59 protein-coding genes, 3 tRNA genes and 1 pseudogene (2 of these 63 only partly in view) are annotated in these 54,761 nt (G+C 62.8%); 31 read left to right on the top strand and 32 right to left on the bottom strand.

The features are described from left to right. From LB528_RS01125 to LB528_RS01115, 3 genes are all read left to right on the top strand, one after another. Window positions 1–561, top strand: the 3' portion of a protein-coding gene (locus LB528_RS01125) for an ABC transporter permease (RefSeq protein ID WP_224713537.1). Its footprint begins 435 nt before the window's first position; the window shows 561 of its 996 coding nt (coding positions 436–996); its start codon lies off the left edge, out of view; the stop codon is at window positions 559–561. Between the two features lie 13 nt (window positions 562–574). Beyond that, window positions 575–1,345, top strand: a complete 771-nt coding sequence (locus tag LB528_RS01120) for an SDR family NAD(P)-dependent oxidoreductase (protein WP_224512180.1) — start codon at window positions 575–577, stop codon at window positions 1,343–1,345. A 124-nt stretch (window positions 1,346–1,469) separates the two neighbouring features. Then, window positions 1,470–2,006, top strand: coding sequence for a hypothetical protein (locus LB528_RS01115; RefSeq protein WP_318012254.1), 537 nt, complete (start codon window positions 1,470–1,472; stop codon window positions 2,004–2,006). Between the two features lie 84 nt (window positions 2,007–2,090). On the opposite strand, the gene LB528_RS01110 is transcribed toward LB528_RS01115, so the two are convergent. Then, window positions 2,091–2,166: transfer RNA gene (locus LB528_RS01110), tRNA-Val, on the bottom strand. A 218-nt stretch (window positions 2,167–2,384) separates the two neighbouring features. On the opposite strand from LB528_RS01110, the gene LB528_RS01105 reads away from it, so the two are divergent. Beyond that, window positions 2,385–2,461 (top strand) — tRNA-Asp (locus LB528_RS01105). 44 nt (window positions 2,462–2,505) lie between these two features. Here the strand turns inward: LB528_RS01105 and LB528_RS01100 are convergent. From LB528_RS01100 to LB528_RS01080, 5 genes are all read right to left on the bottom strand, one after another. Next, window positions 2,506–3,048 (bottom strand): hypothetical protein, encoded by a 543-nt coding sequence (locus tag LB528_RS01100; RefSeq protein WP_224713536.1) that lies wholly within the window; start codon window positions 3,046–3,048, stop codon window positions 2,506–2,508. Window positions 3,049–3,130: 82 nt separating this feature from the next. Beyond that, window positions 3,131–3,229 (bottom strand): putative RiPP precursor, encoded by a 99-nt coding sequence (locus tag LB528_RS01095; RefSeq protein ID WP_208648418.1) that lies wholly within the window; start codon window positions 3,227–3,229, stop codon window positions 3,131–3,133. Window positions 3,230–3,339: 110 nt separating this feature from the next. Further along, window positions 3,340–4,284, bottom strand: a complete 945-nt coding sequence (gene rbsK / locus LB528_RS01090) for a ribokinase (protein ID WP_224713535.1) — start codon at window positions 4,282–4,284, stop codon at window positions 3,340–3,342. 4 nt (window positions 4,285–4,288) lie between these two features. Continuing rightward, the gene (locus LB528_RS01085; protein ID WP_224713534.1) at window positions 4,289–4,741 is read right to left on the bottom strand and encodes an RbsD/FucU family protein; all 453 of its coding nucleotides are present in this window, start codon (window positions 4,739–4,741) and stop codon (window positions 4,289–4,291) included. 26 nt (window positions 4,742–4,767) lie between these two features. Then, the gene (locus tag LB528_RS01080; protein WP_224713533.1) at window positions 4,768–5,826 is read right to left on the bottom strand and encodes an ABC transporter ATP-binding protein; all 1,059 of its coding nucleotides are present in this window, start codon (window positions 5,824–5,826) and stop codon (window positions 4,768–4,770) included. A gap of 281 nt (window positions 5,827–6,107) precedes the next feature. Here LB528_RS01080 and LB528_RS01075 point away from each other — a divergent pair, with 281 nt between their 5' ends. The 3 genes from LB528_RS01075 (at window position 6,108) to LB528_RS01065 (ending at window position 10,021) form a co-directional block, all read left to right on the top strand. Next, on the top strand, window positions 6,108–7,784 hold the full coding sequence (locus LB528_RS01075; protein WP_224713532.1) for a sugar ABC transporter substrate-binding protein: 1,677 nt from the start codon (window positions 6,108–6,110) through the stop codon (window positions 7,782–7,784). A 195-nt stretch (window positions 7,785–7,979) separates the two neighbouring features. Further along, window positions 7,980–9,095, top strand: a complete 1,116-nt coding sequence (locus LB528_RS01070) for a carbohydrate ABC transporter permease (RefSeq protein ID WP_224512186.1) — start codon at window positions 7,980–7,982, stop codon at window positions 9,093–9,095. A gap of 8 nt (window positions 9,096–9,103) precedes the next feature. Further along, entirely contained in the window at window positions 9,104–10,021 is a 918-nt protein-coding gene (locus LB528_RS01065) for a carbohydrate ABC transporter permease (RefSeq protein ID WP_224713531.1), read from the top strand. Between the two features lie 47 nt (window positions 10,022–10,068). On the opposite strand, the gene LB528_RS01060 is transcribed toward LB528_RS01065, so the two are convergent. Together LB528_RS01060 and hxlB are read right to left on the bottom strand one after the other, a co-directional pair. Beyond that, complete coding sequence (locus LB528_RS01060) at window positions 10,069–10,812, bottom strand: creatininase family protein (RefSeq protein ID WP_224713530.1); 744 nt, start codon at window positions 10,810–10,812, stop codon at window positions 10,069–10,071. 3 nt (window positions 10,813–10,815) lie between these two features. After that, window positions 10,816–11,382: a 6-phospho-3-hexuloisomerase gene (hxlB, locus tag LB528_RS01055; RefSeq protein ID WP_224713529.1), complete on the bottom strand. Its 567-nt coding sequence runs from the start codon at window positions 11,380–11,382 to the stop codon at window positions 10,816–10,818. 172 nt (window positions 11,383–11,554) lie between these two features. On the opposite strand from hxlB, the gene LB528_RS01050 reads away from it, so the two are divergent. After that, on the top strand, window positions 11,555–12,577 hold the full coding sequence (locus tag LB528_RS01050; protein WP_224713528.1) for an aldo/keto reductase: 1,023 nt from the start codon (window positions 11,555–11,557) through the stop codon (window positions 12,575–12,577). Window positions 12,578–12,663: 86 nt separating this feature from the next. Here the strand turns inward: LB528_RS01050 and hupB are convergent, their stop codons facing one another. The 4 genes from hupB to clpP all read right to left on the bottom strand — a co-directional run bounded on the left by hupB (window position 12,664) and on the right by clpP (window position 18,019). Beyond that, window positions 12,664–12,936 (bottom strand): DNA-binding protein HupB, encoded by a 273-nt coding sequence (gene hupB, locus LB528_RS01045; RefSeq protein WP_224512194.1) that lies wholly within the window; start codon window positions 12,934–12,936, stop codon window positions 12,664–12,666. 196 nt (window positions 12,937–13,132) lie between these two features. Beyond that, on the bottom strand, window positions 13,133–15,544 hold the full coding sequence (lon, locus tag LB528_RS01040; protein WP_224713527.1) for an endopeptidase La: 2,412 nt from the start codon (window positions 15,542–15,544) through the stop codon (window positions 13,133–13,135). A gap of 274 nt (window positions 15,545–15,818) precedes the next feature. After that, on the bottom strand, window positions 15,819–17,093 hold the full coding sequence (gene clpX, locus LB528_RS01035) for an ATP-dependent Clp protease ATP-binding subunit ClpX (protein WP_224512195.1): 1,275 nt from the start codon (window positions 17,091–17,093) through the stop codon (window positions 15,819–15,821). A 290-nt stretch (window positions 17,094–17,383) separates the two neighbouring features. Next, a complete protein-coding gene (gene clpP, locus LB528_RS01030) occupies window positions 17,384–18,019 on the bottom strand; it encodes an ATP-dependent Clp endopeptidase proteolytic subunit ClpP (RefSeq protein WP_224512196.1) in 636 nt (211 codons plus the stop codon). A 345-nt stretch (window positions 18,020–18,364) separates the two neighbouring features. Between clpP and LB528_RS01025 the strand changes: the two genes are divergently transcribed. Beyond that, window positions 18,365–18,952 (top strand): hypothetical protein, encoded by a 588-nt coding sequence (locus tag LB528_RS01025; RefSeq protein WP_224713526.1) that lies wholly within the window; start codon window positions 18,365–18,367, stop codon window positions 18,950–18,952. 71 nt (window positions 18,953–19,023) lie between these two features. Here the strand turns inward: LB528_RS01025 and LB528_RS01020 are convergent, their stop codons facing one another. Continuing rightward, window positions 19,024–19,227: a DUF3126 family protein gene (locus LB528_RS01020; RefSeq protein ID WP_140750558.1), complete on the bottom strand. Its 204-nt coding sequence runs from the start codon at window positions 19,225–19,227 to the stop codon at window positions 19,024–19,026. A gap of 147 nt (window positions 19,228–19,374) precedes the next feature. After that, window positions 19,375–20,223: a serine O-acetyltransferase gene (gene cysE / locus LB528_RS01015; protein WP_224512198.1), complete on the bottom strand. Its 849-nt coding sequence runs from the start codon at window positions 20,221–20,223 to the stop codon at window positions 19,375–19,377. A gap of 121 nt (window positions 20,224–20,344) precedes the next feature. Between cysE and LB528_RS01010 the strand changes: the two genes are divergently transcribed. After that, window positions 20,345–20,950: a hypothetical protein gene (locus LB528_RS01010; RefSeq protein WP_224512199.1), complete on the top strand. Its 606-nt coding sequence runs from the start codon at window positions 20,345–20,347 to the stop codon at window positions 20,948–20,950. A 94-nt stretch (window positions 20,951–21,044) separates the two neighbouring features. Next, complete coding sequence (speB, locus tag LB528_RS01005) at window positions 21,045–22,010, top strand: agmatinase (RefSeq protein WP_224512200.1); 966 nt, start codon at window positions 21,045–21,047, stop codon at window positions 22,008–22,010. 170 nt (window positions 22,011–22,180) lie between these two features. On the opposite strand, the gene LB528_RS01000 is transcribed toward speB, so the two are convergent. The 3 genes from LB528_RS01000 to LB528_RS00990 form a co-directional block, all read right to left on the bottom strand. Next, complete coding sequence (locus tag LB528_RS01000; RefSeq protein ID WP_224512201.1) at window positions 22,181–22,948, bottom strand: alpha/beta fold hydrolase; 768 nt, start codon at window positions 22,946–22,948, stop codon at window positions 22,181–22,183. Window positions 22,949–22,963: 15 nt separating this feature from the next. Further along, entirely contained in the window at window positions 22,964–23,458 is a 495-nt protein-coding gene (locus tag LB528_RS00995) for a DUF192 domain-containing protein (protein WP_224512204.1), read from the bottom strand. A gap of 113 nt (window positions 23,459–23,571) precedes the next feature. Beyond that, entirely contained in the window at window positions 23,572–24,165 is a 594-nt protein-coding gene (locus tag LB528_RS00990) for a cold-shock protein (protein ID WP_224512206.1), read from the bottom strand. Between the two features lie 262 nt (window positions 24,166–24,427). Between LB528_RS00990 and gloA the strand changes: the two genes are divergently transcribed. Further along, window positions 24,428–24,868 carry a lactoylglutathione lyase gene (gene gloA / locus LB528_RS00985; RefSeq protein WP_095765146.1) on the top strand — a complete coding sequence of 147 codons (441 nt, stop codon included), beginning with the start codon at window positions 24,428–24,430 and terminating at the stop codon, window positions 24,866–24,868. A gap of 121 nt (window positions 24,869–24,989) precedes the next feature. Next, a complete protein-coding gene (locus tag LB528_RS00980; RefSeq protein WP_224713525.1) occupies window positions 24,990–25,277 on the top strand; it encodes a DUF2218 domain-containing protein in 288 nt (95 codons plus the stop codon). Between the two features lie 34 nt (window positions 25,278–25,311). Here the strand turns inward: LB528_RS00980 and LB528_RS00975 are convergent, their stop codons facing one another. Together LB528_RS00975 and ilvA are read right to left on the bottom strand one after the other, a co-directional pair. Beyond that, window positions 25,312–25,872 carry a DUF1697 domain-containing protein gene (locus tag LB528_RS00975; protein WP_224512210.1) on the bottom strand — a complete coding sequence of 187 codons (561 nt, stop codon included), beginning with the start codon at window positions 25,870–25,872 and terminating at the stop codon, window positions 25,312–25,314. Beyond that, the gene (gene ilvA / locus LB528_RS00970) at window positions 25,869–27,122 is read right to left on the bottom strand and encodes a threonine ammonia-lyase IlvA (protein ID WP_224713524.1); all 1,254 of its coding nucleotides are present in this window, start codon (window positions 27,120–27,122) and stop codon (window positions 25,869–25,871) included. The genes LB528_RS00975 and ilvA overlap by 4 nt, the downstream gene beginning before the upstream one ends. Window positions 27,123–27,396: 274 nt before the next feature. On the opposite strand from ilvA, the gene LB528_RS00965 reads away from it, so the two are divergent. Continuing rightward, complete coding sequence (locus tag LB528_RS00965; RefSeq protein WP_224713608.1) at window positions 27,397–28,431, top strand: alpha/beta hydrolase; 1,035 nt, start codon at window positions 27,397–27,399, stop codon at window positions 28,429–28,431. A gap of 106 nt (window positions 28,432–28,537) precedes the next feature. Continuing rightward, the gene (locus tag LB528_RS00960) at window positions 28,538–29,707 is read left to right on the top strand and encodes an alpha/beta hydrolase (protein WP_224713523.1); all 1,170 of its coding nucleotides are present in this window, start codon (window positions 28,538–28,540) and stop codon (window positions 29,705–29,707) included. Here the strand turns inward: LB528_RS00960 and ade are convergent. Continuing rightward, on the bottom strand, window positions 29,704–31,521 hold the full coding sequence (gene ade, locus LB528_RS00955; protein ID WP_224713522.1) for an adenine deaminase: 1,818 nt from the start codon (window positions 31,519–31,521) through the stop codon (window positions 29,704–29,706). The genes LB528_RS00960 and ade overlap by 4 nt on opposite strands. A 158-nt stretch (window positions 31,522–31,679) precedes the next feature. Here ade and LB528_RS00950 point away from each other — a divergent pair, with 158 nt between their 5' ends. After that, window positions 31,680–32,336 carry an outer membrane protein gene (locus LB528_RS00950; protein WP_224713521.1) on the top strand — a complete coding sequence of 219 codons (657 nt, stop codon included), beginning with the start codon at window positions 31,680–31,682 and terminating at the stop codon, window positions 32,334–32,336. Between the two features lie 143 nt (window positions 32,337–32,479). Here LB528_RS00950 and LB528_RS00945 read toward each other — a convergent pair whose 3' ends face one another. Further along, window positions 32,480–32,791 carry a hypothetical protein gene (locus tag LB528_RS00945; RefSeq protein ID WP_224512218.1) on the bottom strand — a complete coding sequence of 104 codons (312 nt, stop codon included), beginning with the start codon at window positions 32,789–32,791 and terminating at the stop codon, window positions 32,480–32,482. A 207-nt stretch (window positions 32,792–32,998) separates the two neighbouring features. On the opposite strand from LB528_RS00945, the gene LB528_RS00940 reads away from it, so the two are divergent. Next, window positions 32,999–33,084: transfer RNA gene (locus LB528_RS00940), tRNA-Leu, on the top strand. A gap of 43 nt (window positions 33,085–33,127) precedes the next feature. Here the strand turns inward: LB528_RS00940 and LB528_RS00935 are convergent. After that, window positions 33,128–33,706, bottom strand: a complete 579-nt coding sequence (locus LB528_RS00935; RefSeq protein WP_224713520.1) for an NUDIX domain-containing protein — start codon at window positions 33,704–33,706, stop codon at window positions 33,128–33,130. A 283-nt stretch (window positions 33,707–33,989) separates the two neighbouring features. Here LB528_RS00935 and LB528_RS00930 point away from each other — a divergent pair, with 283 nt between their 5' ends. The 3 genes from LB528_RS00930 (at window position 33,990) to LB528_RS00920 (ending at window position 35,797) form a co-directional block, all read left to right on the top strand. Beyond that, window positions 33,990–35,093, top strand: coding sequence for an NADH:flavin oxidoreductase/NADH oxidase (locus tag LB528_RS00930; RefSeq protein WP_224713519.1), 1,104 nt, complete (start codon window positions 33,990–33,992; stop codon window positions 35,091–35,093). 160 nt (window positions 35,094–35,253) lie between these two features. Then, window positions 35,254–35,532: a DUF982 domain-containing protein gene (locus LB528_RS00925; protein ID WP_201410293.1), complete on the top strand. Its 279-nt coding sequence runs from the start codon at window positions 35,254–35,256 to the stop codon at window positions 35,530–35,532. A gap of 25 nt (window positions 35,533–35,557) precedes the next feature. Then, complete coding sequence (locus tag LB528_RS00920; RefSeq protein WP_140750592.1) at window positions 35,558–35,797, top strand: DUF2188 domain-containing protein; 240 nt, start codon at window positions 35,558–35,560, stop codon at window positions 35,795–35,797. A 179-nt stretch (window positions 35,798–35,976) separates the two neighbouring features. On the opposite strand, the gene LB528_RS00915 is transcribed toward LB528_RS00920, so the two are convergent. Next, a complete protein-coding gene (locus LB528_RS00915; protein WP_224713518.1) occupies window positions 35,977–36,249 on the bottom strand; it encodes a hypothetical protein in 273 nt (90 codons plus the stop codon). Window positions 36,250–36,517: 268 nt separating this feature from the next. Next, window positions 36,518–37,456 carry an alpha/beta fold hydrolase gene (locus LB528_RS00910; protein WP_224713517.1) on the bottom strand — a complete coding sequence of 313 codons (939 nt, stop codon included), beginning with the start codon at window positions 37,454–37,456 and terminating at the stop codon, window positions 36,518–36,520. 87 nt (window positions 37,457–37,543) lie between these two features. Here LB528_RS00910 and LB528_RS00905 point away from each other — a divergent pair, with 87 nt between their 5' ends. The 4 genes from LB528_RS00905 (at window position 37,544) to LB528_RS00890 (ending at window position 40,573) form a co-directional block, all read left to right on the top strand. Further along, complete coding sequence (locus tag LB528_RS00905; RefSeq protein WP_224713516.1) at window positions 37,544–38,284, top strand: competence/damage-inducible protein A; 741 nt, start codon at window positions 37,544–37,546, stop codon at window positions 38,282–38,284. 82 nt (window positions 38,285–38,366) lie between these two features. Next, window positions 38,367–39,200: a universal stress protein gene (locus tag LB528_RS00900; protein ID WP_224713515.1), complete on the top strand. Its 834-nt coding sequence runs from the start codon at window positions 38,367–38,369 to the stop codon at window positions 39,198–39,200. Window positions 39,201–39,387: 187 nt separating this feature from the next. Then, window positions 39,388–39,888 carry a xanthine phosphoribosyltransferase gene (gene gpt, locus LB528_RS00895; protein WP_095765134.1) on the top strand — a complete coding sequence of 167 codons (501 nt, stop codon included), beginning with the start codon at window positions 39,388–39,390 and terminating at the stop codon, window positions 39,886–39,888. Window positions 39,889–40,084: 196 nt separating this feature from the next. Beyond that, window positions 40,085–40,573, top strand: coding sequence for an NUDIX hydrolase (locus LB528_RS00890; RefSeq protein ID WP_224512230.1), 489 nt, complete (start codon window positions 40,085–40,087; stop codon window positions 40,571–40,573). 151 nt (window positions 40,574–40,724) lie between these two features. Here the strand turns inward: LB528_RS00890 and LB528_RS00885 are convergent, their stop codons facing one another. Together LB528_RS00885 and LB528_RS00880 are read right to left on the bottom strand one after the other, a co-directional pair. Then, a complete protein-coding gene (locus LB528_RS00885) occupies window positions 40,725–41,891 on the bottom strand; it encodes a hypothetical protein (protein WP_224713514.1) in 1,167 nt (388 codons plus the stop codon). 302 nt (window positions 41,892–42,193) lie between these two features. Further along, window positions 42,194–43,999, bottom strand: a pseudogene (locus LB528_RS00880) (ABC transporter ATP-binding protein). Here LB528_RS00880 and LB528_RS00875 point away from each other — a divergent pair. Continuing rightward, on the top strand, window positions 43,931–44,080 hold the full coding sequence (locus LB528_RS00875) for a hypothetical protein (protein ID WP_224713513.1): 150 nt from the start codon (window positions 43,931–43,933) through the stop codon (window positions 44,078–44,080). The pseudogene LB528_RS00880 and the gene LB528_RS00875 sit on opposite strands and share 69 nt — an antisense overlap. Window positions 44,081–44,369: 289 nt before the next feature. Here LB528_RS00875 and LB528_RS00870 read toward each other — a convergent pair whose 3' ends face one another. The 3 genes from LB528_RS00870 to LB528_RS00860 form a co-directional block, all read right to left on the bottom strand. Further along, window positions 44,370–44,684 carry a GNAT family N-acetyltransferase gene (locus LB528_RS00870; RefSeq protein WP_318012252.1) on the bottom strand — a complete coding sequence of 105 codons (315 nt, stop codon included), beginning with the start codon at window positions 44,682–44,684 and terminating at the stop codon, window positions 44,370–44,372. 102 nt (window positions 44,685–44,786) lie between these two features. Next, window positions 44,787–46,466 carry an NAD+ synthase gene (locus LB528_RS00865; protein WP_224713512.1) on the bottom strand — a complete coding sequence of 560 codons (1,680 nt, stop codon included), beginning with the start codon at window positions 46,464–46,466 and terminating at the stop codon, window positions 44,787–44,789. 271 nt (window positions 46,467–46,737) lie between these two features. After that, window positions 46,738–47,451, bottom strand: a complete 714-nt coding sequence (locus LB528_RS00860) for a DNA-3-methyladenine glycosylase I (protein WP_224512241.1) — start codon at window positions 47,449–47,451, stop codon at window positions 46,738–46,740. 91 nt (window positions 47,452–47,542) lie between these two features. Between LB528_RS00860 and LB528_RS00855 the strand changes: the two genes are divergently transcribed. After that, entirely contained in the window at window positions 47,543–48,106 is a 564-nt protein-coding gene (locus LB528_RS00855; protein ID WP_224713511.1) for a DUF1003 domain-containing protein, read from the top strand. Continuing rightward, on the top strand, window positions 48,103–48,702 hold the full coding sequence (locus LB528_RS00850) for a DedA family protein (RefSeq protein ID WP_224713510.1): 600 nt from the start codon (window positions 48,103–48,105) through the stop codon (window positions 48,700–48,702). Before LB528_RS00855 ends, LB528_RS00850 begins: the two co-directional genes overlap by 4 nt. A gap of 13 nt (window positions 48,703–48,715) precedes the next feature. Here LB528_RS00850 and LB528_RS00845 read toward each other — a convergent pair whose 3' ends face one another. Both LB528_RS00845 and LB528_RS00840 read right to left on the bottom strand, forming a co-directional pair. After that, window positions 48,716–49,075: a diacylglycerol kinase gene (locus LB528_RS00845; RefSeq protein ID WP_224512244.1), complete on the bottom strand. Its 360-nt coding sequence runs from the start codon at window positions 49,073–49,075 to the stop codon at window positions 48,716–48,718. A gap of 77 nt (window positions 49,076–49,152) precedes the next feature. Continuing rightward, on the bottom strand, window positions 49,153–49,572 hold the full coding sequence (locus LB528_RS00840; RefSeq protein ID WP_224713509.1) for a GFA family protein: 420 nt from the start codon (window positions 49,570–49,572) through the stop codon (window positions 49,153–49,155). Between the two features lie 318 nt (window positions 49,573–49,890). On the opposite strand from LB528_RS00840, the gene LB528_RS00835 reads away from it, so the two are divergent. From LB528_RS00835 to LB528_RS00825, 3 genes are all read left to right on the top strand, one after another. Beyond that, a complete protein-coding gene (locus LB528_RS00835) occupies window positions 49,891–50,961 on the top strand; it encodes a GGDEF domain-containing protein (protein WP_224713508.1) in 1,071 nt (356 codons plus the stop codon). Window positions 50,962–51,022: 61 nt separating this feature from the next. Continuing rightward, window positions 51,023–51,397, top strand: coding sequence for an MbcA/ParS/Xre antitoxin family protein (locus tag LB528_RS00830; RefSeq protein WP_224713507.1), 375 nt, complete (start codon window positions 51,023–51,025; stop codon window positions 51,395–51,397). Further along, complete coding sequence (locus LB528_RS00825) at window positions 51,357–52,124, top strand: RES family NAD+ phosphorylase (protein WP_224713506.1); 768 nt, start codon at window positions 51,357–51,359, stop codon at window positions 52,122–52,124. Before LB528_RS00830 ends, LB528_RS00825 begins: the two co-directional genes overlap by 41 nt. 150 nt (window positions 52,125–52,274) lie before the next feature. Here LB528_RS00825 and LB528_RS00820 read toward each other — a convergent pair whose 3' ends face one another. After that, window positions 52,275–52,979 carry a hypothetical protein gene (locus tag LB528_RS00820; RefSeq protein ID WP_224512249.1) on the bottom strand — a complete coding sequence of 235 codons (705 nt, stop codon included), beginning with the start codon at window positions 52,977–52,979 and terminating at the stop codon, window positions 52,275–52,277. A gap of 244 nt (window positions 52,980–53,223) precedes the next feature. Here LB528_RS00820 and LB528_RS00815 point away from each other — a divergent pair, with 244 nt between their 5' ends. After that, a protein-coding gene (locus tag LB528_RS00815) for an ArnT family glycosyltransferase (protein ID WP_224512252.1) crosses the window boundary here: on the top strand, window positions 53,224–54,761 show its 5' portion. Its footprint extends 43 nt past the window's final position; the window shows 1,538 of its 1,581 coding nt (coding positions 1–1,538); it begins with the start codon at window positions 53,224–53,226; the stop codon falls past the right edge of the window.

The following is a 54,761-nucleotide window of genomic DNA, read 5'->3' as shown; positions in this document are numbered from 1 at the left end:
GGCCTCGTGCTGGTCATCTCCGGCGGTCGCTCCGCACAGGACCTCGCCCCCGCGATCCGCTGGTTCGGCATCCAGCGCCTTGCCGGTCTGCCCCTCACCGCATGGATCGCGGTCGCCTGTTTCGTCATCTTTTCGTTGATCCTGGCCAAGACGCCTTTCGGCCGGCATCTGGTGATGATCGGCGGCAACGAGACGGCGACCTTCCGCGCCGGTATCCGCGTCAACCGCAACCTGATCGTGGCCTTCGTGCTCGCCGGCGCCATTGCCGGGCTTGCCGGTTGGCTGCTTGCCATCCGCACCTCCGGCGCCACCGCCAATCTCGGCGTCGGGCTCCTCTTCAACGCGTTCGCCGCCGTCGTCATCGGCGGCGTCAGCCTGAAGGGCGGCGTCGGCACACTACCAGGGGTTTACGCCGGCGTGTTGCTGCTGTCGGCCATCAACACGGCCATCAACCTGATGGGCCTGCCGGCTAACTTCACCCAGGTCATCCATGGTCTGCTGGTGCTGGCGGCCGTGCTGCTGGACGCTTTCAAGCAAACCATTCGTCAAAAACTCGCATGACAGGACCGCTCGCATGACCGGACGCATCGAAGGCAAGGTGGCAGCGATCGTCGGCGCCGCGCGCGGCATCGGCAAGGGCATAGCCCAGCGCTTTGCCGAGGAAGGCGCAAGGCTGGTGCTCGCTGACAGCGAGGCCGAGGCCGGCCAGGCGAGCGCCGATGAGCTCGGCGCCGCTTTCATCCACACCGACATCTCGAGGATGGCCGACGCGGAAGCCGTTGTGGCATTGGCGCTGGAGCGCCATGGCCGCCTCGACATCATCGTCCAGAACGCCGGCATCTACCCCTGGCAATTAATCGAGAACACCAGTCCCGACGATTGGGACCGCGTCATGGCGGTTAATTTGCGCGGCACTTTCAACGCCGCCCGCGCCGCCCTGACACCGATGAGGGCACAGCAGAGCGGCCGCATGCTCTTCACATCCTCGATTACCGGTCCACAGGTGAGCAGCCCCGGCCACGGTCACTATTCCGCCAGCAAGGCCGGCATAAACGGCTTCATCCGTTCCGCGGCTCTGGAGTTTTCCGGCTATGGCATCACCGTCAACGGCGTCGAGCCCGGCAACATCCTGACCGAAGGCATGAAGCTGCATCGCGATGCCGCGTTCATCAAGAGCATGGAGGACGCCGTGCCGCTCGGCCGCCTTGGCACACCGCGCGACGTCGCCAACGCCTTCTTGTTCCTGGCCTCGGACGACGCCAGCTATATAACCGGTACGACCATTGTCGTCGATGGCGGCCAGCTCCTGCCGGAAGGCCAGGATTTCCGCCTGACACCGTCGTGATTCGCTGCAACTCCGGCGCCCGTCCACCGTTGGGGTGACAGCCGCTGCAATGACCGGCTCGTTCATCGCCTATTCAACCGGTCTGCTGTAGCATGATGAGCCTGAATCGCACGGAGGACGTATCGTGTCAAAAACCCCAATTTTCTTGATCCGAATGGCGTTGGCAGTCATTTGCTTCGTCGGCTTGGCGGCGACCGCCACCACCCTTTTCCCCGCCACCGCCTCGGCCCAGCAGCTGCGGCGATGCGCCAATGAAGGCGGCATATGCCGCTTGCCCTATCCCACGGAGGTGATTTACGGCGCGCGTGGTCGAACAACCTCGCGGTTTTTCGACCGTCGGTCCGTCCCCTGCTCGAATCGCCTGTTTGGTGACCCTGCCCCCGGCCGCGAAAAAGCCTGTTATTTTGTGGCGCGTGGCGGCTATGGCGATGACGACAATTACGGAGACGACGATTACGGCTCCCGCCCCTACCGTGGCGAATGGGTCGCCTGCGCCAGGGAGGGTGAGTTCTGCGATTTCCGCGGCCGCGCGATGGTCAGATACGGCGCACGTGGCCAGTACACGCAGGATGTTTTCAGGAACGGTGTCAGATGCGGCAACGACGCCTTTGATGATGATCCCGCCCCCGGCGCTCGCAAACGCTGCTACGTCAGGCAGTAACTGCGCCTGAACCCGGCGCGCGCAATAAGGTGGCGGCCCCAGCAAGGGCCGTCGCCGCATTCTGTTTCAGCTTGTCCGGCAGGCTGGTGGGCGATGACGGGCTCGAACCGCCGACATCTTCGGTGTAAACGAAGCGCTCTACCAACTGAGCTAATCGCCCGCTTGAGCGCGGACCTTTAAGCAGTTAGGGCCGCATTCGCAAGGCCAAATGAATAGACGGCGCGCCTGTCGCGGTGCGGATTTCCCCAGCCTCGGCGCCGCTGTCAAAAAACCTTCTCCTGATTGCTGTAATGCGTGAATGCCGCGCTTGACACCCGCGGGCGAACCCCTTATCCACCGCCCCAACGACGAACACGCCTGACACGTGCTCGTCAGTGCGCGGGTGTAGCTCAGTCGGTTAGAGTGCCGGCCTGTCACGCCGGAGGTCGCGGGTTCGAGCCCCGTCACTCGCGCCATCATTTCAAGGGCTTAGGCCCTGCCCTCCAAAAAGTTTCAACTTTCATTTTCCGGAGAGTTTCAACTTTTTGTATTCGTTGCGTTCTTCCGCCAGCGCCTTGCGCCCTGCCCTACGCGACTGGTCGGCGGCGCGGACGGCGGCCAGGTTGACCGGCATATAGGTCTTCTGCAGCGCCTTGCTGTCGTCGATCGAGTTGCCCATCTTGGCGGCGATCGCCTCGACGGAGGCGCCGCCGGCGTTGGCCTCGACCGCGCCCGAACGCCGCATGTCCATCAGCCGGCGCTTCTCCTTCTCCCCGAACACCATGCGCCGGACATCGGCGAAATCATCGACCAGGCTGTCTTTGGTATAGGGCACGCCGGCGCGCGGCCGGCCGCCTTTCGGCCCCGGCGCGAAGCCGCGTGAGCGGAAGATCGGCGCATCGTCGAGCAAGGTGAAGCCGAGCTCGGCGACATAGGCCAGAACCAGGCGCTGCGTGCGCCGCGACAGCGTGCCGAAGGCGCTCTCGCCGCTCTTAGTGCGCGCGATCAGAAAACCCCATTCCTGCGCCGTCTGCATCGCCTGCGCCGGCGTCAGCGTGCGCACGTCGACCGGCGAGAAGCTGGTGTCCCAGGCGACGACGATGTTGGAACTGACCAGCAGGATTCTTTAGCGCGGTCCTTGGAAATCATTCGCCCAGCACAACCCCGGAAGCGACGATCTGGGCCGTCCGTTCGGTGAGCTTCTGGCGCTTTACAAGCGTGGGCTTCTCGTAAGGCTTTTTCATCCTACCGTTCCAAATCGGCGCGCTGACAGGACGTTGAACGCGCTCGCCTCAGTTGCGTTCCGCAATAAAGGGCCGCTAAAAAAGTCGCGAAAAATGGAAGGCGGGAGGCCTCAGGCCTTGGCGAGCAGCGCCTCGACCTCCTCGAGGGTCGGCATGGACGGCGCGGTGCCGGGGCGCGTCACCGAAATGCCGGCGACAGCGCAGGCAAAGCGCACGGCCTCCAGCGGCTCGACGCCCCTTGCCAAAGCGGCTGCGAGACCGCCGTTGAACGCGTCACCCGCCCCCGTGGTCTCGACCACCGGACCGGCACTGACAACACCGACATGTTCGGATCGGTCCTTGCTGTGCAGCAGCGCGCCTTTGTCCCCCAGCGTCACGATGACGGTGCCGACGCCCTTGGCGAGCAGCGCGTCGGCGGCGCGGCGGGCGTCGTCGATTAAGGAGACATTGATGCCGGTCAACCCTTCTGCCTCGGTCTCGTTGGGCGTGACATAGTCGCAGAGCGCGTAGATGCGGTCGGGCAGGCTGGCGGCCGGCGCGGGATTGAGAATGGTTGTCACCCCTGCCCCGCGCGCGATTTCCAGCGCCCTCAAGGCTGCATCGATCGGCTGTTCGAGTTGGGTGACGAAGACGCCGGCGGAACGGATAAGCTCGGCATGCGCCTCAATGTCGGCCGGAGAGATCAGCATTGCCGCGCCCGGGCTGACGATGATGGCGTTGTTGCCGGTGCCTTCCTCGACGAAGATATAGGCCGCGCCGGTATAGCTGTCCGGCGTATCGATGACGGCGCTTTTCACGCCTGCGTCCTTCCAGGTCTGCTTTGCCATGTCGGCGAAGGCATCGACGCCGAGCCTGGTCAGGAAGGTGATGTCGGCGCCGAGTTTCCCTGCCGCCACCGCCTGGTTTGAGCCCTTGCCGCCCGGGCCGAGCTTGAAGGAATTGCCGAGGATCGTCTCGCCCAGACGCGGCTGGCGGTCCGCGCGATAGGCGGTGTCGGCGACGAACACGCCAAGGATCACAACAGGCTTCGTGATGACGGGTTTGCCGGTAGCCATGTCCTTACTCGGCATCCGGCGGCACGACGCCTTTGCGGAAGGCAAAGCAGCCATAGAAGCGGCGCTCGCCGGTCTGGATCACGCAATAGGCTTTCTTCGAGCGCTCGTAGAAGGCGTAGCGTTCGATCGAGATCATCGGCCGGGGCTTGCCCTCGGCCGCGTCGATCTCCTTCTGCACCTCCTTCTGCACCGGCGGGATTTCGTTCGGCTTGCCGACGATCTCCATGCGCGCTGCCGCATCGTCGACGAAAGTATCCAGCGGATAGAGCGACAGCACCGCCTTCACCACCTCCGCCGCCGTCGCATCGATGCGCAACAGCTTGCCGAGCACCGTCTGCCGCGCCACCGAATCGGACGGGAAATTGGTGTCGGCGATGATCAGGTCGTCGCCATGGCCCATCGCCCGCAGCGCCTGGAGCACGTCGGCATTGAGCAGCGGATTGATCCCTTTGAGCATGGGTTCCTCTTGAAGGGTTGATGCGGTCAGAGACGCTTGCCGGTTTCGGCGTCGAAGAGGTGGACCTGGTCGAGGCGCGGCCTGAGCTTGAGCGTGTCGCCCGGCTTGAAGTCGTGACGCTCGCGGAACAGCGCCACCATCTCGCCCTCGCCGAACCGTACGAACACCAGCGTCTCCGATCCTGTCGGTTCGACCACCGAAATCGTGGATGCGACGCCGTCGGGATGGATTTCCAGGTGCTCGGGGCGCACGCCATAGACCACGGCCTGGCCATCCGCCGCGGCGATATCGGTCGGCATCGGAAACGCCGAGCCTGCAATGTCGACCACGGGCTTCCCCCCCTTTTTCACGGTGCCGTTGAGCAGGTTCATCGACGGCGAGCCGATGAAGCCGGCGACGAACAGATTGGCCGGCCGGTCGAACAGTTCCAGCGGCGCGCCGACCTGCTCGATGCGGCCGTCGCGCATCACCACGATCTTGTCGGCCATGGTCATGGCCTCGATCTGGTCGTGGGTGACATAGATGGTGGTCGTCTTCAGCCGCTGATGCAGCTCCTTGATCTCGGTGCGCATCTGCACGCGCAGTTTGGCGTCGAGATTGGAAAGCGGCTCGTCGAACAGGAACACCTGCGGATTGCGCACGATGGCGCGGCCCATGGCGACGCGCTGGCGCTGGCCGCCCGAAAGCTGGCGCGGGTAGCGCTTGAGATAGGGCGCGAGGTCGAGGATATCGGCGGCGCGCTTCACCCGTTCGGCAACCACGGCCGGATCGGTGCCGCGCAGCTTCAGCGCGAAGGCCATGTTCTGCTCCACCGTCTTGTGCGGATAGAGCGCGTAATTCTGGAACACCATGGCGATGTCGCGCTTCGCCGGCGGCAGGTTGTTGACGACCCGGTCGCCGATCGAGATCGTGCCCCCGGAAACCGTCTCCAGCCCGGCCACCATCCTGAGCAGCGTGGATTTGCCGCATCCCGACGGGCCGACCAGCACGACGAATTGTCCGTCGGCAATATCGACGCTGACCTCATGCAGGACCTTGACGGTTCCGAACGCCTTGGCCACACTGCTGATCGCGACTTGAGCCATCGTCTCCCCTTTATCGTTTGCGGTGAAGCTAGCCATTGCGAACGGCAACGGCAAGTCGGTATCTTATAGATAAAAAGCCAATCTTGTTGACAAGGTAATCGATTACGCGAATAGTGGCGAGTGCCAATCCGAGAGCAGGCCTGCTACCCTGAAATCGGAGCTCCGGCGACGCAGGGTGGGGTCCCACGTCCGGTATGATCGAGGAGAACCGTGAGGCGTTTCGACGTCCGAGAGATTGGCCACTTCAATTCAATCGCTGATGTTCTGGGAGGAACCTGTAGATGAGAGTCGACCTGTATGAAAAACTGATGCGCGCCGGTGCGAGCCGTCGCGATGTGCTGAAGGGTGCGGCCAGCATGGCCGCAATCGCCGCCGCCTCCGGCGCCGGGCTCGGAGCACTGACGAGGCCTGCGGCCGCCGACGACAGTGTGCGCGCGAAAATCCTGCAGATCCCGGGCGTCGGCAAAGGCCAGCCGACGGATGCCGACTTCCAGAAGGTCGGCGAGCTCTGCCTCGAAGCGACCAAGGCCAATGTCAAGGAAGGCGAATTCGCCGGTGTCGAGCTCACCTTCATGGGCCTCAACAACCAGAACCTGCACAACGTGCTGTTCCGCGGCTTCCTGAAGCCATGGGAGGCCTATACGGGCGCCAAGATCAGCTGGATCGATCTTGCCCAGGCCGACTACAATGCCCGCCTGCAGCAGTCGATCGCAACCAAGACCGTCGATTTCGACATCATCGAGATGGGCGCGCCCTTCGAAGGCGATGTCTGCGGCAAGGGCCTGACCTCGGAGATGCCCGACTGGGTCAAGAAACAGATCGATTTCGAGGATCTGGTCAACTATCTCAAGCCCCCGGTCGGCACGTGGAACGGCAAGCAATATCGCGTGACGATTGACGGCGACGCGCATAATTTCAACTACCGCACCGACGTGTTCTCCGACTCCGAGCTGGCGGCAGCCTGGAAAGCCGACAGCGGCGACAAGGCAGGGCTGACGGAGTGGGGCGTGCCCAAGACTTGGCAACAGGTGCAGGCCGTGACCAAGTTCCTCAAGGGCAAGAAGTTCAAGGGCCAAGACGTCTACGGCTATCTCGACGCGCCCAAGCCCTGGGGCGGTTTCGGCTTCTATTTCCTCGGCAGCCGCGCCACGGCCTATGCCAAGCATCCCGACGACAAGGCCTGGCTGTTCGATGCCGACACGATGAAGCCGCGCATCAACAACCCGGCCTGGGTGCGCGCCATCCAGGACGTCATCGACGCCCTGCCCTCCGAGCCCGCCGACCAGATCAACGCCGATCCGAACACCACCGCCTTCCAGCAGTTCCTGGCCGGCACCGGCTCGATGATCCCCTGGTGGGGCGATGTCGGCTCGAATGTGAAGACCAATGACTCATCGGTCATCGGCGACGTCACCGGCTTCTCGATCCTGCCGGGCTCCGACGACGTCTACAACTCCAAGACCGGCAAGTGGGAAAAGCTTGCCAGCGGCCCGAACTATGCGCCCAACTGCGCCTATCTCGGCTGGGGCGTCTATGTCATGGCCCGCGTCGATTCCGACGAAAAGAAGAAGAAGGCCGCGTGGTCGGCGGCCGCCCATCTCGGCGGCAAGGACCTGTCGATCTGGACGGCGATGTATCCGTCGGGCTTCCAGCCGTACCGCAACTCCCATTTCAACATTCCCGAATGGGTTGCGGCCGGCTATGACGAGGCCTTCATCACCTCCTATCTCAAGTCGGAAGGCGATTCCTACAACCATCCGAACGCGGCGATCGAGCCACGCATCCCCGGCATCTTCCAGTACTATTCAGCCGCCGAGGACATCCTGGCCAACACCTTCGCCGGCAAGATGAAGGCGCAGGAAGGCGCCGACGCCATCGCCGCGGCCTGGGAAAAGCTGACCGACCAGATCGGCCGCGAAAACCAGATCAAGCTCTACAAAGCCTCGCTCGGCATGTAGGCTGGCTTATGAGACGTCGCGGCCCGGTGGCACATCGTCACCGGGCCGCATCTTTACCGGCTCGGCCGGTTTGAAGCGTTAGAGCAATTCCAGGAAAAGTGTGAGCGGTTTTCCGTCCGGAATTGCGTAAAAACAAAGAGATAGAGCGGTTCGCCGTTTCCGTGAAACGGTGAAGCGCTCTAGAAGGCGAGAGGCGTGGCTGAGCAGATTTCGACCGCGAATGCGTGGCCGGCACATCCGGCCGACCTGATCCCGGCAGGCCGCAAGCGCCTCGGCTGGGGCCTGCTGGCCATTGCAACGCTTGGCCTGCTGGCGATCATCGTCGTGCAGATCCTCTACAAGACCGAGATGTCCACGGTCGGTTTCGACACATGGCGCCCGGTCGTCTACGCCTACATCTTGTGGGGCGCAGCGCTTGGCGCCTGGCAGGTGCTGACGCGCGGCGAGGACGGGCAGCGCGCGCTGTTCCTTTTGCCGGCCCTGCTCTTCACCATCGCCATGGTGATCTTCCCGACGCTGTTCGGCTTCTACATCGCGCTGACCGACTGGAACCTCAGCTCGTTCTCAGGCCGCCGTTTCAACGGCCTCGACAATTTCTGGCAGATGCTGGCCGACCCTTATTACCGCAACGCGCTGTTGAACATGGTGCTCTATGTGCTTGCGGTGCTGGTCGAATATGTCATCGCCTTCGGCCTGGCGCTGCTGCTCAATGCGCAGATTCGGGCCCGCAAATTCTTCCGCGTCGTCTTCCTGCTGCCGCTGATGCTGTCGCCGGTCGCCGTGTCCTGGATGGTCGGCAAGTCGCTGATGGAGTACCGGTTCGGCCCGGCGGCGACACTGGCGCGTCATCTCGGCTGGGACAATCCCGCCTTCTTCTCCGATCCGATCACCGCCCGCATCTCGATCATGATGCTCGATGCCTGGACCTTCATCCCGTTCATGATGATCATGCTGCTTGCCGGCCTGCAGGCGATGTCGCGCGAGGTGCTGGAAGCCGCCCGCGTCGACGGTGCGACGGCATGGCAGACCTTCTGGCAGGTCACCTTCCCGCTGATGCTGCCGGTATCGGTGACGGCGGTGATCCTGCGCATCATCTTCAAGCTGAAGCTCGCGGACATCATCATCACCCTGACCTCCGGCGGACCCGGCGGCGCCACCGATTCCGTGTCGAGCTTCATCTATCGCGAATACCGCGACCGCTCGAATGTCGGCTACGGTACCATGCTGGCCATGGCCTATCTGGTCATCATCATCGTGTTCGTGACCTGGCTCCTGAAATTCGCCAGTCGCTTCGTGCGCAACGTCAACTGAGCGGCATCATGAGCGTCCAGACCACCGACTACACCGTTTCCGAAATCCGCTCGCCGGCGGCCTTCATCGCCAGCCGCGTCTTCATCTATGGCGCGCTTATCTTCTGGGCTTTCGTCTGTCTGTTCCCGATCTATTGGACGATCACCACCTCGTTCAAATCGGCGGTCGACGTCACCCAAGGCCATCTCATTCCCTTCGTCGACTTTACACCTGACTGGAAGGGCTGGCGCTCGCTCGGCCTGTCGCCGGATTCGATCTTCCAGACATCGACCGTGCGCGACGAATTCCTCAAACGTTTCATGAACTCCGTCATCACCTCGGTCGGCGCATCGAGCCTCGCCATCATCATCGGCAGCCTCGCCGCCTATGGCCTTGTCCGCTACCGCTACAAATTCGCCTGGTTCAAGAACGAGGATATCTCCTTCTTCTTCCTGTCGCAGCTCATCCTGCCGCCAGTCGTTCTGGCGCTGCCTTTCCTGGTGCTCTACCGGGAAGTGGCGCTCCTCGACACCCGTATTGGGCTCGTGCTCCTCTACACGCTGATGGTGCTGCCGATCGTCATCTGGATCATGCGCGACCAGTTCAACTCGATACCCGTCGAGTTGGAGGAGGCGGCTTTGGTCGACGGGCTGTCGATCTGGGGCGCCTTCTTCCGCATCGTCATGCCGATCGCCCTGCCCGGCATGGTCGCCGCCTTCATCCTGGCGATGGTGCTGTGCTGGAACGAGTATTTCTTCGCCGCGCTTCTGACATCGACCGATGCCAAGACCATCCCCGTCATGGTGGCGAGCCAGACCGGCTCGCAAGGCATCAACTGGTGGTCGATGGCGGCCTTGGCCACCGCCGCGATCGCGCCGCTGGCGATCATCGGCATCGCGCTCGAGCGCTATCTGATCATGGGCATGACGGCCGGCTCGGTGAAGTAGCTGGACCTCACCTTCTCCCCTTGTTGTGGGAGAAGGAAGAACCGCGCCTATCGCACCAGGATCGACCTTAGATGATCCAGGATCATGGCGACGCCGATCTTACCGAGGCCCGCCGAAGCTTCCGGCGCGCTCTTCGTGTACCAGCTGGTATTGTCCGCGAAATGGCCGGCATCCACCGCCTCGGGACACAGCGCCAGCATCAGCGAGGTCTCACCTTTGCCGGCATGGTCGAACGGATATTTGCCGGTCATCGCGGCCGGCATCAACGGATGCACCTGCACCCAGTTGAAGACATTCTCGCCCTGCGCATGGCCGGCATAGTAATCGGCCATGGTGTTGGAACCCCACCAGCCCTCGCCGCGCTCCTTTTCCAGGAAGCGGAAGATCGCCTGCCGACCGGCGGTCTTGAAGGCGAGATCGGTCGGCATGCCGGCCACGAAATTTTCGGTCTGGTGGTGGATGATGGCGTGGATGTTGCGGAAGCCGATACGCAGCAGCCCGTAGAACAATTCCTCCGCGAAGGGCGAAAGCACCGGACCGCCGACCTGCACCGAGCCGCTGCCTTCCGGCGCCGCGACCGCATAGCTTGCCGCGCCGTAATAGAAGGGCGGCAGGATGACGAGGTCCCTCTCCTTCTCGATCAGCTCCACCGTCTTGACGACGGCCAGCGTGTCCATGCCGACCGCCATGTGCTCGCCGTGGTATTCGAGCACGCCGAGCGGCAGCACGACCGGCCAGTTCTCCTCGATCGCCTTGCGGATCTGGTGCGGCAGCATCAGCTCGTAGCGCATCTCCTACTCCATGTTGGTGTGCCTGGCGCGCATCCCTTCCGGCGTCGCATTGGTCAGCGCCTGGAGCTTCAGCACCATGATTTCAAATAAGAGGAACAGAGCGCCTTCGAACAGCGAGCCCATCGGCAGCACCGAGCTTCTTGCCGCGCCCTGGTCGCTGGCCATCGTCTGCGCCGGGATGACGAGCGTGAAGTCGGCGAGCTTGGCGGCGCTGCTTTCCGGTTCTGCCGTCAAAAGCAGCACCTTCGCGCCGGCATCGCGGGCAACGCGCATCAAGGTCAGCACCGTAGTGGTCTCGCCCGGCCCTGAACTCGCCAGGAAGACGTCGCCCTGCCCGAGCGGCGGCGTGGTCATGTCGCCGACGACCGAGACCGGCAGACCGAGATGGTAGATCCGCATGGCGAAACCCTTCACCTGCAGCGCCTCGCGGCCGCAGCCATAGACGGCGATCTTGCCGGCGTCGGCCAGTATCGCGCAGGCGGCGTCGATGCGAGCTTCATCCGTGCGCGCCAGCACCGCGCCAAGCTCGTCCAGCGCGGTCGCGAACATGCCGGATCCGGCTTTGATCATGACGGCTCACCCTCCTGCGCAAATATCGCGATTTGCGGTGCGCGCCGCGAAAGGCTTGTTTTTGTTCATGCTACCACTGCGAAAATCGCTGTCCAACGAGCCTCAGCACTTTTGCTGGGCCACGGGCATGATAGTGTCATGTCAGACAAATCACTCCGGGACATCATCAGACATGAAGACACGGCACTTCGACCGCATCGGCAATGGCGGCATCACCTTCACCGAGCTCGGCTTCGGCACAGCGCCGCTTGGCAATCTCTACCGCGCCATCTCCGACGAGGACGCCAATGCCACCCTGGAAGCGGCATGGGCGACCGGATGCCGCTACTTTGATACGGCGCCGCTCTACGGCCTCGGCCTGTCGGAAACGCGCCTCAACCCGTTCCTCCGCCGCAGAAAGCGCGACGACTATGTGCTGTCGAGCAAAGTCGGCCGCATCATGCGCGTCGCCCCGCCGGACCAGCGCACCGGCATCGGCAAGTTTTTCGAGACACCGTCGCGCCGGGAAGTCTACGACTACTCCTATGACGGCGTCATGCGCTCCTTCGAGGCCTCGCTGGAGCGTCTTGGCGTCGACCGTATCGACATTCTCTTCGTCCACGACGTCGACATCTTCACCCATGGCAGCAAGGAAGCCTCCGACGCCCGCATTGAGGAGTTCATGTCGTCCGGCTATTACGGGCTGCTTTCGCTGCGTGATCAGGGCGTGATCAAGGCCTTCGGCGGCGGCATCAACGAGTGGCAAGTCGCTCAGACGCTTGCCGAGCGCGGCGACTTCGACCTGTTCCTGCTCGCCGGCCGCTACACGCTGCTCGAACAGGAAGCGCTTCAATCCTTCCTGCCGCTTTGCCAGAAGCGTGGCATCGGCATCGTGCTGGGCGGCCCCTACAATTCCGGCGTGCTGGCGACCGGACCGAAGCCGGGCGCCTTCTACAATTACAGCGAGGCGCCGAAGGAGATCCTCGACCGCGTGGCGCGCATCGAAGCCGTCTGCGAGCGCCACAATGTGCGTCTGATCGAGGCGGCTCTGCAATTCCCGCTGCAGCACCCTTCGGTGATGTCTGTGATCCCCGGCGGCCAGCGGCCTGCCGAGGTCGAGAGCAACCGCGCGCTGCTCGACACCAAGATACCGGTGGCGCTCTGGGCGGATTTGAAACAGGAAGGCCTGATGCGCGCCGACGCGCCGACGGCCTGAGCAATTCCAGCAAAAGTGCAGGGCCGATCGCCAGAAAAAGAAAAGCCGGGCAAGCCCGGCTTTTCTGCTCTTAAAGAATAAAGGTCTTAGTTGACCGCGTCCTTGAGGCCCTTGCCGGCCGAGAACTTCGGCACTGTGCGCGCTGGAATCTGCACTTCCGCGCCGGTCTGCGGATTGCGGCCGGTCGAAGCAGCGCGTTTTGACACGGTGAAATTTCCGAAGCCGACAAGCCGGACATCGCCGCCCTTCTTAAGTTCGCCTGTGATCACGGAGAACACCGCATCGACGGCGGACTGCGCATCAGCCTTCGAAAGGCTTGCGGAGTCGGCGACAGCGGACACCAGTTCGTTCTTGTTCATCAAAATTTCCTTCCATGAGAAAACCGGAACTTACGACTCGTCCGGCAGGAAACGGACTTTAGAAAGAAGCGTACAGGAACCCAAGCCGAAAACCGCAGAATTCCGGGCTTTTTTGCATTTTTTCATGGCTTTTTCACATGAAAAAGCCGGGCTCACGGCCCGGCTCTCTCTTTGTGCATTGCAACGTTAGAATATTCTAATGAGCAAGCGACTTTCCGGCATCGTCGCCGGAGTCGACCGGAGCCGGCGCATTGACCGGCTCGACCCACTCGATCGGCTCCGGCATCCGGGTCAGCGCGTGCGCGAGCACCTCGCCGACACGCGAGACCGGGACGATCTCCATGCCGTTCTTGACGTTGTCCGGAATGTCCGCCAGATCCTTGACGTTCTCTTCCGGGATCAGCACCTTCTTGATGCCGCCGCGCAATGCCGCGAGCAGCTTCTCCTTCAGGCCGCCGATCGGCAGGATGCGGCCACGCAGCGTGATCTCGCCGGTCATCGCCACATCGGCCCGGACCGGGATACCCGTCAGCACCGACACGATAGCCGTGGCCATCGCGGCGCCGGCGGACGGGCCGTCCTTCGGTGTCGCGCCTTCCGGCAAGTGGACGTGGATGTCGCGCTTGTCGAACAGCGGCGGCTCGATGCCGAAATCGATTGCCCTGGAGCGGACATAAGAGGCCGCCGCCGAGATCGATTCCTTCATCACGTCACGCAGGTTGCCGGTCACCGTCATGCGGCCCTTGCCGGGCATCATGACGCCTTCGATCGTCAGCAGCTCGCCGCCGACTTCCGTCCAGGCAAGACCCGTGACCACGCCGACCTGATCGTCGGCCTCGACCTGGCCGAAGCGGAAGCGCGGCACGCCGAGATAATCGGCGAGGTTATCCGCCGTGATCTTCACCGTCTTCTTCTTCGTCCGCAGGATCTCGGTCACCGCCTTGCGCCCGAGCTTCATCAGCTCGCGCTCCAGGCTGCGCACGCCGGCTTCCCGCGTGTAGGTCTGGATGATGCCGCGGATCGCGTCCTCGCCGACCGAGAATTCGTTCGGCTGCAGGGCATGGTCGCGGATCACCTTGGGCATCAGGTGACGCTTGGCGATCTCGATCTTCTCGTCCTCGGTGTAACCGGCGATACGGATGATCTCCATGCGGTCCATCAGGGGCGCAGGGATGTTCAGCGTGTTCGCCGTCGTCACGAACATGACGCTCGACAGGTCGTATTCGACCTCGAGGTAATGGTCCATGAACGTCGAGTTCTGCTCCGGATCGAGCACCTCGAGCAGGGCCGATGACGGATCGCCGCGGAAGTCCTGGCCCATCTTGTCGATCTCGTCGAGCAGGAAGAGCGGGTTGGACTTCTTGGCCTTCTTCATCGACTGAATGACCTTGCCGGGCATCGAGCCGATATAGGTCCGCCTGTGGCCGCGGATCTCGGCCTCGTCACGCACGCCGCCAAGCGCCATGCGGATGAACTCGCGGCCGGTCGCCTTGGCGATCGACTTGCCGAGCGAGGTCTTGCCGACGCCGGGCGGGCCGACGAGGCACAGGATCGGCCCCTTGATCTTCTTCTGGCGGCTCTGCACGGCGAGATACTCGACGATGCGCTCCTTGACCTTGTCGAGGCCGAAATGATCGGCGTCGAGCACGTCCTGCGCATAGTTCAGGTCCTGCTTGACCTTGGAGTTCTTGCCCCACGGGATCGACAGCAGCCAGTCGAGATAGTTGCGCACGACCGTCGATTCAGCCGACATCGGCGACATCGAGCGCAGCTTCTTCAATTCGGCTTCCGCCTTCTCGCGGGCCTCCTTGGAGAGCTTGGTCTTCTTGATGCGCGCCTCGATCTCGGCGGCCTCGTCGCGGCCGTCCTCGCCCTCGCCGAGCTCCTTCTGGATCGCCTTCATCTGCTCGTTAAGGTAGTACTCGCGCTGCGTCTTCTCCATCTGGCGCTTGACGCGCGAGCGGATGCGCTTTTCCACCTGGAGCACGGAGATTTCGGCTTCCATGAAGCCCATCGCCTTCTCCAGCCGTTCCTTGACGGAAAGCGTGGCGAGCATCTCCTGCTTCTCGGGGATCTTGATGGCGAGATGCGACGCAACCGTGTCGGCGAGCTTGGAATAGTCGTCGATCTGGCTGGCGGCGCCCACCACTTCGGGCGAGATCTTCTTGTTCAGCTTGACGTAATTCTCGAAGTCGGTGACGACCGAGCGGGCAAGCGCCTCGATCTCGACCTCTTCCTCTTCCGGCTCGGCCAACGCCGTGGCGCGGGCTTCATGGAAATCGGGGCGATCGGTGAACGAGACGATCTTGGCGCGCGAGGCGCCCTCGACCAGCACCTTCACGGTGCCGTCGGGCAGCTTCAAAAGCTGCAGCACATTGGCGAGCGTGCCGATGTCGAAAATCGCATCGGGCTCAGGATCGTCGTCGGCTGCATTCATCTGGGTGGCGAGCAGGATTTGCTTTTCCTGACCCATCACCTCTTCCAGCGCCTTGATCGACTTTTCACGGCCCACGAAGAGCGGAACGATCATATGCGGGAACACGACGATATCGCGCAGTGGGAGAACTGCGAAAACGCCGTCGCCGGAAGCCTTGGATATCTTGGCCATTGTCCAACCTTTCATGTCGCGGCCGCTTATTTAGCCAACCGCGAATCTCATATTAACGACCGAGCGTCGTTCCGCCTACCACCGTTTGTGACGGGAATTTTACAGCACAGAATTCGGCGCCTCGGCCTTCTGCTGTTAGGTGGATGTAGCCGAGGCAAAGATCAAGGGTTAGCACCGTCGTTCGAGCCCTTCCACTGCCACCCTCCCCGCCTTTGACAGCAAAACGGCGCCACGCGGGCGCCGTTCCATGAAAATTGACGGGTCCAATGCCATTTCAGGCGCTGACATTGCCCTTCTTTTCCTTCTGCTCGGAGTAGATGTAGAGCGGCCGGGCGTTGCCGGACACCACTTCTTCCGAAATCACCACCTCGCGCACGCCTTCCAGCGCCGGCAGCTCGAACATGGTGTCGAGCAGGATCGCTTCCATGATGGAACGCAGGCCGCGCGCGCCGGTCTTGCGCTCGATGGCGCGCTTGGCGATCGCCGACAGCGCGTTTTCGTGGAACGTCAGGTCGACATTCTCCATCTCGAACAGCCGCTGATACTGCTTGACCAGCGCGTTCTTCGGCTCGGTCAGGATCTGGATCAGCGCCGGCTCGTCGAGATCTTCCAGCGTCGCCAGAACCGGCAGACGGCCGACGAATTCAGGGATCAGGCCGAATTTCAACAGATCCTCGGGCTCGACCTGGCGGAAGATGTCGCCGGTGCGCCGATCCTCGGGCGAGGCAACCGTCGCGCCGAAGCCGATCGAGGTTTTGCGGCCACGGTCCGAAATGATCTTGTCGAGACCCGCAAAGGCGCCACCGCAGATGAACAGGATGTTGGCGGTATCGACCTGCAGGAATTCCTGCTGCGGATGCTTGCGGCCACCCTGTGGCGGCACCGAAGCGACCGTGCCTTCCATGATCTTGAGCAGCGCCTGCTGCACGCCTTCGCCCGACACGTCGCGGGTGATCGAGGGATTGTCCGACTTGCGCGAGATCTTGTCGATCTCGTCGATATAGACGATGCCGCGCTGGGCGCGCTCGACATTGTAGTCGGCCGACTGCAACAGCTTCAGGATGATGTTCTCGACGTCCTCGCCGACGTAGCCGGCCTCGGTCAGCGTCGTGGCGTCGGCCATGGTGAACGGCACGTCGATGATGCGGGCGAGCGTCTGGGCGAGCAGCGTCTTGCCGCAGCCGGTCGGGCCTATCAGCAGGATGTTCGACTTCGCCAGTTCGACGTCGTTATTCTTGCCGGCATGCGCCAGGCGCTTGTAGTGGTTATGGACCGCCACCGACAGCACGCGCTTGGCGTAAGGCTGGCCGATAACGTAGTCGTCGAGGACCTTGAGGATCTCCTGCGGGGTCGGCACGCCTTCGCGCGACTTCACCATCGAGGTCTTGTTCTCCTCGCGGATGATGTCCATGCACAATTCGACGCATTCGTCGCAGATGAAGACCGTCGGTCCGGCGATCAGCTTGCGGACTTCGTGCTGGCTCTTGCCGCAAAACGAGCAGTAAAGCGTGTTCTTTGAATCGCCGCCGCCGTTGCTGACCTTGCTCATTTTTCTGTCCTTTCACCGTCGCCCGCCGATCGCCTGGCTTTGAGTGACGTCTCACCAATCTATCGCGGGAATCCGCCACCGCCAGTGCCCCGGCTCACACAGCGCATTCCGTACGAAACACAATTCAGAAAACGCGGCAACGATTCGCAGCAACCCCATGCAAAGCTAAGCCGTCGAAAATCAACATAGCCTTAACGTAGGCAATCCCAACGCCTGAGGGAACAGCCAATTGTGGCCGAAATGCCGCAAGACGCGCCAAAACCGCGTTATGCTGTCATTTGCTGTGGATGTCAGGCCGAGACTGCGACTGTCTCGACGGCCTCGCGGCTCGATATGACCTTGTCGATCAGACCAAAGTCCCTGGCCTCCTCCGCGGTCATGAAATGGTCGCGGTCGAGCGTCCTCTCGATCTCGTCATAGCTCTTGCCGGTGTGCTTGACATAGACCTCGTTCAGGCGGCGCTTCAGCTTGATGATGTCCTGCGCATGACGTTCGATGTCCGAAGCCTGACCCTGGAAGCCGCCGGACGGCTGGTGAACCATGATCCGGGCGTTCGGCGTGGCAAAACGCATGTCCTTGTGGCCGGCGGTCAGAAGCAGCGAACCCATCGAGGCGGCCTGGCCGATGCAGAGCGTCGACACCGCCGGCTTGATGAACTGCATGGTGTCATAGATCGCCATGCCCGAGGTGACGACGCCGCCCGGCGAATTGATATAGAGGTTGATTTCCTTCTTGGGGTTTTCCGCCTCGAGGAACAAAAGCTGTGCACAAACCAGTGTCGCCATCCCGTCCTCGACCGGGCCGGTGATGAAGATGATGCGTTCCTTCAGGAGGCGCGAGAAAATGTCATAGGCACGCTCGCCGCGATTGGTCTGCTCGACGACCATCGGAACGAGGTTCATGTAGGTTTCAACGGGGTTCTTCATGGACTACCCTTGTGGAGATGGATTCCGGCACCTTGGTATTATCAGCAATCGCGCGGAATCGTTCTGGATCGGTTACGCCCTAAATAGGATGCCGGCTCACCCTAGCGCAAGGCCGCCTCTCCTAGCCATCTGGTTAAGCCGAATCAAGCGTCGCGGCGCCGGCAAAAACCCAGGCAAATAGGCCGACGAGGCTCGCTCGGTCCGGCTGGCCGAACCGAAGACATGGTAAGGTAGCAATTCCTTAACCGCTCCGCTTAACGAAAAGCCCTGAAATCGCTGCCGGCCCCCGGACCTTCCGCTACAGTCCTGCGTTGTGAAGGCGTCCTTTTTCAACGGGGGAATGTCATGATCCGGAAAAGCTCCGCATCGCTGGCGGCCGTCGCTATGCTTGCCAGCGTCTGTGAAACCGCCGCCGGCGGCCGCGCGCTCGAATGCTATGAGCCGATCCACAGGCCGGCACTTTACGACACCGTCTACGAGGATGTGATGGTGAGCCCCGGCGGACAGGTCGTCGATTACGACGCGCCGATCTACGGCACCTATCAAAGCGTGGACCGGATCGCTCCAGCGCGCGTCGCCTACGAGACAGTGCCGGCGGTCACACGCACGGTCTACCACACGGTCAAGGTCGACGATGCCGGCTATGCCTGGGAGTGGCGCATCATTCATGGCCGCAAGGTGCTGTGCAAGGTGTGGCGCAAGGCCCGCTATGCGCGTGTCGCCGAGACGGTCGTGGTCCAGCCGGAGCGCGTCCGGCGCGTCGTTCAGCCGGCGGAATTTCAAGCGGTTGCCCACGAAGTGCTGGTGCGTCCGCAGCAGGTACGCATCCGGCAAATCCCGCCCTCATACGGGACAGTGGCGCGCCGGGTAGTGGTGCGGGAAGGTTCGACCAGCTGGCGGCGAGTGCATATCCCGCAGCACTGTCAGGATTAGGCGGCATCTCGCCTGTAGGTTGCACCGGCCGGACGGCGATGTTCCGCGCCCCGGCCAGAGCTGTTGCCGGCTTAGCCCAGATCGATGTCGAGAATGGCCATCGAGAAATTATAGTCGCCGTCGTCCTCGTCCTTGAAGACGATGCCGAGGAATTCGTCGCCGACATAAACCTCGGCCGAGTCTTCCTTGCGCGGGCGCGCCTTCACCTGCAGCTTGGGATTTTGGAAGACGCTTTTGAAGTAAGCGTCGAGCTTTCTGATTTCGTCAGGCTTCAAAAGTCTTCTCCGAAATGTCGGCCTTGTTCGTGGGAACGCGCTTCTGACACGCCAACAATGGCCATGTAAAGGCAAGCTGGCAGGATAACATGGGAGAACGGCCAAGCGAAACGGCGGCTCGTTGGGCGGCCGCCGGCAAAGGGTCGGTCAGATATCGAAGCTCACGACGTGGTCCATGCTTTGCGACGGCAGGAGCTGGTCCATCTGCCGCGAAGGCTGGTCGCAGCCGGTCTCCCCCACGACCCGAGCGGGCACGCCGGCGACCGTCTTGTTGTGCGGCACTGGCGACAGCACGACCGAGCCGGCCGCGATCTTGGAGCAATGGCCGATCTCGATATTGCCGAGGATCTTGGCGCCGGCGCCGATCAGCACGCCGCGGCGGATCTTCGGGTGGCGGTCGCCACTGGCCTTGCCGGTGCCGCCCAGCGTCACCCCGTGCAGGATCGAGACATCATCCTCGATGACGGCGGTCTGGCCGACGACCAGACCCGTGGCATGGTCGAGGAAGATGCCCTTGCCGATGCGGGCGGCTGGATTGATATCGGTCTGGAACACAGAGGACGAGCGGCTCTGCAGATAGAGCGCGAAGTCCCTGCGGCCCTGGTTCCACAGCCAATGCGCCAGCCGGTGCGTCTGGATGGCGTGAAAACCCTTGAAGTAGAGAACCGGCATGATGAAGCGGTCGCAGGCCGGGTCGCGATCGTAATAGGCCTGGATGTCGACGCGAACCGTCGAGCTCCACTCCGGATCGTCGTTCAGCATTGCCTTGAAGGTCTGGCGGATGAGATCGGAACCGATATCCTGATGCGCCAGGCGCTCGGCCAGCCGGTGGATCACCGCTTCTTCGAGGCTCTCCTGGTTCAGGATAGTCGAGTAGAGAAAGGCCGCGAGCAGCGGATCGCGGTTCACTGCCTCCATCGCCTCGTCGCGGATCGACCGCCAGATCGGGTCGACCGGCTGCACCATGCTGGGGCGGGCAATCGTAACGCTGTTCATCGACGCTCTCCGGCCTTGCTCATTCTCCGGCGGCACATATAGGCCAGATCATAGCACGGTTGAACTCAATTTTCCTTAGTGCTTTGTCAAATGGACCTGGTTCATCCAAATTCAAGCGACGATGGAAAACGAACCCTTGATCGACGATGCGCTGAAAAGCGAGCTTGCGACGCTCTACAGGGCCGCGGATCGCCACTATCACGGCATGGCCCATATCGAAGCGATGCTGGCGCTGGCAAGCGAATACCGGCACCTTCTCGATGATCCTCAGGCCGTCGAGGCGGCGATCTGGTTCCACGACGCGATTTATGACAGCCGCGCCAAGGACAATGAGGCAAAAAGCGCAGACCTGGCCGAGAAAAGGCTCGCCGGGCGCGCCGATCCTCATCGCCTCGCCCGCATAGCGGCGATGATCAACGCCACCGCCACCCATCAATTGCCGCCTTTCCGCGACGAGGACGCGGTCAACGATGCGGCCCTTTTGCTCGACATGGATCTGGCGATCCTCGGCGCCGAACCGGCGGTGTTCGATGCTTATGAGAAGGCGGTCCGGCTGGAATATGGCTGGGTGGAGGAGCCGATGTGGCGCGCGGGCCGGGCGGCCGTCCTGAAGAGTTTCCTCGCCCGTCCGCACATTTTCTGTACGACCGAGTTCCGGGATCGGTTCGAGGCGCAGGCCAGGGAAAATCTCGGCCGTTCACTGCAAGCGCTGCAAGACCAGCCCTGATAGGCCCATACTCCCGCAGGGCTTTGCCCCTATGCCCAAATCCAGGGCCCTGCGATCACCATCGAACGTGAACCGCTCTGGGATGGCCGCCACCATGGAAAACAGCTTCCACCAACCCGTCGACGCAGCGCAGGTGCCGCGCTTTGCCGGGCTTTCCACCTTCATGCGGCTGCCGGCCGTGCCGAGCGCGAAGGGGCTCGACATCGCCCTTGTCGGGATTCCCTGGGATGGCGGCACGACCAACCGGGCCGGCGCCCGCCACGGTCCGCGCGAAATCAGGAACCAGTCGAGCCTGATGCGCCGCGTCCACCATGTCTCGGGAACCGAACCGTTCAGCATCGCCAATGTTGCCGATGTCGGCGACGTCTCGGTCAATCCGATCAACCTGCTCGACGGGTTGAAGCGCATCGAGGACGGCATTGCCGCGATCGTAGCGGATGGTGCCCTGCCGCTCGCCGCGGGCGGCGACCACCTGACGACGCTGCCGGTGCTGCGCGCGGTGGCCCGCAAGGCGCCTGTCGGCATGGTTCACTTCGATGCGCATTCCGACACCAACGACCGCTATTTCGGCGACAATCCCTACACCCACGGAACGCCTTTCCGCCGCGCGATCGAGGAAGGGCTGCTCGACCCGAAACGGGTTGTCCAGATCGGGATCAGAGGCTCGATCTATGAACCGGGCGAACACGATTGGGCGACCGCTCAGGGCGTGCGCATCATCTATATGGAAGAATTCGTCCGGCGCGGCGTCGTTTCCGTCATGCAGGAAGCGCGCGATCTTGTGGGCGACAGCCCTACCTATGTGACGTTCGACATCGATTGCATTGATCCGTCCATGGCGCCCGGCACCGGAACGCCGGAGCTCGGCGGCTTCACCACACGCGAGGTGCAGGAGATGGTTCGATTGCTGGGCGGATTGAATTTCGCAGGCGCCGATGTCGTCGAGGTCGCGCCTCCCTTTGACATTGGCGGCATGACGGCGCTGGCCGGCGCGACGATCATGTTCGAGCTGCTGTGCGTCATGGCGGGATCCCTCGCCGACAGGAGGGAGCGCGGCTAGCGCGATTACAGGAAAAGCGCACAGCGCCTGTCCGGCTAATCCTGACGCTCTCGATCCTCCGGGGTAGATCCCGAACGCCGCGACGCAAGCGGTGCGCCCTGCGGCGGCGCCAGCATCTCCATATAGGTGACGAGAAGATCGACCATTGCGAGCCGAGGAGCGCCGCGCGCTCAGAGCGGGTTTTCGGCGTAGAACTCGAGTACGCGCTGCTTGAAGCTTTTGTCGCCGACGGCGAGCATGTGGTCGCGTCCCTCAATGTGAAAGGCCCTGGCGTTGGGCATGAGGGCGGCAAGCTCGTCCGGCGAGCCGCCGATATCGTCCTTGGTGCCGACGGCGATCAGCGTCGGCTGGGCGATGCGGGCCATGTCATCCTCGCTGAGCAACTCGCGCGACTTTGCGATGCAAGCCGCAAGCGCGCGACGGTCGCTGCGCGTCTGATCCGCGAAAGCGCGAAAGGAGCGCCCGCGCGGATGTGTGGTCTGGGAAGGGTCTTCCGCCAGCAGGGCAGCCGCGATCGGATCCCAGTCGCCGACGCCGTCGACCATGCCGATGCCGAGACCGCCGAACACCAGCGTCGCGACCTTCTCCGGATCGGAGAGCGCCAGGAAAGCCGAGACGCGCGCGCCCATCGAATAACCCATGACATGCGCGCGCTCGATGCCGAGATGATCGAGCAGCGCGGCCGCGTCGGACGCCATTTTTTCAGGGGTGTAATCGGCCTCCTCATAGCTCTTCGACGACGAGCCGTGGCCGCGATGGTCGAAGGCGATCGCCCGGTAGCCGGCGTCGTTCAGCGTCTTGAACCAGCCCGGCGAGACCCAGTTGACATAGTGGCTGGAGGCAAAGCCATGGATCATCAGCACCGGGTCGCCCTGTCCCGAGGCCGGCTGGCGATCGAGATAGGCGAGTTCGAAACCGTCATGCGAAAGGAAATCCATCGGCGGAACTGCTTCTCAGTTGGAACTGGAGCCGATAGCCGGATGGCGCAAAAGATCGCCTTCCCTGATGCCGTCCTTGGCGGCCGTACCCGCCTTCAGCTCAAGCACGAAGCGCACCGGCTGTCCGGGCGAGATGATCGCTTCGGATTCGGGCTCGCCGCGCTTGATGGCTTTGATCCTGCCGTCCTGGCCGATGAAGATGAGGTCAAGCGCCATCGGCGTGTTCTTCATCCAGAAATCCACCTCATCGGTTCTTTCGAAGACGAACAACATGCCGTGATCGTCGGCCATGGTCTGGCGAAACATCAGTCCCGCCTCTCGTTCGGCAGAGGTATCGGCGATCTCGATGGAGAAGGAACGATCACCGGAGCCGGTCGACACCACCAGCGGCGTCCGGTCGGTGGGCAGCAGCATCGCATCCGCCGAACTCGGCTTCGCGGCGATGAAACAGGCGGCGAAAACGATCGCGGCGCAGAGCGCGCCCGCAGTCAGCCAATTGCGATGAGCCATGGGGTACCTCGTCCAGACCCTCGTCCTAGACCATGATCCGGAGAAGTGGAACCGGTTTTTGGACAATATGGTCGGCCCGCGGCAAAGGAACTTCTCGACTGCGTCGAGAGACCTTAGTGCGAGACCGACAAGGTGCCCATATCGGGGTGGATTTCGGCGGCCATAAGGCCTTTGTCGCCGCGTCCGAAGCGGACGAGCACGACCTGGCCGGGGCGGAGCTCGGTTATGCCGTAGCGCCGCAAGGTCTCCATGTGGACGAAGATGTCTTCCGTCCCCTCGCCCCGCGTCAGGAAGCCGAAACCCTTGGTGCGGTTGAACCACTTCACCAAGGCCCGCTCGAGGCCGCTCTCAGGGCTCACGGTAACGTGGGTGCGCTGTTCCTGCTCTGCCGGGTGCACCGCCGTCGAGGCATCCATGGACAGGACACGGAAAGCCTGCAAGCCGCGCTCGCCCTGTTTCACCAGGCAGACGACCCGCGCGCCTTCGAGCGCCGTCTGGAAACCGTCCCTTCGAAGACAAGTCACATGGAGGAGAATATCACCCGAGACGCCGTCGTCCGGAAGGATGAAGCCGTAGCCCTTGGCCACGTCGAACCATTTGATCGCGCCGGCGATTTCGACAAGCTCGGCGGCATCGCCGCCATTGTCCCGCTGCAAGGCGTCGTCAAGGCTTCCGTCCCGCCTCGTAAAAGAGGCTTTTTCCCCCATAAGAATGCCCCCTTTTTTCCAACTGAACTGCAACTGATTCTTGCCAAGAGATTAACACTGCGGCTTCCAGGGTGTGCAAGGGCTGACGTGCCTTTTTTCACCGTTCAGTTGCGGAAAGGCTGAAATGTTGTTTGCCGGCGCTTCCTAAGGACGAACGGCGGGGGTCCGAAATCAGCCGCAGCGCCGCAATTGTCGGACGATTGCCCTTTCGCCGGGTGGCCCCTATGTTGCCTGGCAACCCCAACAGCCCGAGGAAGCCGCCATGCGCTATCTGCACACAATGGTCCGCGTCGCCGATATCGACCAGTCGCTCGATTTCTACTGCAACAAGCTCGGCCTGAAGGAGGTGCGCCGTTACGAAAACGAGCAGGGACGCTACACGCTGATCTTTCTCGCCGCGCCGGAAGACGAGCAAAGCGGCATCCATGAGAAGGCGCCGCTGATCGAATTGACCTACAATTGGGACCCGGAGGACTACAAGGGCGGCCGCAATTTCGGCCACCTCGCCTACGAGGTCGACGACATCTACGCCACCTGTCAGAAGCTGATGGACAATGGCGTGACCATCAATCGCCCGCCGCGCGACGGCAACATGGCCTTCGTACGTTCGCCGGACGGCATCTCGATCGAGCTGCTGCAGAAGGGCCCCGCCAAGGCGAAGGCCGAACCGTGGGCCTCGATGCCGAACACGGGCGTCTGGTAAAGCCGGCGATCCACGTCGATTTGACCGGTGGCCGCTGGCGTTTCGCCGGGCGTTGCCTATCTTTCGGGAATTGGCGCCAGCCTGTCCAGGCTGGCGTTTCTTCATCCGCCAGGAGAATTTCATGCCGACCAGCCGCGCCGATGTCGCCACCGAACATGCAAGCCGCTATCTGCAGCAGCTCTGCAAGCACTGGTCGCACAAATTCCCGGTCGAGTTCGACCCGCAGCACGGCCCCATCCAGCTCTCGATCGGACGCACCGTGATAGATGCCGACGACCAGGCGCTGCACATCGCTTTGGCCGCCGACGATGAAGCTTCGCTGGAAAGGCTGGAGAGCGTGGTCGCCGACCATATCAAGCGCTTCGCCTTCCGCGAGGAATTGAGCTTCGACTGGCAAAAGGCCGCCTGAGCCAGAGCAATTCCGGGAAAAGTGCCTCGAACAGTCAGCCGCCGGCCTTGCCGGCTATGTCCAGCAGCGCAAGCACGCTGCGCCAGTTGCGCGCCGTGCCCGGCACCTTCAAGGTACGCGGGATGAGGTTGGCGAACACCGATTTGCCGAGCCCGTCCGGGGCATGAAGATAAAGCACGTCGCCCTTGATCTCGAAGCGCTCGGGGCCGGTGCATTTGTCGGCGAGCCGCTTCGTCTCCTCGGCGGTCGGCTCCCGTTCCAGCGCATAGGCATGCAGCTTGGTCGGCTCGCCGGCGACCTCGGGATAGGGATTGTCCTTCACCAGCCGCTCGAACCAGCCAGCATCGCGCACCATGATGCGCGAGTTGAAGCCCCATTTCTTCTCGAAGGCTGCCTCGAGTTCTTTGGTTAGCGCCGCCGTATCCCCCTTCTTCGCCCGGAACACGACATTGCCGCTCTGCACATAAGTCGTGACATCGCTGAAGCCGAGACTTTCGAAGAACGCTTTGAGCTCCGCCATTTTGACGATGCGGTTGCTGCCGACATTGATGCCGGAAAACAGCGCGACGAAAACCGTACTTTGTTTTGCGCTCATATGATGAACCCAGCCAGCGTCTCGTTGTCGGTGATATCCTGATATTGCACGCCCTCGGCGTCGAAATTGGCCTTCAGCAGGTCGAAATTGCGCCGGTCCTTGGTCTCGATACCGATCAGCACCGAACCGAAATTGCGCGCCGACTTTTTCAGATACTCGAAGCGGGCTATGTCATCGTCGGGACCAAGCATTTCGAGGAAATCGCGCAGCGCGCCCGGCCGCTGCGGGAAGCGGATGATGAAATACTTCTTCAGCCCCTCGAAGCGCAGCGCCCGCTCCTTCACGTCCGGCAGCCGCTCGAAGTCGAAATTGCCGCCGGAGACGACGGCGACGATGGTCTTGCCCCTGATCTCCTTGCGCGAAAAATCCTTGAGCGCGTCGATCGCCAGCGCGCCGGCCGGCTCCAGCACGACGCCCTCGACATTGAGCATCTCGATCATGGTGGCGCAGAGCCGGTTCTCCGGAACCAGCCGCACGGCATCGGCTGTGAAGTCCTTGAGATGGCGCAGCGGCTCGCGGCCGATCTCGGCCACCGCAGCGCCGTCGACGAAATTGTCGACCTTGGCGAGCTTGACCCACTTGCCGCCGGCAAGGCTCTCACGCAGGCTCGGCGCGCCCGCCGGCTCGCAGAACACGAAACGCGGGTCGCGATGCTGGTCGGCGAAATAGTGGGTCACACCGGCGGCAAGGCCGCCGCCCACCGGCAGAATGACAATGTCGGGCACGCGCCCGCCCGGCATCTGGGCCGCGATTTCGTAGGCGACAGTCGCCTGGCCCTCGATGATGTCCTTGTGGTCGAAGGGCGGCACCATGTGCGCGCCGGCGTTTTCGGTGAATTCGAAGGCGGCGCGGTAGCAATCGTCGAAGAAGTCGCCGACCAGCCTGATCTCGACGAAATCACCGCCGAACAGCCGCGTCTTGTCGATCTTCTGCTGGGGCGTTGTCACCGGCATGAACACGACGCCCTTTTTGCCGAAATGCCGGCAGACGAAGGCGAAGCCCTGCGCGTGATTGCCGGCAGAGGCGCAGACGAACAGCTCGGCATTGTTGCCGGCGGCGAGCGCCTTGCGGAAGAAGTTGAAGGCGCCCCTGATCTTGTAGGAGCGCACCGGCGTCAGGTCCTCGCGCTTCAAAAGAATGCGGGCGCCGGTCTTCTTCGACAGGTAGTCGTTCTCCTGCAGCGGCGTTTCCGGAAAGATTTCGCGGATCGCCTCGGCGGCTGCAGCGACGCGAGAAGAGAAGCTGTTCAACAGAAGTCCCTCATTTGGTCTCGGCGGTACGCCATGACAGCCATGTCCCGCGCCGGCAGACCTTCCTGCCGCCCTTTTGGCTTTCGCGCAACACTGCGATGACGGTCGTGCGGCACGGAGCGGATTTCCGCTGGACACGACTTACTTTGGCCGCACTTCGCCTGTCCGGGAGATTTCCGCGGAGGTGGACGGCCAATTGTGGTCGCGGTGGAATTGCAGTGAAAGTGTCGACGTGCGGTTGAAGACAATTCTGATCATTGCCCTTGCCCTGCTGATGGCGGGTTGCGCGGGCCACCAGACGCAGGAAATCCTGGGCAGCGTCGTCGTGCCGACGACGGCGACCGAGATCGCCGGCAACCACTCGATCTTCATCGCCACCACGCGCAAGCGCTCCGACGACCCGAACAAGGTCTTCGATGGCGAACGCTCCGCGACGCTCAATTACGCACGCGTCAACGTCACCGTTCCCCCTATTCATCAGACCGGCCAGATCGAACGCCGTTCGCGCGGCAAGTCGAACGATCCCACGAAATATTTCATGGCCTCGGAAGTCGTCGGCTACGACACGCAGCCGAAATTCGCGAGCGCCCTCAACGCCGACATCGACGCCCGCGGCGGACGTGTGATGGTCTTCGTCCATGGCTACAACACCGGCTTCGACGACGCCGTCTACCGGCTCACCCAGATCGTCCATGATTCCGGCTATCCGGGCACGCCGGTGCTGTTCTCCTGGGCTTCCGGCGCCAAGACCACCGACTATGTCTACGACAAGGAAAGCGCCGCAGCGGCTCGCGACCAGCTGGAGGTGACGCTGCGGATGTTGGCGCAGACCGGCGCCCGGCGCATCGACATCGTCGCCCATTCGATGGGAACCTGGGTGACGATGGAAACGCTGCGTCAGCTCGCCATCACCGGCGACCGCGATCTCGGCGGCAAGCTCGGCGACGTGGTGCTCGCCTCGCCCGACATCGATGTCGACGTCTTCAAGAGCCAGATGCGCCGCTACGGCAAGCCGGACAAGCCCTTCATCCTGCTCCTGTCGGATGACGACCGGGCGCTGCGGCTCTCGGGCCTGATCGCCGGCGCTCGGCCGCGCGTCGGCGACTACAGGGATGCCGCCGACCTTGCTTCCTATGGCGTCACGGTGGTCGACCTCTCGAAGGTCAAGGGCGCCGACAGCTTCAACCACACCAAATTCGCCGACAACCCGATGATGGTGCAGATGATTGGACAGCGGCTCCGCGAGGACGACGGCTTCGCCAGCGATCGCGACGTGACGGACCGCATCCGCCAGCTCGCTGCGCAGTGACCGTATCGGTGCGGGTTCCGCGCCACAGGGACTTTGAACTGGACCCGGCCGCTCTCTGGCTTTATCGGAGTAGCAAGAGAGGTTTGCCGCCCTTGGGGGATCCCGGGTGACTGTGCATGTGAAGATCGTTGTCGGCCTGGCCTTCACGCTCGCCCTCGCCGGCTGCGCCGGTCCCACGCATGACCTTCTCAACCGCAAAACAGTTACAGCGCCTGCCTCCGATATCGCCGCCAAGCACGAAATCTTCGTCGCCACCACCCGCCAGCAGGCGACCAAGGATCCGCGCCAGGTGTTCGACGGGGACCGTTCGCTGACCACCAGCTACGCTCGCGTCGACGTCACCGTGCCGAAGATCCATCAGGTCGGCGCGATCGAACGCGCCAAGGGCTCGGCAGACGCCAATCCGGCCAAGCAGTTCACCGCCAGCGATGTCGTCCACTATGGCGACGCGCGGCAATTCGCCAAGGCGGTCGGCGCCGACATTTCCATGCGCGGCGACCGCGCCCTGGTGTTCGTGCACGGCTTCAACAACGGTTTTGACGACGGCATCTACCGCATCACGCAGATAGCGCATGACACCAAATATCCCGGAACGCCGGTGCTGTTCTCATGGGCATCGAGCGCCAAGGCGACCGGCTATATCTACGACAAGGACAGCTCGACCGCCGCGCGCGATGACCTCGAGGCGACGCTCCGGATGCTCGCCAAGACGCGCGTCAAGAGCATCGACATCATCGCCCATTCAATGGGCACCTGGCTGACGATGGAGGCGCTGCGCCAGCTCGCCATCACCGGCGACCGCGATCTCGGCGGCAAGCTCGGCTATGTCATCCTCGCCTCGCCCGACATCGACGTCGATGTCTTCAAGAAGCAGATGATCCGCTACGGCAAGCCCGACAAGCCCTTCGCCATCCTGCTTTCGGGCGACGATCGTGCGCTGAAGCTGTCGAGCTTCATTTCCGGCGACAAGCCGCGCGTCGGCGACTACGGCAACGCCGCCGATCTTGCCGATTACGGCGTGACGGTCGTCGACCTGACCCGCGCCAAAGGCGGCGACGGCCTGAACCACGCCAAATTCGCCGATAACCCGATCCTGGTGCAATTGCTGGGCAACCGGCTGCGCACACCGGCCGGGCTTGCGTCGGACGAGCCGGACCCCACGCAGCTCAACGATATCGGCCAAGGCCTCGGCAAAGCGGTCGGTTCGGTCGCCGAGGTCGTCATCACCACGCCGTTCAAGGTGTTGACCATCGCGACCGGGGGTGACCTACCCTAAACAAACAGGTCGACCTTCCGGAACGTCGTCACGTCGACCAGGCCGACATCCGAAATCCTGAGCTCCGGAATTACCACCAGCGCCAGCAGCGAGTGCTGCATGTAGGCGTTGTTGAGCGAGCAGCCGACCTTGCGCATCGCCTCCGTCAGTTGCTCGGCCTTCGCCGCGACGATCTCGGCGCGCTCGTCCGACATCAGCCCAGCGATCGGCATCTCGACCAGCGCCAGCTCCTTGCCCCTGGAGTAAAGCACGACGCCGCCGCCCACCTCGCCCAGCCGGTTGACGGCCAAAGCCATGTCTTCCTTGTTCGTGCCGACGACGATGATGTGGTGCGCGTCATGCGCGACGCTGGACGCCATCGCGCAGTCCTCCACATAGCCGAAACCGGACACGAAAGCGTTGGTGACGCCCCCCGTGCCGCGATGGCGCTCGACCAGGGCGATCTGGCAGATGTCGTTGCGCCGGTCCATGGCGACCAGCCCGTCCTCGACCGCTAGATCGGCTTCCAGAGCCCGCGTCGGCGCCTGGTTCTCGATCACGCCGATCACCCGCGCCCGCACCTCGTTGGCGCCCTGCGGCGCAAAAATGTCGAAGTCTTTCGCCGCGAGTTTCTTGCCGAGCCTGACTGTATTCTTCGCCGATTGGGGATAGTCATAGGCCGCGATGTCGATCTCGAGCTTGCCGGCCTTGGCCAGCCTGACGCCGCGGCCATAGACTTCGTCTATGGTCATCTGGGCAAGGTCCGAAACGATCAGAAGATCGGCCAGGCGTCCCGGCGCGATCGAGCCGATCTCGCGCTCCAGCCTGAAATGCTGCGCGGTGTTAAGCGTCGCCATCTGGATCGCCGTCACCGGCTTCAGCCCCTGGCTGATGGCATGCCGCACCACGCGATCCATATGGCCTTCATGCACCAGCGTGCCGGAATGGCTGTCATCGGTGCACAAGATGAAGTTGCGCGGGTCGATGCCGCCTTCGGTCACCGCCTTTATCTGCGCCGCGACGTCGTACCAGGCCGACCCCAGCCTCAGCATTGCCTTGATGCCCTGGCGCACCCGCGCGATCGCGTCCTCCGCGCGCGTGCCTTCATGGTCGTCCTCCGCCCCGCCGGCGACATAGCCGTGGAAGGGCAGGCCGAGATCGGGCGACGCATAATGGCCGCCCACCGTCTTGCCGGCCCTGACCGTCTCGGCGATCTCGCCCGACATCACCGGATCGTTGGCGGCAACCCCTGGGAAATTCATCACCTCGCCAAGCCCGATGATATTTTCCCAGGTCATTGCCTCGGCCACGTCGGCGGCCGTCAGCTCGGCGCCGGCATGCTCCAGCCCCGGCGCCGAGGGCACGCAAGACGGCATCTGCACATGCACGTTGATCGGCATCGCGACCGCTTCGTCATGCATCAGGCGCACGCCCGGCAGTCCAAGCACATTGGCGATCTCGTGCGGATCGATGAACATCGAGGTGGTGCCGTGCGGGATCACCGCGCGGCAGAACTCCGTCACCGTCACCATGCCGCTCTCGACATGCATATGCGCGTCGCAAAGGCCGGGCACCAGATAGCGCCCGCCGGCGTCGACGACCTTGGTCCCCTCCCCGATGGCGTGGCCGGCATTCGGCCCGCAATAGGCGAAGCGGCCGGCGGCGATCGCGATATCGGTGCCGGGGATGATCTCGCCCGAATGGACGTTCACCCAGCAACCATTGCGGATGACCAGTTCCGCGGGCTTTCGGCCCATCGCGACATCGACCAGATATGTCGCCACTTCGGTCCACGGTTTCGGCTGTGTGGCGCTTGTCGGCTTGGCGTTCGTCATTGGCTGAGTCCTCTGCATGGGCCAGTTTGGCAAATGTCGGCGCCCGGAGCCAGAGCGTCAGGTCGCAAACCACTGTTGCAGAGATGCAATTCCGTTTCGCCGTGATTGGGGCTAGTCTGCCCTAAGGAGTCCTCGAAACCGCCATTTCGGAGCGCCCTATGCGTCGACTGACGCTCGCCAGTGCCGGCCTTCTTGCCCTGCTGTCCGGCTCTGCCTGGGCGGCGGATCTAGGCACTAATCTGCCGATGACCGCGCCCGGGTTCGACTGGACCGGCTATTATGCCGGCATGCAGGCCGGCTATGGCTGGGGTCGGTCCGACATCAGCGTCGAGGGCGGTTCGGTGAAGCCCGACATCGACGGCGGTTTCGTCGGCGGCCATGTCGCGGGGCTCTGGCAATTCGACCAGGCCGTGATCGGCGCCGAGGCCGATCTCAACTACGCCTCGATCGACGGCACCGCCGACGCCGGCCCGGCAAACACATTCGGTACCGACATCAAGTGGTTCGGATCGGTCAATGCCAAGGCGGGCTACGCCATGGATCGCTTATTGATCTATGGCATCGGCGGCGTGGCTTTCGCCGGCATCGAGACCTCGCAGGCGGCGGGCACCGGCTTTACCGAAACCCGCACCAGCACCGGCTGGACGATCGGCGCCGGCGTCGACTATGCCTTGACCAACAATGTCGTCGTCGGCGCGCAATATCGCTACTATGATTTCGGCAAGGAGCATTTCGACGCTTCGAACACCTTCACCGAGCGCGATCAGGACGTGAAGCTGCAGACGCTGGGCGTGAATTTCAGCTATAAATTCTGAGGCTTCGCCGCCGCGTCGATGCGAAAGACCTCTCCCGCATCAATCTGTCGAAATAGAGTGGCCGGCGCCCGCAGGGGGCGGGGGATTGGGTTGGGGGCCTGATAGACGCCGGCCTCGGCGGATCGATCCGCCGCGTCGCGAAACTAGCGTTCCCTCGGTAGACCGTAATTCCGTGGTCGCGCCACTTTCCAATCGCCCTGCCCCGCCGTGGCGGATGTGGCGGACATGCTTGGCTGAATGCTTGCGGCCGGCCTATCAGAATCGGTCCGAATCTCTTTTCCTTCAGGCATGGCGTCGAGACACTCCTGCAGCCGCCGCAGCCGGGCCTTTTGCCAGCGCAGCGTGTGCGCGACCTCATGCAGGTTCCATTTGGCCTTCGAGTTGGCGGCCTCGATCAGACCCCGCTCGAGCCGATCGATCTCGCTGCGCAGCTGCCGCGCCTCCGCCTCCCGCACTCCCCTGATCCAGCCTGGCCCACGCATGGTCCACCATCAAAGCCGGCCCCGATGCTCGCACACAAAGGCTAATGGGATCGGTTCGGAGAATTTGGCATTTTAAACATCACCAATGTTAAATCTGCGTGATGGCCGCCCGCGCAAACTGCGGACGATCGGAAACATCGCTTGACGGCTCATATCAGGCATTTGAAAAGGGGCACGCCTGCGGACGTGGCGGAATTGGTAGACGCAAGGGACTTAAAATCCCTCGATCTCTGATCGTACGGGTTCGATTCCCGTCGTCCGCACCACCCTTCGCTCTTCGAGCTTCGGTGGCAGGCCACCGAGACAGAGTCAAACCCTTATCGGATTGAGCTTCAGGTGCTGGATCAGGATGATCGTCTTGGCGTCGACGATGCGGCCGTCGGCGATACCGGCCAGCGCCTCGTCCAACGGCATCTCCAGAACCTCGATGTCCTCGCCTTCTTCCGGTGAGCCGCCGCCGTCGGAAATGCGGTCGGCCGGCGAATAGCGCGCGGTGAAGAACCAGAGCCGCTCCGTCACGCTGCCCGGGCTCATGAACGGCGAAAACAGCCGCTCGACATCCTTCAGGTGGTAACCCAGCTCCTCCTCCGCTTCCTTGCGGATGGCGGTTTCGGGATCGTTTTCGTCGAGCAAGCCGGCGCAGGCCTCGATCAGCGGCTCGCGATGGCCCACGGCGTAAGCCGGGAAACGGAACTGCCGCACCAGGAGCACGGTCGAGCGCTGCGGATCGAAGGGCAGGATCACCGCGCCGTCGCCGCGATCGTAGGTCTGGCGGGTCTGCGTCTCCCATCGCCCGTCGCGGCGGCGATAGTCGAGCACCGTCTTCTTCAGCACCGCCCAGTCGTCCGAAAGGACCTCCTCCGAACGGATGCGAACGCGATCTTCCATGACGACCTCCGTGTTGGCGGCAAAGGGATAGAGCAATTTCAGGAAAAGTGTGAAGCGGTTTTCCGTCCGAAATTGCGTAAGACAAAAAAGATGGTGCGGTCCTCCATCCGAAGAACGGAGAACCGCTCCATCGACGAAAGGTGACGCACGCAATCCTGGAAACCGGCTGGCCTGGAAACCGACTGGCCTCGAAACCGACTGGTCAGCGGGAGTCTCACCGGCTCGGTCTGGCGCGACGCGCCGCGGCTGCCTAGATAGCGGTATCTCGCCAGGAGCCCGTTTCATGACATCATCGCTTTTCCAGCCGATCACCCTCGGCGGCCTCACCTTCCCCAATCGCATCGCGGTTGCCCCCATGTGCCAGTATTCGGCCGAGGACGGCTCCGCCAGCGACTGGCATCTCTATCACTGGATGAACCTGGCAATGTCGGGCGCCGGCATGGTGACCGTCGAGATGACCGATGTCGAGCGGCGCGGACGTATCTCGCATGGCTGCCTCGGCCTCTATTCCGACGACAACGAGGCGGCCGCCAAGCGCACGCTCGACGCCGCCAGGCGCGTCGCCGCGCGCGGCACGAAATTCGGCGTCCAGCTTGCCCACGCCGGCCGCAAGGCTTCTAACCGCAAACCCTGGGAAGGCGGCGGTCCGCTGCAGCCTGGCGAGGATCCCTGGCAAACCGTTTCAGCCTCGGCCATCGCCTATGATACAGGCTGGAACGTGCCGCATGCTTTGGACGAGGACGAGATCCTGGAGCTGATTGCGCGCTTTGCGCAGGCGGCCGTGCGCGCCGAACGCGCCGGCTTCGACTTTGCCGAATTGCACGCCGCGCATGGCTATCTGATCTTCCAGTTCCTCTCGCCGCTCTCCAACCAGCGGACGGACCGCTGGGGCGGGTCGCTGAAAAATCGCATGCGCTTTGCGGTCGAAATCGCCAGGGCGGTGAGGAAGGCCGCTCCGTCCATGATGCTGGGCGCACGCCTTTCGGTTAAGGAATGGGTCGAAGGCGGTTTCGACGTCGAGGACGCAATCGAGGTGGCCAAGGCGCTGAAGGCCGAGGGCATCGCCTATATCTGCTGCTCCAGCGGCGGCAATTCGCCCCTGCAGCAGGTGCCGCCCGGCCCTGGTTACCAGGTGCATCTAGCGGAGGCCGTGCGCAACGGCGCCGGCATTCCGACGCGCGCCGTGGGGCTGATCGACGATCCGCGCCAGGCCGAGGCGATCGTGGCCGACGGTCGTGCCGACATGGTGGCGCTGGCGCGCGCCTTCCTCGCCGACCCGCGCTGGGGCTGGCGCGCGGCGGCTGCTTTCGGCGAGGAAATCCATCCCGCGCCGCAGCTGGCACGTTCGGTGACGACGATGCGGCATTGGATGAAGGCCGCTGGCTAGATTCAGGAAAAGTGTGACACGGTCAGGCTCGGCGGCTTCGCCGTGGCCTTCCGTCTGGAATTGCGTCAAAACAAACCCGAAATCAGCCGTGTGCTGAGACGTTTGGGCGCAGGATCCTCGCCACAACTGCAACCAATTTGGCCGTTTTACGTTGGCGGCCATGATAGACAACAAGCCCTTTGAAAAGCCGGTGGTGGTCGAACTCGGCCATGTCGGCAAATATCGCCAAATCCGAAGCACCCGCGAAGCAGCCGAGTGCCTGATGACCGTTTGGCCGCTCAATCGCGGCGAGCGTCATCGAGATGCTCTGGACACTTGCCTCAAGGCGCTGGAAGGTTATCGTTCGACAGCGGACGCACGTCGCGCCCTCGTCGAGGCGGCCAGGGAATCGGAAGTGCTGGTTCCTGAAGACAGGCTGCCCGACGGAAAGCTGCATTGAGCAGGTTTCTTAACCGGAGGATTCCATGGCGAAGCTGACTTACAAGATCGTCGAGCATGATGGCGGCTGGGCCTACAAGGTCGGCTCGACATTCTCTGAAACTTTCCGCACGCATCAGGAAGCGCTGCGCGCCGCCGAAATCGCCTCGGCCGAGCAACAGGTCGCCGGCACCACGGACGGCATCCAGTATGAGGATGCCGAAGGAAAGTGGCACGATGAACTCGCCGACGGCCGTGACCGCCCACAGACCGAAGTATCTGACTGAAGCATTTCAGGAAAAGTGTGAGCGGTCAGGCTTGGCGCTCTCGCCGCAGCCTTCTGCCCCGAACTGTGTCGGCGTTTCGCCGTTTTGTGAAGCGGAGAAAAACACTCCAACAAACTGGAACCGCCTCCGCGACCGGCAAAGCCCAAGGCTTCATGCCGGCCGCCGGAGACTATGCGGCCCTATTTGCCGCAGTAGTTGTCATTGACGTTCTGCTGCGAATTGGCATCGGGACCTGGCGTTGTGTCGGCACACGGCCCGATAGCGCCGGTATTGCCGTGGGTGGTCAGCCCGGAGCCACCGTTGATGCTGCCTGTGGTATAGGGGTCCGCCTGCTCGCTCACGTCGGGACGATGGTCGCGGTGCCACCACCACCAGTCATCTGATGACTGCGCCATGGCCGCGCCACCCATGGCCAGCACCAGCGCCGAAGCTGCGATAAGTCTTGTAAGCATCGGATTTCTCCATTCTCTCAATCGCAAAAATATATGGGGCCGAGGCCCTACAGCGACACAGGCGAAACCCTGCCGCCGGGGCTAAAGTTCCACCGGAAATTGCGGGTGGGACGGAATGTCCGACACTTTTGTGTGACGCCGCGTGATCAACCGCGAAGCATTGCCGTGACCACCAGCCGAATTCATTTCGCGTCGGCGAAAGCACGCGCGGCGACACGTTCTATAAAGGCCACCACCCGTTCGGATTCCAGGAATTGCGGCATGTGGCCTAGACCTTCGACCCGTTCGAAGTCGAGGCCCCCGATCCTATCCAGCATCGTTCGCCATGCACGGCCTCGACGATGACCCGGTCATCGGTCCCGAACAGAATGCCTGCCGGTATCGCAATGTCGCGGTAACGCCGTTCGATTTCGCCAAGATCCCATTCCACCGCGACGACATCGGTGGAGGTGGCGAAATAGTGGGACGGACGCAACCCGAGCCAGCCCCCGCCGGCGACCATGTAGTCCGCGGGAACCGCTTGCGGCGCGAAAATGAACCTCAGCGTCGGCTGCGCGTAACGAAGGCTAAGTGGCACCGCCACCGTATGGGCCAGGACGCGGCGCAACAGCGGCGATGGAACATAGAGCAGGTCAAACCGCTCACGTATCCTCGCTTCGAGATGCGTCAGCGGCGAGAGCAGCGCAATGCCGGAAATCGCTGTCGGATGCCCGGCTGCAAGAGCAAGGGCGATGGCCCCACCGAGCGAATGGCCGACGATGAGTGGCCGTTCCAGACGCAATTCCTCGATGAAGCGCCGCAGGATATCGGCCTGTTCGGGCAATCGGCCGGTCACACCCCTTGCCCGAACCGAATAGCCGGAGCCTGGCCGGTCGAGCGCGATCAGCCGGTAGCCAGAACCGAAGCGCCCGAACAGCGAATGGCGAAAATGGTGGAGCTGAGCGCCGAGCCCGTGCACGAAGACGATCGGCCTGCCCTCGCCCTCTTCCACATAGTGGATGCGGTTGCCGTCGATCTCGACGAATTTTCCGCAAGCCCGCACCAGTCTTTCGGCCTTTGCCGCGATCCGCCAGGTCGCAAGCATCAGCGCGAGCACGACGAGGACGACGACGGCAAGCAAGCCGGCAAGCAGCCACAAGACAATCGATATCAGCATGTTTTCACCCGGCTCGACCGACCGCACCATATCGGCAACGGCAGCCGCCACAAGCGCGCATCCGACACATCCGGGTTTCGCATTGCCGCCGGCCGCCGGCCGCGTTATCTCAAGCGACCTATTGTGCCGGAGCCCGCCATGCCTGAAATCGTCACCGCCGCCATGCTCGTCATCGGCGACGAGATCCTCTCCGGCCGCACCAAGGACAAGAACATCGGCCACCTCGCCGACATCATGACGGCGATCGGCATCGACCTGAAAGAAGTGCGCATCGTCCCCGATGAGGAGGACGAGATCGTTGCGGCGGTGAACGCCCTACGCGCTCGTCATACCTACGTCTTCACCACCGGCGGCATCGGCCCCACGCATGACGATATCACCGCCGACTCGATCGCCAAGGCCTTCGGCGTGCCCTGCGAATACGACGCCAGGGCCTATGCGCTGCTCGAAGCAAGCTATGCCGGGCGTGGCATCGAATTCACCGAAGCGCGCAAGCGCATGGCGCGCATGCCGCGCGGCGCCGACCATATCGACAATCCCGTCTCCGTTGCGCCGGGCTTCCGCATCGGCAATGTCCATGTCATGGCCGGCGTGCCGTCGATCTTCCAGGCCATGCTCGACAATGTTGTGCCTACGCTCAGGGCCGGCACGAAGATGCTGTCGGCCACGGTGCACTGTCCCTTCGGCGAAGGATTGATCGGCGGGCCGCTGGCCGAGATCCAGAAGGCGCATCCCGACACGATCATCGGCTCCTATCCCAAATATGGCGACGGCAAGTTCTGGACCGAACTCGTCATCCGAGCCCGCAGCAAGGAAGCGCTCGAGGCCGCGCGCAACGACGTCGAGGCGATGGTGGCGGGCTTGGCCAAGGGAGGCTGACCGGGCATTCGGCTGGAACCAGTCAACGCGCTGAGGCGTTCCTCTGCTTTGCATGCGTAGCGCAACAATTGAGGGATCAGTCATGCGCTTCAAGACAATCGTCGCCATTTTGCAGAACGAGCAGGACGCCGAGCGCGTCCTCGATTACGCCCTTCCGCTTGCCGAAAGGTTCGAGAGCCATCTCGTCGGTATCCATGCCGAGGCGCTTCCCGTGCCCTACACATCGGCCACCGGCTTCCCGGATACCGAATTCCTGCAGGTCTCGGCCGAGATGAATAAGGAACGCGCCGACAAGTTGCGGGCCTATTTCATGAAGCGGATCGAGGACTCCGGCCTGTCCTTCGAGTGGCGTAGCCTGGAAAGCTTCTCCGACGACAGCGCGCTGACCGGCATATCGAGCGTGCGCGCCGCCGATCTGATCATTGCCGCGCAGCGCGACACCGGCGGCGATCCTGGCGCCGACGTCGACACGTTGGTCTACGATGCCGGCCGGCCGGTGCTGGTCGTGCCCCATGCCGGGCCACTGGTCACGACCTTCAGACGTGTGCTGCTGGCCTGGAACGGCAGCAAGGAAGCAGCCCGGGCCGCGTTCGATGCCCTGCCCTTTATCGCCGAGGCCGACAAGACGGACATTCTCGTCATCGACCCGGCGGAGACGCTCGATGAATCTCCGGAAGCCGCCGGCGCCGAGATCGCAGCGGCGCTGTCGCGTCATGGTGCCAATGTCAGTGTCTCCGTGCAGAAATCGGACGGCTACTCGGTGGACGATATCATCCAGTCGCGGATAACCGAGTCCGGCGCCGATCTTCTGGTGCTCGGCGCCTACAGCCACTCCTGGCTGCGCCAGCTTCTGTTCGGCGGCGTCACCCGCACGGTGTTGCGCACGACGAATGTGGCGGCCTTCCTGTCGCGGTGAAGGTAGGTCTCGAACCCGTAAGCGGTTTCGAGGCTGTCAAGCAAAAGCGCATCGCTTCAATTCGTCTCAGCGCGACGCGCATTGAGTCCAGCCCCTCCCCTTGCCAAGCCCGGCGCTTTCCGGCTAATTCCGCCTGCATTCCAGTGTTTCTGCGCGCCGACGGCGCGCCTTGCGGAGTGCGCGAACCATGTCCCTTCCCGAAAAAGCCTTTCCCGTCTCCTGGGATCAGTTCCACCGCGACGCCCGCGCGCTTTCCTGGCGGCTGTCCGGCGCCAACAAGGGGCAATGGAAAGCGATCGTCTGCATCACGCGCGGCGGACTGGTGCCCGCCGCCATCATCGCGCGCGAGCTCGGCATCCGCGTCATCGAGACGGTGTGTGTGGCCTCCTATCATGACTACACCAGCCAGGGTCAGTTGCAGGTCCTGAAGGAGATTTCGCCGCCGCTGCTCGCCGATGACGGGGCGGGCGTGCTGATCATCGACGACCTCACCGATACCGGCAAGACGGCGGGCATAGTGCGCGCCATGATGCCGAAGGCGCATTTCGCGACCGTCTATGCCAAGCCGAAGGGCCGCCCGCTGGTCGACACATTCGTCACCGAGGTCAGCCAGGACACCTGGATCTACTTTCCCTGGGATATGGGCTTCACTTACCAGAAGCCGATCGCGGACGATCACGCCGGCTGAGCGGCCTTCACCGTTCGAGAGGATCTGGCTCAAGCCAGGTCCTGTAACCGCGCCAATGAGCGCAACTACTTGGGCAAATGACCTTTTCTGGTGGCATTTCCCGATAGCGTGAAGTTTTTTACTTTTAAAGCCCATAATTCGCCCTAAGATTTGTAAGGTGGCAAACGATTCTGGAGGCTTGGGGCAGCTTCTTACCATGTTGACGAGGTCGACGACGCACAACCAGATGGCCGAGAGAGTCCGGCGGCTCTTCGGCGTCGCGCCTTGTCGCCTGCAGGTGGCCGCCTTGCCTTGGCGTGAGGGCGAGAACGGCGTCGAGATCATGCTGATCACCAGTCGCGACACCGGGCGCTGGGTGCTGCCCAAGGGTTGGCCGGAGGCCAGGGAACCGCTTTGCGAAGCCGCCGCTCGCGAAGCGGGCGAGGAAGCCGGGCTGCGCGGCACCGTCTCGCATCTTGAAGCCGGCCGCTATTTCTATGCCAAGGTCCTTGCCTCGGGCGAGGAAGTGCCTTGCGAGGTGCTGGTCTTTCCGCTGCATGTCGAGCACGTGGCGGATCGCTGGAAAGAGAAACGCGCGCGCACCCGCAAATGGGTCGGCCCGAACGAAGCGGTCCGTATGGTCAACGAACCTGACCTTTGCCAGATCATTGCCGGCTTCTGCGCCGCGCCGCACAAGTTCGCCTGATTCAAAAGCAATCCCAGGAAAAGTGTGAGCGGTTAGGCTCGGCGGCTGGCTGTAGCTGAGCTCGGCGACTTCGCTGTAGCTGGGCTCGGCGACTTCGTCTTAGCTGGGCGGCGGCTTCGCCGTAGCCTTCCGTCCGGAATTGCGTGGATCGTCAGACGCGGCCGAAATCATCTGAGCTGAGCCGGGTCCAACGATCGCCCATCAACCCGCCGATGAAGATGTCGCCGGAGCGGACCGCCTCCGTGACTTCGGCAACGCGCGAGCGGACCATCGTGCCACCGGCATAATGGAAGAAGACGTTCTTGTAGCCGAAGAGTTGAGGCATGAACCTGCTCTGGGTCTGGCCCCTAATGCCTACACAGCCCAAATCCCGCGCCGCCGCAATGAGAGCATCCAGCGTCACGCCCCAGTGGGATCCGGACGCCTGGATTTGCAACAGGTTCGCGATGCCGCCGGCTTGGCCATAGAAGGCGTAGCACCCCAGCATCTTGCCCGTTTCTTCGTCAATCCCGCCGAAATGAAGCGGCCCGTCGGCCTGCTTCTCGGCCGCCAGCGCGAGCAACCGCGGCAGCTCGCCATCCTTCCAGCTCGGACGCAGGGAATAATCGGCCATGAGGACAGGCAGCCGCTCTGCAAATTGGGCCGCATCGATCGGCTCCCGGTGGGTACGTTGGCTTGACGAATGCTGGGCCGGCGGATCGAACCTTCTTCGTGCAAGCGCATCAAATGCTCCCGCGAAAGGATCGAGCGCAAGGCGAGGCAGCCCCGGCCATTTGCGGCGCACTGTGGCGACGGCCATGGCGCCCGGCCGGAAAACACAGGTCCATTCCAGACAATGCACCGGCAGGAGCTGGTACTTCATCGGACGCGCGAAGGCCAAGGATGTCCGGTTGGCGGAATCGGTCAGGTACAGGTCGAATTCGCTTTGATGCAGGGCACGCAGCAATTGCGGCCCGGCCCAACCGTGATCGATGCTGGAGTCGGTCATGAATGGACCGATGATGGCAGCGTTCAATGCCGTTCCGTTAAGCTCATATCGAGCTTTCAGAACACCCATGAAGCCACCCAATCGGCCCTGCGGGTTGATCTGGACAAGAGCCTTGCTCTTATCCCCATCAAGGTAGAGCTTCCTCATATAGTCCGCCGTCTGCGCGATCGCGCGATCGCGCTGGCGGCGACGATGGCGAAACTTCATCAGGAACAACGCGGCGACGTGCTCGAGATCCTCGGCGGCTAAAGGCCGAACCGAACCATGGGATTCCAGCGCCGACGGCCCAGCCACCTTGCCCGGGCTCGCTTTTGCGGAAACCGGATTCATCGTGAATGCCTAGACCAGAACGCTAAAGGCTGCCGTTCTTCCCAAAGAAGTCTCCATGCGATCGGCTTCCTGCAAAAATCTCCTAGAGCCTTCTTCTGCCATACCTGATTTTCTTTTCTGTAAATACATTCAAATCATTGTTTTAATCGCGTGAATAGCTAAAATCTAAAATAAAACTTCCCAAACTTCTAAATGCAAAGTAATTTGAAAAACATATTGAGCCCCTCTAACCGCATCGCGTGAGAGCGGTTGCAACCGCGTTGCGGCGATGGCGCCCGGCAGAGGCCGGGCGCCATCCTTCCTCAGGCGACGAGGCCCTTCGTCAGTTCGAGCGCCTGACGCTCGAACAGCCGCCGGTAGATGCCGCCGTTCAGCCGGATCAGCTCGTCATGCGAACCTTCCTCGGCGATACGTCCGCGATCGAAGACCAGCAGCCGGTCGAGCGCCCGCGCCGTCGAGAGCCGGTGCGCGATCACCAGCGTCGTGCGCCCGACCATCAGCCGCTCCATCGCCTTCTGGATCAGCACTTCCGATTCCGAATCGAGGCTCGATGTCGCCTCGTCCAGGATCAGGATGCGGGCGTCGGCCAGGAAGGCGCGGGCGATCGCGATGCGCTGGCGCTCGCCGCCCGACAGTTTTACGCCGCGCTCGCCGACCAGGGTTCCATAGCCCTTGGGCAGTCTGGTGATGAAATCATGGGCGCTGGCGAGTTTGGCCGCATGCTCGATCTCGGCCTGGCTGGCGCCGGGCCTGGCATAGGCGATGTTCTCGGCGAGCGACCGGTGGAACAGGATCGGCTCCTGCTGGACGATGGCGATCTGGCTGCGCAGCGACGCCTGCTCGACCTGCGAGATGTCCTGCCCGTCGATCAGGATCCGCCCGGCGTTCACGTCATAGAGCCGCTGGATCAGCTTGACGAAGGTCGTCTTGCCCGAACCCGAATGCCCGACCAGTCCGATGCGTTCGCCCGTCGCGATATCGACCGAGAAATCGCGGTAGAGCGGCAGAAGGTGATTGCCGTAGTGGAACGTCACCTTGTCGAAGGCGATGTGCCCATCGGTGATCCGGATCGGCCGGACGCCGGGCCGGTCCTCGATGCCGAGCGGTTCGGACTGGAAGTCGACCAGTTCCTCCATGTCGTTGATCGACCGCTGCAGGTTGCGGATATGCGTGCCGATGTCGCGCAGATAGCCCTGCAGCACGAAGAACGAGGTCAGCACGAAAGCGACATCGCCGGCGCTCGCCTGGCCCCAGGCCCACAGCATGAGGGCAAGGCCGATGACCGCCGCCCGCATCACCAACAGCAGCACCCCTTGTGTGGTGCCGTTCGCAGTGCCGCGCATCCAGGTGCGGCCGGTGCGCAGGCGCCATTTGGCGACGACGCGTGCCAGCCGCGCTTCCTCGCGGGTCTCCGCCCCGAAGCCCTTGACGACCGCGTTGCAGCTCACCGCGTCGGCCAGCGAACCGCCCAGCCGCGTATCCCAGCTGTTGGCGAGCCGCGCGGCGGGCGCGACATAGCCGAGCGACAGCATCGCGGTGACAGCGATGAACAGCACCGAACCGGCGGCCACCACAGCCCCCATCAGCGGCCAGAACCAGCCGAGCAGCAGCGTCGATCCGACAAGCATGACAACCGACGGCAGCAGCGCGATCAGGATCGTGTCGTTGAGCAGATCCAGCGCCCACATGCCGCGCGTTATCTTGCGCACCGTCGATCCGGCAAAGCTCTTGGCGTGCCAGTCCGTCGAGAAGCGTTGCACCCGATGGAAAGCATCGGAGGCAATGTCCGACATCATCTTCAGCGTCAACTCGACGATACACAGGAAAGCGGCATTGCGCAGCACAACGCCTGCCAGCGCCAGCGCCACCAACATCGAGAACGCCACCATCGCCGCATTCCAGGCTACTTCGTCGGTTCCCGCGCCGCTGGCGACCGCATCGACCAGGCGGCCGGAATAGAAAGGCGTCAGCACGTCGGCCAGCGTCGAGAGCAGGAATGCGCCCGTGATGAGCGAAAGCCGTCACGGCTGGCGCTGCCAATGGCTGAACGTGAAGCCAAGCACGCTGCGAAAGGCGCTCGCGCGCAGATCCATCTTGAAACGACCCATGATGTCATCCGGGCGCAAACGAGCCCGGTCCCGGTAAAAATCGAATTGGAAACCCGCGTCCGCGCGTTGCAGCGTCTGTGACAGCGGGAGGTTCAGTATGGTAGGCCGCCTGCCCTGAGGCGGCGACCGGCAGCGGCAAACGCCTGTCTGTGTCCGGCTCTCCGAAAAACCTTCGGAAAGCCCGAGCAGACCTAGGCCTCGCGGCCTCGCATAACGATGTCAAATCCTGCCATACGGTCCTCCCGGAAGGGAATCGCGGAGAGGCTCTTATAGATAGCCATCAGCCGATCGCCAAGTCGGCCAGTCGCCAAAACGACATTTGGTCCAAGCACTGAGACGAATTTGCAACAACGGCGGGTTGTGGCCGGCCTCAGGAGCGATCCAGTCGCATGTAGCGCCCTTCCGCCCGGAATCCGAACTTCTGGTAGAGGCTGTGAGCGTCGCTGGTCGTAAGGCTCCAATGAGAGACGGTCTTCATATCGGGATGATCGAGGAGTGCCTGCACAAGCCGTTTGCCGAGGCCATGCCCACGACGCTCCGGCCAGACGATGACGTCGGCAAGATAGGCGAAGACCGTGTAGTCGGTGATGCGCGGGCGAACCGACCTGCTCGCCGTCGAGGTAGGCGCCGACGCAAAGCGAGTTGTCGAAGGCGCGGCGGTTGGCCTCGTCGGTTCGCGACGCACCCCAATAGCTTTGCATGAGCAGATCGGAGGTTGCCCGAAAATCGATCCGCGACAGGTCGAAACTGATTTCAACATCCTGCATGCGCGGCGCAATCTCGCGGACTAGCCGCGGTCCCGGAACCGGTTGGTGATCGGATAGCGGCGGTCGCGGCCGAAATTCTTCTTGGTGATCTTCACGCCGGGCGCCGCCTGGCGGCGCTTGTATTCGGCGATGTAGAGCAGGTGCTCGACGCGCGTCACCGTCGCCCGGTCGTGGCCGCGCGCGACGATGTCCTCGACGCTCATCTCGTTCTCCACCAGGCATTCCAGGATGTCGTCCAGCACCGGATAGGGCGGCAGCGAATCCTGGTCGGTCTGGTTCTCGCGCAGCTCCGCCGACGGCGCCTTGTCGATGATGTTCTTGGGGATAACCTCGCCGGACGGCCCAAGCGCGCCCGGCGGCACATGCGAATTGCGCCAGCGCGACAGCGCGTAGACCTGCATCTTGTAGAGATCCTTGATCGGATTGAAGCCGCCATTCATGTCGCCGTAAAGCGTGGCGTAACCGACCGACATCTCGCTCTTGTTGCCCGTGGTGACCACCATCGACCCGAACTTGTTGGAGATTGCCATCAGGATCGTGCCGCGAGCGCGGCTCTGCAGGTTCTCTTCGGTGATGCCTTCCTGGGTGCCCTCGAAGAGCTGCGTCAGCGCATGCTTGAAGCCTTCGACCGGCTCGGAGATCGGCACGATGTCGTAGCGGCAGCCGAGCGCGCGCGCGCAGTCCTCGGCATCCTTCAGCGAATCCTTCGATGTATAGCGGTAAGGCATCATGACGGTGCGTAGCCGCTCCTCGCCCAGCGCATCGACGGCCAAAGCCGCGCAGATCGCCGAGTCGATGCCGCCGGAGAGGCCGAGCACCACGTTCTTGAAGCCGTTCTTGTTGACGTAATCGCGCAGGCCCAACATGCAGGCGCGATAGTCGGCCTCTTCGCGCTCGGGGATCTTCGACATCGGGCCTTCCGAGCAGACCCAGCTGTCTTCCTTTCTTTTCCAGGTGGTGACGTCGACCGCCTCCTCGAACTGGCTCATCTGGAAGGCAAGCGTCTTGTCGGCGCCGATGGCGAACGAGGCGCCGTCGAAGATCAGTTCGTCCTGGCCGCCGAGCTGGTTGGCGTAGATCATCGGCAAGCCGGTTTCGATGACCTGCCGGATGACGATCTGGTGGCGAACGTCGATCTTGGCACGGTAATAGGGCGAGCCGTTCGGCACCAAAAGGATCTCGGCGCCGCTTTCGGCCAGCGTCTCGCATACGGCGATATCGCCCCAGATGTCCTCGCAGATCGGAATGCCGATGCGCACGCCGCGGAAATTCACCGGACCCTGCAGCTCCGGCCCGGCCTGGAAGACGCGCTTCTCGTCGAACTCGCCATAGTTGGGCAAATCGAGCTTGTAGCGTTCGGCGATGATCTTGCCGCCATCGGCGAAGACGACGGAGTTGTGCGTGCCGGACCGGCGCTTCAGCGGCGTGCCGATGATGACGCCGGGCCCGCCATCGGCCGTGTCGTTGGCGAAATCCTGCGCGGCCTTCTCGCACGCCTTCAGGAAGGAAGGCTTAAGCACCAGGTCTTCCGGCGGATAGCCGGCGAGGAAGAGCTCGGTATAGAGCACCAGATCGGCGCCCTGGCGCGCCGCGTCCGCCCTCGCCTCGCGCGCTTTTGCCAAATTGCCGGCCACGTCACCGACGGTCGGGTTGAGCTGGGCAACGGCGATACGCAGGATATCGGGAGCGGTCTTGGTCATGGAACGGATTTAGCGTGGCTGAAATCGCCCCGCAATGGCGTTTGGTTGTGCCACTTAGGACTAATCGGCAAAGCCGATTATGTCCCTGATCGATCAAAGATCGTATCCCGACTAATCGGCAAAGCCGATTATGTCCCTGATCGATTGAAGATCGTATCCTGACTATCGGCAAAGCCGATCATGTCCTCACCGATCGAAGATCGTATCCTGACTAATCGACGGAGCCGATTTGTCCCTGACCTATCGATGGAGACCGATCGATCCCAACCACCTAGTCGCCCATATATTCGCGCAACGCCTCCGCCGAGCGATTCTCGCCGATCGACATCGCCAGGATGCGTGAGATGTGCCGGCGCGGCAGACCGGTCTCGGCCGACCATCGGTTGATCTGCGCCTGGATCTTGTCGAGGTCCCGCTTCGAGGTCGGGTTCTCGGCGATATCGAGGCCGGCATCGCGCAATGCCGCCGCCATGTCGGCGGAGACGACGAACGTGTCCCATTCCAGCCAGCGCAGGAAATACTGGCCGGTGTTGCCGCCCAGCCGGCTGCCATGCTTGGCGAGATACGCGGTCAGGCCGACCTGATCGTCCGCCGGCCATCCGGCGATGAATTTGCCGAAGCTGCCATGTTCCTTCGATACGCGATCGACGAAGGCGGCGTTGTCGCGCACCGACTTGATCTTCTGCGGGTTGCGCACGATGCGGCTGTCCGACGCCAGCTCGTGCCAGAAATCGTCGGGCTGGAACAAAAGCCGCTTCGGCTCGAAGCCGAGGAACGCTTCCTCGAAACCGGGCCATTTCTGTTCGATGACGCGCCACACGAATCCCGCGGCGAAAATGCGCTCGGCCATGGTGGAAAGAATACGGTCGTCGGGGACTTTCGCCACCGCCGCATTGTCGGGCGCAGGACCAAGCAGCGGAGCTAGCACCGCCTCGCCGCCCTTGCGCTTTGCCGCCCGCGCGTGGATTTTCTGGAAATCGAGCATCGTTGTCCTCGCCTGTTCACCGCAATCTAGCACTTCACGTCCGACCCGGCAGCCTCTACGTCTATCGATGCCGGGGCGAAGGAGAGGACAGATGAACAAGATCGTCGAGGACATGGCGAACCGTTTGCTCAAGCGGAAGCCGGACGGTTTCGGTCCGCTCGAGAGCCGCGTCCTCCAGTCGACGCTTGAGCGCACCACCATCACCCGCGACACCAACAAGGCCGTCGCCTTCCACGCGACGTATGGCGACCGCGTCGCCGATACTATCGCCAGGATCGGCGGCTCCTGGTCCTTCATACTCGGCTTCCTTGCCTTTCTCGTTGTTTGGACCGTCGGCAATGCCTGGCTGCTCACGCGCGACGCTTTCGACCCCTACCCCTTCATCTTCCTCAACCTGGTGCTGTCGATGCTCGCGGCGATACAGGCGCCGGTGATCATGATGTCGCAGAACCGTCAGACCGAGCGCGACCGCATCGACGCGGCCCACGACTACGAGGTCAATCTGAAGGCCGAGATTGAGATCATGGCCCTGCATGAAAAGCTCGACGAGTTGCGCCACAGCGAGATCATCGGCATGCGGGACGAGATCCTGCGCATGGCCGAGCAGATCAGGCGCATCGACGAGAAACTGTCGGCGCGGTCCGTAACGGAATGAGCGAAACCATCCATCATCTCATCGGGCAATACGGGCTGATCGCGGTCTTCCTGGGTTGCGTCGCCGAAGGCGAAAGCGCGGCAATCCTTGGCGGCTTCTTTGCCCATCAGCATGTTTTCGTGCTGTGGCAGACTTTCCTCGTCGCATTTCTCGGCGCCTTCGCCGGCGACACCTTCTTCTTCACCATGGGGCGCAGCTTCGCCGAACATCGCTATGTGAGACTATTGCGCAGGCGTCCGGGTTTCAGCCGCGCCTACCGCCTGCTCAACACCCATCCCAACATTTTCGTGCTGACCAACCGCTATATCTACGGCATGCGCCTGGTCGGCGGCGTCGCCGCCGGCCTGTCGACCGTGTCCGTGCCGCGTTTCGTCATCCTGAATGCCATCTCGTCCGCGGTCTGGGCGGCCCTGTTCAGCGGCATTGGCTTTGTCTTCGGCCTGGGCGCGGAGGAAATGGTGGGCCAGGCGTTTGCACGCCATGAGCGCCTGCTCATCGCCCTTGGCGTCGGCGTCGTTGTCGCCGCGGTAGCCTGGTTGGTAGGCCATCACTTCGCAAAGCGTGAACGCGCCAGGGAAGACCAGGCGGGATCGTGATCAATCGCAAGGATCAGATCGGCGCACCGGTAAGGCGCTCGATCAAGGCGACGCCCCAGACGCCGCCGGCGATCACGATGGAAATCAGCACCGCCAGCGACCCGCAATCCTTGGCGAGCTGGATATCGATGTGGAATTCCCGCGAGATCGCGTCGCAGGCCGCCTCAATGCCAGTGTTGAGCACTTCGACCATGATCAGGAGCAGCACAGCGCCGATCAGCAGGGCGTAGCCGCGCCACGAGACCGAGATGAACCAGCCGGCCGGCAGGGCGAGCGCAAGCAGCATCAGCTCCTGCTGGAATGCCTTCTCGTGTGCGGCAAGCTTGCGGAAGGCCCGTACCGAATTGATGAAAGCGTCGATCAGCCGCTGCATGCCCAGCCCCGTTTCGAGTAACCGTCAGGGGGATATCGCAACGGCCGGATCAAGGGAATAAGGCAGCCGAACCAAAATCATTCGTCCGCCACCTTTATCGACGGCGTCGACCTCTCGAACTGAGGTAACCCGTCTTCGATCGAATAATAATCGCCTTTGTCGCCGACGAAGATGTGGCACTCGCCCCGCAGGCTCGTCGGTTCGTCGAAAGACCCGGCCAGAACCGACACATATGCATCCTCCCTCGGCTTCCAGAACAGCGCCGATCCACAGATCTTGCAAAAGCCGCGCTTGGCAAAGGTGGAGGCTTCGTACCAGGTGAGGTTTTCCGCGCCGGTGATCGCGATATTGGCATCTGGAACATTGGTCGCGGCGAAGAAATGCCCGCTCTGCTTCCGGCACTGCGTACAGTGACAATAGATCACTCCTCGCAACGGGCCCCTCGTCCTGAAGCGCACCGCCCCGCACAGGCATGATCCACTGTGATTTTCGTCCATCCCGGCCTCCTTCGACATCGTCCGCCCGATCCACTGCCGAGAGGATTCCAGGTTTAAGGCGGCCGGTCGCAGGCAAATGCGACACCGAAGCGACGCCTTTCGAAAGCTGCTCCGCATGAGATTACACGTTGTGATAGCAAAGACATCGAGGAAATGCAGGCTGTTAAGGAAACTTTAGCGCAACTGCATCTATGATTCCTGCAAGCGAAAGTCGTGTTGGGGACGCGCCATCGCATTTATGGTTCCGATTCAAATCCCCGCGAGCGACTCCCGGCGGAGGCAGGTCTGCGGTCGCACTGAAGGGGCAGTGAACACGATATGCAGCCGGCAGCCATTCCGACTGACAGGAACACCGACATCGCCGGCACCGTCGTGGGGACGATGCGTCAGCTCGGCGTGCTCGGACTGCCGCGCAACTACGAAATCTTCTACGAGGCACTCACCGGCAGCAATCACGAGCTCAGCCTTGCCGTTGTCTCGTTGAGCAATCGCCCGACCCAGGAGGACCTTGACGGCATCGGGCGCGCCTTCTTTCCCCAGCATCATGGTCCGGCCATCGTCGAGCATGCCCGCGAGATGGTCGCCAACGAGCTCGAGGACATCGCTGCGCTGTTGCGCAGCGAGCGTTCGCATATCGAAAAGTATGGCCGAATTCTCGATGAGACCTCGACCGGCCTCAGCAACCGCAGCCTGCTTTCGCAGGAAATCCTCCAGAAGATCGCCGGCGCGATGTCTGCCGCCACCAGCTCGACGATCGACCATGGCCGCCAGATCGCCAGCACGCTCAGCGAAAAGACGGCCGAGCTTGAAAGCGTCAAGTCGAAGCTCGAGGAATACAAGCGGCTTGCCGATACCGACCCGCTCACGCAGCTGTGGAACCGCCGCGCCTTCGACAAGGAGATCACCCGGATCTACAACAGCAATCGCGGCATCCTGTTCAGCGCTTTGATCCTTGCCGATATCGATCATTTCAAGGACATAAACGACCGCTACGGCCATCCGGTCGGCGACAGGTTCCTGCAGATCATCGCCGAGATCTTCCAATCCGGCGTCCGTTCCGACACGTTCGTCGCGCGCACCGGTGGCGAGGAGTTCGCGTTTATCGTCGAGGGCGCCAGCGAGGAAGCCACATGTGAGATCGCCGAGCGCATCCGCGCCCTGATCGAGCAGACCCCGTTCACCAGCAGCCAGACCGGCATGAACTACGGCACCGTTACTGTGTCGCTGGGCATCTGCATGGCCTCGGAGGCGGAAAATCCCGAAGATCTCTATGCGAAGGCGGACCGGGCGCTTTATCGCTCCAAGGTCGGCGGTCGCAACCGTGTGACAAAGCATTCGGCCATGGCCGGCCGGGCCGGCAAAGGCTGGCTGCTTTACAAGAAAGACTGACACTGCCCTTTCCAGGAGAATTTTTGTGGACTATATTTTCCACAGAAATGAAAGGGTGCTTATGCAACGTCCAGTCGCGGCCGCGGCGGCCGAAAACGCCGTTGTCACCAAGGCCACGCTGCGCGCGGCCGATCTGCTCGACATCACCGCCAGGACGCTCGCTTTGGTCATCGGTGTGTCGGAAGCAACGGTCTCGCGCATGCGCCGGCAGGAATTCCTGCTTGAACGGGGCACCAAGCCGTTCGAGCTGGCGGTGCTGTTCGTCCGCCTGTTCCGCTCGCTCGACGCCATCGTCGGCGGCGACGAGACCGTTGCCCAGGCCTGGCTGAAGAGCCCCAACACCACGCTCGACGGCACACCGCTCGAAAAAATCCTGACGATTGCCGGACTTGTCGATGTCATTGCCTACCTGGACTCCCGGCGCGCTCTCGTCTGAGGCCGTCAGGCTCGAAGGCAAGTACTGGCGCATGGTCGAGGCGCAGCACCGCGTCTCGACCCTCAAGCTCATCGACACGCTCGATGAGCAGTCGCTGCTGGAAGACCTCATCGAAGACACCAAGCCGCATATCCCGCTGGAGTGCCGCCACCTCCATTACCTGTTGTCGACGCCTTTTCGCTATGGCTCCGTCTATCCATACGGCTCGCGCTTTCGCCGCGCCGGCAAGACCAAAGGCGTCTATTATGCCGCCGAGACGGTGCTGACGGCGGTGGCGGAAATGGCTTTCTACCGCCTGTTGTTCTTTGCGGAGTCGCCGGCGACGCCATGGCCGAACGACGCCGCGGAATACACTGCCTTCGCCGCTGCGATAAAATGCGGCCGCGCGATCGACCTGACACGGCCGCCGCTCGATCGCGACGAAAAGGCCTGGACGCAGCCCACCGACTACACCGCCTGCCAGGCGGTCGCCGATGTCGCGCGCGAAGCCGAACTGCAGGCGATCCGCTATCGCTCGGTGCGCGATCCCAAGGGCGCCAATATCGCGCTGTTGACCTGCAAGGGCTTTGCCGAGGCCAGGCCGCTGGAGCCGCAGACCTGGCGCATCCGGATCGGCTCTTTCGGCCTGCAGGCGATCTGCGAATTCCCGGAGAAGAGGCTGGAATTCTCACGCGCTGCCTTTGCGGACCCAAGACTTGCCGGAATGCGCTGGGAGCGCGGCTCCTGAACTCGCAAAGCTGTATCGAGATTCAGGTCAGGACGAGCCGAGAATGGTGGCCTCCGAGAACCGGAGCGGAGCGTGCCTCAATTACGTGAGCACCGGAAGCGCAGGAGCCCGCCATTCGCAGGCCGACCTCACCTGAGTATCGATACAGTTTTAGGCCAGGATGTTGACGGCCCGCGCCGCCACCAGCGCGATCGTCAGGAGCGAGATCATCGCTTCGGCCATCATCAGGAGCTTGGCGCGTTGCGTGAGCGGCAGAGTGTCGGTCGGCGAGAACGCCGTGGCGTTGGTGAAGGCGAGGAAGACATAGTCGACGAAGCCCGGCAACCAGCCCTGGATCTCGCGATCGGGCAACGTCATTTGCGGGAACAGGAAATCAGCATGCGCGCGCTTGACAAGGCCGCAGGTCGGCGGACCGCCGCGGTCGGTGCTCCAGAACCAGAGCGCAAAGACGATCACATTGGTGACCCAGATATTGAGCGCGTCGACGAGTAGCGTCGTGCCCGCGCCGGCGCGTCCTTCCAGCAGCGCCCGCACCAGGAAGACCAGCGATCCGCAATTCATGATGCTGATGACGCCGGTCATAACCAATGCCGTGCGGCGGATATAGAGTCGCAATCGGCCGATCGCGTACCAATGCTCATGGTCGACCGCTTTGCGCGTCTGCATCTGCGTCCATGCCGTCGCGATCGACAGGGGCGCCAGCAGCGCCGCCTCGACCGTCGGGGCCAGCCAGCGCGGGCCGAAGGACAGGTTGTTGATGACCAGAAGCTGCAGGCAGATGATGACGAGAACCGCCGCGCGCGCCGACCAGAAGTCTAGCCCACGGTGATGGATGACGGCGTGCTGGTGACGCATGGAGGCACCTGAATGGCTGGAGCATGATGCCGAAAGCGGTTTTCGGACGGCACCATGCACTCTGGAACCGCGGCGCTCCGAACAGCGGGCCGGCTCAGGCAACCATCAGCCGGCGGGTCCTGCCCGAAGCGCCGGCGGTGGGTTCCATCGCAATCTTGGTTTTACAATGTTGCGGAAGAATACATTTTCGTAAGCTTTTGCTATCGCACTGTTCAGCAATCCACCGGTATGATTTTAGGCCCGCATGTCGAGAACCACGGAATCCGTTCATCTTTGGCCGTCGGCAATCGCCGCGGAAGGCAATCTGCCTTCGATCTGGAACGGCTTGGTCCGGCACCCATGGCGATTGCTGGCGCTTTTGTGCCTGACGCAGATCGCTTGCTGGACCGTCATGCCGGCGATCGTCAATGTCGGGCCGCCTCGCGACGTCGTCGAGGGGTTCATGTGGGGCCGCGAATGGGTGCTGTTGACCTATAAGCACCCGCAGCTCCCGTGCTGGCTGCTCGAGATCAGCCATCTCCTGACCGGCTCGTTCCGCTGGCCGCAATACCTGCTGTCGCAATTGATGGTCTCGACGACTTTCGTCCTGGTCTATCTGCTTGCGCGCGACATCATGGGCTCGACCCGCGCGCTCGCCGCCGTGCTGTTGATGCCCTCGATCTACTTCTTCGGCTGGCCCACCCCGCAGTTCAACCATGATTACGCACAGATGCCTTTCTGGGCGGCAATCTCATGGCTGCTGTGGCGCTCGGCGCGCGATGGACGGCCAGGCTGGTGGCTCGCCCTCGGCCTCGTTTCCGGCCTGGGGCTCTATGCCAAGTTCTCGACGGCTTTGCTGCTCGCCTTCGGCGGCATCTGGATCTTATACGACACCCGTGCCAGAAGCCGCCTTGCCACCCCATGGCCATGGCTCGGCCTCGCGGTTTTTCTCGGCGTCGCGGCGCCGCTGGCAGTTGAGCTTGTTCGCCTCGATTTCCTGCCGTTGACCTATGCCGCGCATCGCAACGCCTGGGTGCTCGCCAACCGCGCCCGGCTTTACTATATCGGCGTTCAGCTTGCCGGGCTTGCCGCTCTTCCCGTCGTTCTTGCTCTTTCCGGCCTGCTGCGACGGCAGGCCGCCCCCGCACGGGACCCCTTACCGGCCCACCCCGTCCCCGAGCGGCGCGCGATTGTCTACCTGGCATGGATGGGCGTGGGGCCGGCGCTCCTGATCATGGTCGCCTCGCTGTTTACCGGCACGGGCGAGTCCTGGGGCGCGACGATGTACAATCTCGTCGGTGCCCTGGCGATCGCGCTTCTAGGCCAGCGACTGGGATCTGTGGAATTGCGCCGGCTGATGGTGCTGGCCTTGCTATGCGTGGTCGGCGTATCGAGCGCCTATGCGGTGACCCGCTGGACGGGTTGCAACGTCCTCGGTCGCCTGCAGCCGATGTGCTGGCCGGCACGATCGATCTCGCAGACGGCCGAGGCGATCTGGCATGAGACGGTGCCAGGACCATTGGGCATCGTCGGTGGCGAGGACGGCGTGGCCCAGCTTGCCGGGCTGGAAGCTGCGGACCAGCCCTCTATCTTCACGGCTCTCGACAGGCGCCTTGCCCCCTGGATCACGGACCAGCGCCTGCGGGATCAGGGTATGCTGCTGGTGTGGCCGACCCATTGGAGGCTTTCCCCGCAACAGCAGGCGTGGATCGCCGGCCTGCCGGTCAAGACGGTGCCGTTCGACTGGTCGCTCAAAGCACCGCCCTTGCAGATCAGCTTTGCCGTCATTCCGCCCGGCAGAAC

Origin of the sequence: Mesorhizobium sp. CA4 (genome assembly GCF_020165075.1) — a bacterium.
Lineage (GTDB): Bacteria > Pseudomonadota > Alphaproteobacteria > Rhizobiales > Rhizobiaceae > Mesorhizobium.
This window is presented reverse-complemented; position numbering and strand designations above follow the sequence as displayed.

Excerpts from the sequence above, each read along its gene's own strand:
- LB528_RS01120 (WP_224512180.1), top strand. The coding sequence starts at position 575 with ATGACCGGACGCATCGAAGGCAAGGTGGCAGCGATCGTCGGCGCCGCG.
- LB528_RS01095 (WP_208648418.1), bottom strand. The coding sequence starts at position 3,229 with ATGAAAAAGCCTTACGAGAAGCCCACGCTTGTAAAGCGCCAGAAGCTC.
- rbsK (WP_224713535.1), bottom strand. The coding sequence starts at position 4,284 with ATGGCTACCGGCAAACCCGTCATCACGAAGCCTGTTGTGATCCTTGGC.
- LB528_RS01085 (WP_224713534.1), bottom strand. The coding sequence starts at position 4,741 with ATGCTCAAAGGGATCAATCCGCTGCTCAATGCCGACGTGCTCCAGGCG.
- LB528_RS01080 (WP_224713533.1), bottom strand. The coding sequence starts at position 5,826 with ATGGCTCAAGTCGCGATCAGCAGTGTGGCCAAGGCGTTCGGAACCGTC.
- LB528_RS01075 (WP_224713532.1), top strand. The coding sequence starts at position 6,108 with ATGAGAGTCGACCTGTATGAAAAACTGATGCGCGCCGGTGCGAGCCGT.
- LB528_RS01065 (WP_224713531.1), top strand. The coding sequence starts at position 9,104 with ATGAGCGTCCAGACCACCGACTACACCGTTTCCGAAATCCGCTCGCCG.
- LB528_RS01060 (WP_224713530.1), bottom strand. The coding sequence starts at position 10,812 with ATGCGCTACGAGCTGATGCTGCCGCACCAGATCCGCAAGGCGATCGAG.
- hxlB (WP_224713529.1), bottom strand. The coding sequence starts at position 11,382 with ATGATCAAAGCCGGATCCGGCATGTTCGCGACCGCGCTGGACGAGCTT.
- LB528_RS01050 (WP_224713528.1), top strand. The coding sequence starts at position 11,555 with ATGAAGACACGGCACTTCGACCGCATCGGCAATGGCGGCATCACCTTC.
- hupB (WP_224512194.1), bottom strand. The coding sequence starts at position 12,936 with ATGAACAAGAACGAACTGGTGTCCGCTGTCGCCGACTCCGCAAGCCTT.
- lon (WP_224713527.1), bottom strand. The coding sequence starts at position 15,544 with ATGGCCAAGATATCCAAGGCTTCCGGCGACGGCGTTTTCGCAGTTCTC.
- clpX (WP_224512195.1), bottom strand. The coding sequence starts at position 17,093 with ATGAGCAAGGTCAGCAACGGCGGCGGCGATTCAAAGAACACGCTTTAC.
- clpP (WP_224512196.1), bottom strand. The coding sequence starts at position 18,019 with ATGAAGAACCCCGTTGAAACCTACATGAACCTCGTTCCGATGGTCGTC.
- LB528_RS01025 (WP_224713526.1), top strand. The coding sequence starts at position 18,365 with ATGATCCGGAAAAGCTCCGCATCGCTGGCGGCCGTCGCTATGCTTGCC.
- cysE (WP_224512198.1), bottom strand. The coding sequence starts at position 20,223 with ATGAACAGCGTTACGATTGCCCGCCCCAGCATGGTGCAGCCGGTCGAC.
- LB528_RS01010 (WP_224512199.1), top strand. The coding sequence starts at position 20,345 with ATGGAAAACGAACCCTTGATCGACGATGCGCTGAAAAGCGAGCTTGCG.
- speB (WP_224512200.1), top strand. The coding sequence starts at position 21,045 with ATGGAAAACAGCTTCCACCAACCCGTCGACGCAGCGCAGGTGCCGCGC.
- LB528_RS01000 (WP_224512201.1), bottom strand. The coding sequence starts at position 22,948 with ATGGATTTCCTTTCGCATGACGGTTTCGAACTCGCCTATCTCGATCGC.
- LB528_RS00995 (WP_224512204.1), bottom strand. The coding sequence starts at position 23,458 with ATGGCTCATCGCAATTGGCTGACTGCGGGCGCGCTCTGCGCCGCGATC.
- LB528_RS00990 (WP_224512206.1), bottom strand. The coding sequence starts at position 24,165 with ATGGGGGAAAAAGCCTCTTTTACGAGGCGGGACGGAAGCCTTGACGAC.
- gloA (WP_095765146.1), top strand. The coding sequence starts at position 24,428 with ATGCGCTATCTGCACACAATGGTCCGCGTCGCCGATATCGACCAGTCG.
- LB528_RS00980 (WP_224713525.1), top strand. The coding sequence starts at position 24,990 with ATGCCGACCAGCCGCGCCGATGTCGCCACCGAACATGCAAGCCGCTAT.
- LB528_RS00975 (WP_224512210.1), bottom strand. The coding sequence starts at position 25,872 with ATGAGCGCAAAACAAAGTACGGTTTTCGTCGCGCTGTTTTCCGGCATC.
- LB528_RS00965 (WP_224713608.1), top strand. The coding sequence starts at position 27,397 with ATGGCGGGTTGCGCGGGCCACCAGACGCAGGAAATCCTGGGCAGCGTC.
- ade (WP_224713522.1), bottom strand. The coding sequence starts at position 31,521 with ATGACGAACGCCAAGCCGACAAGCGCCACACAGCCGAAACCGTGGACC.
- LB528_RS00950 (WP_224713521.1), top strand. The coding sequence starts at position 31,680 with ATGCGTCGACTGACGCTCGCCAGTGCCGGCCTTCTTGCCCTGCTGTCC.
- LB528_RS00935 (WP_224713520.1), bottom strand. The coding sequence starts at position 33,706 with ATGGAAGATCGCGTTCGCATCCGTTCGGAGGAGGTCCTTTCGGACGAC.
- LB528_RS00930 (WP_224713519.1), top strand. The coding sequence starts at position 33,990 with ATGACATCATCGCTTTTCCAGCCGATCACCCTCGGCGGCCTCACCTTC.
- LB528_RS00925 (WP_201410293.1), top strand. The coding sequence starts at position 35,254 with ATGATAGACAACAAGCCCTTTGAAAAGCCGGTGGTGGTCGAACTCGGC.
- LB528_RS00920 (WP_140750592.1), top strand. The coding sequence starts at position 35,558 with ATGGCGAAGCTGACTTACAAGATCGTCGAGCATGATGGCGGCTGGGCC.
- LB528_RS00915 (WP_224713518.1), bottom strand. The coding sequence starts at position 36,249 with ATGCTTACAAGACTTATCGCAGCTTCGGCGCTGGTGCTGGCCATGGGT.
- LB528_RS00905 (WP_224713516.1), top strand. The coding sequence starts at position 37,544 with ATGCCTGAAATCGTCACCGCCGCCATGCTCGTCATCGGCGACGAGATC.
- LB528_RS00900 (WP_224713515.1), top strand. The coding sequence starts at position 38,367 with ATGCGCTTCAAGACAATCGTCGCCATTTTGCAGAACGAGCAGGACGCC.
- gpt (WP_095765134.1), top strand. The coding sequence starts at position 39,388 with ATGTCCCTTCCCGAAAAAGCCTTTCCCGTCTCCTGGGATCAGTTCCAC.
- LB528_RS00890 (WP_224512230.1), top strand. The coding sequence starts at position 40,085 with ATGTTGACGAGGTCGACGACGCACAACCAGATGGCCGAGAGAGTCCGG.
- LB528_RS00885 (WP_224713514.1), bottom strand. The coding sequence starts at position 41,891 with ATGAATCCGGTTTCCGCAAAAGCGAGCCCGGGCAAGGTGGCTGGGCCG.
- LB528_RS00875 (WP_224713513.1), top strand. The coding sequence starts at position 43,931 with ATGGCTGAACGTGAAGCCAAGCACGCTGCGAAAGGCGCTCGCGCGCAG.
- LB528_RS00865 (WP_224713512.1), bottom strand. The coding sequence starts at position 46,466 with ATGACCAAGACCGCTCCCGATATCCTGCGTATCGCCGTTGCCCAGCTC.
- LB528_RS00860 (WP_224512241.1), bottom strand. The coding sequence starts at position 47,451 with ATGCTCGATTTCCAGAAAATCCACGCGCGGGCGGCAAAGCGCAAGGGC.
- LB528_RS00855 (WP_224713511.1), top strand. The coding sequence starts at position 47,543 with ATGAACAAGATCGTCGAGGACATGGCGAACCGTTTGCTCAAGCGGAAG.
- LB528_RS00850 (WP_224713510.1), top strand. The coding sequence starts at position 48,103 with ATGAGCGAAACCATCCATCATCTCATCGGGCAATACGGGCTGATCGCG.
- LB528_RS00845 (WP_224512244.1), bottom strand. The coding sequence starts at position 49,075 with ATGCAGCGGCTGATCGACGCTTTCATCAATTCGGTACGGGCCTTCCGC.
- LB528_RS00840 (WP_224713509.1), bottom strand. The coding sequence starts at position 49,572 with ATGGACGAAAATCACAGTGGATCATGCCTGTGCGGGGCGGTGCGCTTC.
- LB528_RS00835 (WP_224713508.1), top strand. The coding sequence starts at position 49,891 with ATGCAGCCGGCAGCCATTCCGACTGACAGGAACACCGACATCGCCGGC.
- LB528_RS00830 (WP_224713507.1), top strand. The coding sequence starts at position 51,023 with ATGCAACGTCCAGTCGCGGCCGCGGCGGCCGAAAACGCCGTTGTCACC.
- LB528_RS00825 (WP_224713506.1), top strand. The coding sequence starts at position 51,357 with ATGTCATTGCCTACCTGGACTCCCGGCGCGCTCTCGTCTGAGGCCGTC.
- LB528_RS00820 (WP_224512249.1), bottom strand. The coding sequence starts at position 52,979 with ATGCGTCACCAGCACGCCGTCATCCATCACCGTGGGCTAGACTTCTGG.